At 63.2% G+C, this 55,397-nt stretch carries 58 protein-coding genes (2 of these 58 only partly in view); 25 read left to right on the top strand and 33 right to left on the bottom strand.

The genetic code is table 11. The features are described 5' to 3' along the window. A protein-coding gene (locus tag AAC077_RS11005; protein ID WP_339769449.1) for an alpha-1,2-fucosyltransferase crosses the window boundary here: on the top strand, positions 1–821 show its 3' portion. It extends 25 nt beyond the left edge of the window; only the last 821 of its 846 coding nucleotides appear in the window; its start codon lies off the left edge, out of view; the stop codon is at positions 819–821. 2 nt (positions 822–823) lie between these two features. Here AAC077_RS11005 and AAC077_RS11000 read toward each other — a convergent pair whose 3' ends face one another. Further along, entirely contained in the window at positions 824–1,471 is a 648-nt protein-coding gene (locus tag AAC077_RS11000; RefSeq protein ID WP_339769447.1) for an RluA family pseudouridine synthase, read from the bottom strand. Positions 1,472–1,511: 40 nt separating this feature from the next. On the opposite strand from AAC077_RS11000, the gene AAC077_RS10995 reads away from it, so the two are divergent. Then, positions 1,512–1,937 carry a nuclear transport factor 2 family protein gene (locus AAC077_RS10995; RefSeq protein ID WP_339769445.1) on the top strand — a complete coding sequence of 142 codons (426 nt, stop codon included), beginning with the start codon at positions 1,512–1,514 and terminating at the stop codon, positions 1,935–1,937. On the opposite strand, the gene rarD is transcribed toward AAC077_RS10995, so the two are convergent. The 7 genes from rarD to AAC077_RS10960 form a co-directional block, all read right to left on the bottom strand. After that, positions 1,934–2,857 (bottom strand): EamA family transporter RarD, encoded by a 924-nt coding sequence (rarD, locus tag AAC077_RS10990; RefSeq protein WP_339769443.1) that lies wholly within the window; start codon positions 2,855–2,857, stop codon positions 1,934–1,936. The genes AAC077_RS10995 and rarD overlap by 4 nt on opposite strands. Positions 2,858–2,918: 61 nt before the next feature. Further along, positions 2,919–5,366, bottom strand: a complete 2,448-nt coding sequence (locus AAC077_RS10985) for an FAD-dependent oxidoreductase (protein WP_339769440.1) — start codon at positions 5,364–5,366, stop codon at positions 2,919–2,921. Between the two features lie 74 nt (positions 5,367–5,440). Next, on the bottom strand, positions 5,441–6,328 hold the full coding sequence (locus tag AAC077_RS10980; RefSeq protein ID WP_339769438.1) for a homocysteine S-methyltransferase family protein: 888 nt from the start codon (positions 6,326–6,328) through the stop codon (positions 5,441–5,443). A gap of 51 nt (positions 6,329–6,379) precedes the next feature. Further along, positions 6,380–8,827, bottom strand: coding sequence for an FAD-dependent oxidoreductase (locus AAC077_RS10975; protein WP_339769436.1), 2,448 nt, complete (start codon positions 8,825–8,827; stop codon positions 6,380–6,382). Then, the gene (locus tag AAC077_RS10970; RefSeq protein ID WP_339769434.1) at positions 8,824–9,189 is read right to left on the bottom strand and encodes a GFA family protein; all 366 of its coding nucleotides are present in this window, start codon (positions 9,187–9,189) and stop codon (positions 8,824–8,826) included. Before AAC077_RS10970 ends, AAC077_RS10975 begins: the two co-directional genes overlap by 4 nt. Positions 9,190–9,214: 25 nt before the next feature. Then, a complete protein-coding gene (locus tag AAC077_RS10965) occupies positions 9,215–9,787 on the bottom strand; it encodes an XRE family transcriptional regulator (RefSeq protein ID WP_339769432.1) in 573 nt (190 codons plus the stop codon). Between the two features lie 128 nt (positions 9,788–9,915). Next, positions 9,916–11,088 (bottom strand): thiolase family protein, encoded by a 1,173-nt coding sequence (locus tag AAC077_RS10960; protein ID WP_339769430.1) that lies wholly within the window; start codon positions 11,086–11,088, stop codon positions 9,916–9,918. Between the two features lie 91 nt (positions 11,089–11,179). Between AAC077_RS10960 and AAC077_RS10955 the strand changes: the two genes are divergently transcribed. From AAC077_RS10955 to ggt, 3 genes are all read left to right on the top strand, one after another. Next, a complete protein-coding gene (locus tag AAC077_RS10955; protein ID WP_339769428.1) occupies positions 11,180–11,518 on the top strand; it encodes an STAS domain-containing protein in 339 nt (112 codons plus the stop codon). Between the two features lie 43 nt (positions 11,519–11,561). After that, positions 11,562–12,005 (top strand): ATP-binding protein, encoded by a 444-nt coding sequence (locus tag AAC077_RS10950; protein WP_339769426.1) that lies wholly within the window; start codon positions 11,562–11,564, stop codon positions 12,003–12,005. A gap of 254 nt (positions 12,006–12,259) precedes the next feature. After that, positions 12,260–13,837, top strand: coding sequence for a gamma-glutamyltransferase (ggt, locus tag AAC077_RS10945; RefSeq protein ID WP_339769424.1), 1,578 nt, complete (start codon positions 12,260–12,262; stop codon positions 13,835–13,837). A gap of 144 nt (positions 13,838–13,981) precedes the next feature. On the opposite strand, the gene hspQ is transcribed toward ggt, so the two are convergent. Next, positions 13,982–14,308 carry a heat shock protein HspQ gene (gene hspQ / locus AAC077_RS10940; RefSeq protein WP_089421479.1) on the bottom strand — a complete coding sequence of 109 codons (327 nt, stop codon included), beginning with the start codon at positions 14,306–14,308 and terminating at the stop codon, positions 13,982–13,984. A gap of 238 nt (positions 14,309–14,546) precedes the next feature. On the opposite strand from hspQ, the gene AAC077_RS10935 reads away from it, so the two are divergent. Beyond that, positions 14,547–15,131 (top strand): lytic transglycosylase, encoded by a 585-nt coding sequence (locus AAC077_RS10935; protein ID WP_339769421.1) that lies wholly within the window; start codon positions 14,547–14,549, stop codon positions 15,129–15,131. Between the two features lie 23 nt (positions 15,132–15,154). Here AAC077_RS10935 and AAC077_RS10930 read toward each other — a convergent pair whose 3' ends face one another. The 4 genes from AAC077_RS10930 to AAC077_RS10915 all read right to left on the bottom strand — a co-directional run bounded on the left by AAC077_RS10930 (position 15,155) and on the right by AAC077_RS10915 (position 21,740). Continuing rightward, the gene (locus AAC077_RS10930) at positions 15,155–15,760 is read right to left on the bottom strand and encodes an outer membrane lipoprotein carrier protein LolA (protein ID WP_339769419.1); all 606 of its coding nucleotides are present in this window, start codon (positions 15,758–15,760) and stop codon (positions 15,155–15,157) included. A 229-nt stretch (positions 15,761–15,989) separates the two neighbouring features. After that, positions 15,990–19,013, bottom strand: coding sequence for a DNA translocase FtsK 4TM domain-containing protein (locus AAC077_RS10925; protein WP_339769417.1), 3,024 nt, complete (start codon positions 19,011–19,013; stop codon positions 15,990–15,992). Between the two features lie 15 nt (positions 19,014–19,028). After that, positions 19,029–20,219, bottom strand: a complete 1,191-nt coding sequence (locus AAC077_RS10920) for an aminotransferase class I/II-fold pyridoxal phosphate-dependent enzyme (protein ID WP_339769415.1) — start codon at positions 20,217–20,219, stop codon at positions 19,029–19,031. A 192-nt stretch (positions 20,220–20,411) separates the two neighbouring features. Beyond that, positions 20,412–21,740 carry an amidase family protein gene (locus tag AAC077_RS10915; RefSeq protein WP_339769412.1) on the bottom strand — a complete coding sequence of 443 codons (1,329 nt, stop codon included), beginning with the start codon at positions 21,738–21,740 and terminating at the stop codon, positions 20,412–20,414. A gap of 83 nt (positions 21,741–21,823) precedes the next feature. Between AAC077_RS10915 and AAC077_RS10910 the strand changes: the two genes are divergently transcribed. Beyond that, positions 21,824–23,050, top strand: coding sequence for a UbiH/UbiF/VisC/COQ6 family ubiquinone biosynthesis hydroxylase (locus AAC077_RS10910; protein ID WP_339769410.1), 1,227 nt, complete (start codon positions 21,824–21,826; stop codon positions 23,048–23,050). Between the two features lie 23 nt (positions 23,051–23,073). Here AAC077_RS10910 and AAC077_RS10905 read toward each other — a convergent pair whose 3' ends face one another. The 5 genes from AAC077_RS10905 to AAC077_RS10885 all read right to left on the bottom strand — a co-directional run bounded on the left by AAC077_RS10905 (position 23,074) and on the right by AAC077_RS10885 (position 26,717). Next, entirely contained in the window at positions 23,074–23,259 is a 186-nt protein-coding gene (locus tag AAC077_RS10905) for a Trm112 family protein (protein ID WP_339769408.1), read from the bottom strand. Beyond that, positions 23,256–23,900: an LON peptidase substrate-binding domain-containing protein gene (locus tag AAC077_RS10900; protein ID WP_339769407.1), complete on the bottom strand. Its 645-nt coding sequence runs from the start codon at positions 23,898–23,900 to the stop codon at positions 23,256–23,258. The genes AAC077_RS10905 and AAC077_RS10900 overlap by 4 nt, the downstream gene beginning before the upstream one ends. 26 nt (positions 23,901–23,926) lie before the next feature. After that, complete coding sequence (trxA, locus tag AAC077_RS10895; RefSeq protein ID WP_339769405.1) at positions 23,927–24,844, bottom strand: thioredoxin; 918 nt, start codon at positions 24,842–24,844, stop codon at positions 23,927–23,929. Positions 24,845–24,899: 55 nt separating this feature from the next. Continuing rightward, on the bottom strand, positions 24,900–25,688 hold the full coding sequence (locus AAC077_RS10890) for an exodeoxyribonuclease III (protein ID WP_339769403.1): 789 nt from the start codon (positions 25,686–25,688) through the stop codon (positions 24,900–24,902). Between the two features lie 342 nt (positions 25,689–26,030). After that, positions 26,031–26,717, bottom strand: a complete 687-nt coding sequence (locus AAC077_RS10885; protein WP_339769401.1) for a response regulator transcription factor — start codon at positions 26,715–26,717, stop codon at positions 26,031–26,033. Between the two features lie 161 nt (positions 26,718–26,878). Between AAC077_RS10885 and ribA the strand changes: the two genes are divergently transcribed. Beyond that, complete coding sequence (ribA, locus tag AAC077_RS10880; RefSeq protein WP_339769400.1) at positions 26,879–27,967, top strand: GTP cyclohydrolase II; 1,089 nt, start codon at positions 26,879–26,881, stop codon at positions 27,965–27,967. Continuing rightward, a complete protein-coding gene (locus tag AAC077_RS10875) occupies positions 27,964–28,461 on the top strand; it encodes a L,D-transpeptidase family protein (protein WP_339769398.1) in 498 nt (165 codons plus the stop codon). Before ribA ends, AAC077_RS10875 begins: the two co-directional genes overlap by 4 nt. Here AAC077_RS10875 and AAC077_RS10870 read toward each other — a convergent pair. Then, positions 28,458–29,111, bottom strand: coding sequence for a YggS family pyridoxal phosphate-dependent enzyme (locus tag AAC077_RS10870; protein ID WP_339769396.1), 654 nt, complete (start codon positions 29,109–29,111; stop codon positions 28,458–28,460). The genes AAC077_RS10875 and AAC077_RS10870 overlap by 4 nt on opposite strands. 102 nt (positions 29,112–29,213) lie before the next feature. Beyond that, a complete protein-coding gene (locus AAC077_RS10865) occupies positions 29,214–30,200 on the bottom strand; it encodes a porin (protein WP_339769394.1) in 987 nt (328 codons plus the stop codon). Positions 30,201–30,523: 323 nt separating this feature from the next. Between AAC077_RS10865 and AAC077_RS10860 the strand changes: the two genes are divergently transcribed. The 4 genes from AAC077_RS10860 to AAC077_RS10845 all read left to right on the top strand — a co-directional run bounded on the left by AAC077_RS10860 (position 30,524) and on the right by AAC077_RS10845 (position 35,140). Next, positions 30,524–31,015: a DUF3576 domain-containing protein gene (locus tag AAC077_RS10860; protein WP_339769392.1), complete on the top strand. Its 492-nt coding sequence runs from the start codon at positions 30,524–30,526 to the stop codon at positions 31,013–31,015. A 75-nt stretch (positions 31,016–31,090) separates the two neighbouring features. Beyond that, a complete protein-coding gene (gene leuS / locus AAC077_RS10855; protein ID WP_339769390.1) occupies positions 31,091–33,688 on the top strand; it encodes a leucine--tRNA ligase in 2,598 nt (865 codons plus the stop codon). After that, positions 33,675–34,142 (top strand): LPS assembly lipoprotein LptE, encoded by a 468-nt coding sequence (gene lptE / locus AAC077_RS10850; protein ID WP_339769388.1) that lies wholly within the window; start codon positions 33,675–33,677, stop codon positions 34,140–34,142. The genes leuS and lptE overlap by 14 nt, the downstream gene beginning before the upstream one ends. Beyond that, positions 34,139–35,140, top strand: coding sequence for a DNA polymerase III subunit delta (locus AAC077_RS10845; RefSeq protein WP_339769386.1), 1,002 nt, complete (start codon positions 34,139–34,141; stop codon positions 35,138–35,140). The genes lptE and AAC077_RS10845 overlap by 4 nt, the downstream gene beginning before the upstream one ends. On the opposite strand, the gene AAC077_RS10840 is transcribed toward AAC077_RS10845, so the two are convergent. Next, on the bottom strand, positions 35,137–35,562 hold the full coding sequence (locus AAC077_RS10840; protein WP_339769384.1) for a GFA family protein: 426 nt from the start codon (positions 35,560–35,562) through the stop codon (positions 35,137–35,139). The two genes, AAC077_RS10845 and AAC077_RS10840, sit on opposite strands and share 4 nt — an antisense overlap. Positions 35,563–35,714: 152 nt before the next feature. Between AAC077_RS10840 and AAC077_RS10835 the strand changes: the two genes are divergently transcribed. After that, positions 35,715–36,281 carry a glutathione S-transferase family protein gene (locus AAC077_RS10835; protein ID WP_339769382.1) on the top strand — a complete coding sequence of 189 codons (567 nt, stop codon included), beginning with the start codon at positions 35,715–35,717 and terminating at the stop codon, positions 36,279–36,281. On the opposite strand, the gene AAC077_RS10830 is transcribed toward AAC077_RS10835, so the two are convergent. Continuing rightward, on the bottom strand, positions 36,278–37,471 hold the full coding sequence (locus AAC077_RS10830) for a TIGR03862 family flavoprotein (RefSeq protein ID WP_339769380.1): 1,194 nt from the start codon (positions 37,469–37,471) through the stop codon (positions 36,278–36,280). The two genes, AAC077_RS10835 and AAC077_RS10830, sit on opposite strands and share 4 nt — an antisense overlap. A 56-nt stretch (positions 37,472–37,527) precedes the next feature. Here AAC077_RS10830 and AAC077_RS10825 point away from each other — a divergent pair, with 56 nt between their 5' ends. Further along, positions 37,528–37,833 (top strand): HNH endonuclease, encoded by a 306-nt coding sequence (locus AAC077_RS10825; RefSeq protein ID WP_339769377.1) that lies wholly within the window; start codon positions 37,528–37,530, stop codon positions 37,831–37,833. A 59-nt stretch (positions 37,834–37,892) separates the two neighbouring features. On the opposite strand, the gene AAC077_RS10820 is transcribed toward AAC077_RS10825, so the two are convergent. Both AAC077_RS10820 and AAC077_RS10815 read right to left on the bottom strand, forming a co-directional pair. Continuing rightward, the gene (locus AAC077_RS10820) at positions 37,893–38,507 is read right to left on the bottom strand and encodes an enoyl-CoA hydratase/isomerase family protein (protein ID WP_339769375.1); all 615 of its coding nucleotides are present in this window, start codon (positions 38,505–38,507) and stop codon (positions 37,893–37,895) included. Beyond that, positions 38,504–39,253: an SDR family oxidoreductase gene (locus AAC077_RS10815; RefSeq protein WP_339769373.1), complete on the bottom strand. Its 750-nt coding sequence runs from the start codon at positions 39,251–39,253 to the stop codon at positions 38,504–38,506. The genes AAC077_RS10820 and AAC077_RS10815 overlap by 4 nt, the downstream gene beginning before the upstream one ends. A 159-nt stretch (positions 39,254–39,412) precedes the next feature. On the opposite strand from AAC077_RS10815, the gene AAC077_RS10810 reads away from it, so the two are divergent. Further along, on the top strand, positions 39,413–40,945 hold the full coding sequence (locus tag AAC077_RS10810; RefSeq protein WP_339769371.1) for a DUF2125 domain-containing protein: 1,533 nt from the start codon (positions 39,413–39,415) through the stop codon (positions 40,943–40,945). Between the two features lie 86 nt (positions 40,946–41,031). Here AAC077_RS10810 and AAC077_RS10805 read toward each other — a convergent pair whose 3' ends face one another. From AAC077_RS10805 to AAC077_RS10795, 3 genes are read right to left on the bottom strand one after another with little or no spacing between them, the layout of a single operon-like run. Beyond that, positions 41,032–41,580 (bottom strand): helix-turn-helix transcriptional regulator, encoded by a 549-nt coding sequence (locus AAC077_RS10805; RefSeq protein ID WP_339769369.1) that lies wholly within the window; start codon positions 41,578–41,580, stop codon positions 41,032–41,034. Beyond that, complete coding sequence (locus tag AAC077_RS10800; protein ID WP_339769367.1) at positions 41,577–42,152, bottom strand: cytochrome b/b6 domain-containing protein; 576 nt, start codon at positions 42,150–42,152, stop codon at positions 41,577–41,579. Before AAC077_RS10800 ends, AAC077_RS10805 begins: the two co-directional genes overlap by 4 nt. Before the next feature lie 2 nt (positions 42,153–42,154). Next, complete coding sequence (locus AAC077_RS10795) at positions 42,155–42,409, bottom strand: PepSY domain-containing protein (protein ID WP_339769365.1); 255 nt, start codon at positions 42,407–42,409, stop codon at positions 42,155–42,157. 277 nt (positions 42,410–42,686) lie between these two features. Here AAC077_RS10795 and AAC077_RS10790 point away from each other — a divergent pair, with 277 nt between their 5' ends. The 5 genes from AAC077_RS10790 (at position 42,687) to lpxK (ending at position 47,328) form a co-directional block, all read left to right on the top strand. Beyond that, on the top strand, positions 42,687–44,033 hold the full coding sequence (locus tag AAC077_RS10790) for a TldD/PmbA family protein (protein ID WP_339769363.1): 1,347 nt from the start codon (positions 42,687–42,689) through the stop codon (positions 44,031–44,033). Next, complete coding sequence (locus tag AAC077_RS10785) at positions 44,020–44,808, top strand: 3'(2'),5'-bisphosphate nucleotidase CysQ (protein WP_339769361.1); 789 nt, start codon at positions 44,020–44,022, stop codon at positions 44,806–44,808. Before AAC077_RS10790 ends, AAC077_RS10785 begins: the two co-directional genes overlap by 14 nt. 67 nt (positions 44,809–44,875) lie before the next feature. Then, positions 44,876–45,118, top strand: coding sequence for a DUF4170 domain-containing protein (locus AAC077_RS10780; RefSeq protein ID WP_028955381.1), 243 nt, complete (start codon positions 44,876–44,878; stop codon positions 45,116–45,118). Between the two features lie 9 nt (positions 45,119–45,127). Further along, on the top strand, positions 45,128–46,345 hold the full coding sequence (locus tag AAC077_RS10775; protein WP_339769355.1) for a glycosyltransferase N-terminal domain-containing protein: 1,218 nt from the start codon (positions 45,128–45,130) through the stop codon (positions 46,343–46,345). Continuing rightward, positions 46,345–47,328 (top strand): tetraacyldisaccharide 4'-kinase, encoded by a 984-nt coding sequence (gene lpxK / locus AAC077_RS10770; RefSeq protein WP_339769353.1) that lies wholly within the window; start codon positions 46,345–46,347, stop codon positions 47,326–47,328. The genes AAC077_RS10775 and lpxK overlap by 1 nt, the downstream gene beginning before the upstream one ends. Before the next feature lie 173 nt (positions 47,329–47,501). Here lpxK and AAC077_RS10765 read toward each other — a convergent pair whose 3' ends face one another. From AAC077_RS10765 to AAC077_RS10755, 3 genes are read right to left on the bottom strand one after another with little or no spacing between them, the layout of a single operon-like run. Beyond that, positions 47,502–48,623 carry a CaiB/BaiF CoA-transferase family protein gene (locus AAC077_RS10765; protein ID WP_339769351.1) on the bottom strand — a complete coding sequence of 374 codons (1,122 nt, stop codon included), beginning with the start codon at positions 48,621–48,623 and terminating at the stop codon, positions 47,502–47,504. Next, positions 48,623–49,303 (bottom strand): DsbA family protein, encoded by a 681-nt coding sequence (locus AAC077_RS10760; RefSeq protein ID WP_339769349.1) that lies wholly within the window; start codon positions 49,301–49,303, stop codon positions 48,623–48,625. The genes AAC077_RS10765 and AAC077_RS10760 overlap by 1 nt, the downstream gene beginning before the upstream one ends. Before the next feature lie 12 nt (positions 49,304–49,315). Then, a complete protein-coding gene (locus tag AAC077_RS10755; protein ID WP_339769347.1) occupies positions 49,316–49,822 on the bottom strand; it encodes a DciA family protein in 507 nt (168 codons plus the stop codon). Positions 49,823–49,907: 85 nt separating this feature from the next. Between AAC077_RS10755 and mutY the strand changes: the two genes are divergently transcribed. Together mutY and AAC077_RS10745 are read left to right on the top strand one after the other, a co-directional pair. Next, positions 49,908–50,951, top strand: a complete 1,044-nt coding sequence (gene mutY, locus AAC077_RS10750; RefSeq protein WP_339769345.1) for an A/G-specific adenine glycosylase — start codon at positions 49,908–49,910, stop codon at positions 50,949–50,951. 68 nt (positions 50,952–51,019) lie between these two features. Beyond that, the gene (locus tag AAC077_RS10745) at positions 51,020–52,168 is read left to right on the top strand and encodes an alkane 1-monooxygenase (RefSeq protein ID WP_339769343.1); all 1,149 of its coding nucleotides are present in this window, start codon (positions 51,020–51,022) and stop codon (positions 52,166–52,168) included. Positions 52,169–52,303: 135 nt separating this feature from the next. Here AAC077_RS10745 and AAC077_RS10740 read toward each other — a convergent pair whose 3' ends face one another. The 3 genes from AAC077_RS10740 to AAC077_RS10730 all read right to left on the bottom strand — a co-directional run bounded on the left by AAC077_RS10740 (position 52,304) and on the right by AAC077_RS10730 (position 54,815). Continuing rightward, complete coding sequence (locus tag AAC077_RS10740; protein ID WP_339769341.1) at positions 52,304–53,404, bottom strand: site-specific DNA-methyltransferase; 1,101 nt, start codon at positions 53,402–53,404, stop codon at positions 52,304–52,306. A 100-nt stretch (positions 53,405–53,504) separates the two neighbouring features. After that, entirely contained in the window at positions 53,505–54,107 is a 603-nt protein-coding gene (locus AAC077_RS10735; protein WP_339769339.1) for a ribonuclease HII, read from the bottom strand. Positions 54,108–54,293: 186 nt separating this feature from the next. Further along, complete coding sequence (locus AAC077_RS10730; RefSeq protein WP_339769337.1) at positions 54,294–54,815, bottom strand: hypothetical protein; 522 nt, start codon at positions 54,813–54,815, stop codon at positions 54,294–54,296. Between the two features lie 182 nt (positions 54,816–54,997). Here AAC077_RS10730 and AAC077_RS10725 point away from each other — a divergent pair, with 182 nt between their 5' ends. Together AAC077_RS10725 and AAC077_RS10720 are read left to right on the top strand one after the other, a co-directional pair. Beyond that, positions 54,998–55,285 carry a hypothetical protein gene (locus AAC077_RS10725; protein ID WP_339769335.1) on the top strand — a complete coding sequence of 96 codons (288 nt, stop codon included), beginning with the start codon at positions 54,998–55,000 and terminating at the stop codon, positions 55,283–55,285. After that, positions 55,257–55,397, top strand: partial view of a hypothetical protein gene (locus tag AAC077_RS10720; RefSeq protein ID WP_339769332.1) — the start only. It continues 564 nt past the right edge of the window; 141 of the gene's 705 nt are visible here — the first part of the coding sequence; its start codon is at positions 55,257–55,259; its stop codon lies beyond the right edge, outside the window. Before AAC077_RS10725 ends, AAC077_RS10720 begins: the two co-directional genes overlap by 29 nt.

Genomic DNA, 55,397 nt, shown 5'->3' with positions numbered 1-55,397 from the left:
GTTTGGGCAACCAGATGTTCCAATATGCCGCAGCCCGCGCGCTGGCCGAGCGGCTGGGCACGCGCGTGGTGCTGGATGATCGCATGGCGCTGCACAAGGGCGACGGGACGTTGTTACGGGTGTTCGACCTGCCGGAACTGGCTGAGGCGCCCTTGCCCCCCGCGAAACACCAGCGCCCGCTGGCCTATGCCGCATGGCGGGGGCTGGGCAAGCGGCCGCGCATCCGGCGCGAGAGGGGTCTGGGCTATAATCCGGACTTCGCCAACTGGAGCGACGACAGCTATTTGCACGGCTACTGGCAGTCGGAGCGGTATTTTACAAATATCGCCGACACGCTGCGCAGCGCCTTTGTCTTTCGCACCCCCATGTCGGCACGCAACGTCGAGATGGCAGCGCGGATCGCCAGCGGTCCGTCGGTCGCGTTGCACGTGCGGCGTGGAGATTACGTTGCGGTGAACGCTATGGCCCTGTGTGATCAGGCCTATTACGACGCGGCCCTTGCGGCCATTCGCAAGCGTATGGATGTGGACCCCACGGTCTATGTCTTCTCTGACGATCCCGAATGGGCCAAGGCCAACCTGCCGCTGCCCTTCGACAAGGTTGTGGTGGATTTCAACGGGCCCGATGCCGACTACGAAGACCTGCGGCTGATGACCCTGTGCCAGCACAACATCATCGCCAATTCATCGTTCAGTTGGTGGGCGGCGTGGCTGGGCGAAACCCCGGACAGTATCGTGGCAGGCCCCGCGCGGTGGTTTGCAGATGCGTCGATGGCCAACCCCGACATTCTGCCCGCCCGCTGGATCAGCGTCGGCGCTTAACCCTAAAACGGTGCCTTGGCGCGAAAACGGATCGACTTGCCGTTCTCGGGGTGCTTCACGCGCAGCTCTTCGGCGTGCAGCATCATGCGCGGGAAATCGGCAGCCGCCCCGTGGGCATAGAACGGATCACCCAGGATCGGATGGCCCAAGGCCAGCATATGCACGCGCAACTGATGGGTGCGGCCCGTGTGCGGCACCAGCCGCATACGCGCGCTGTCGCCGTGCCGTTTGACCACGCGCCAGTCGGTCACTGCGGGCTTGCCCGTCTCGTGACAGACTTTTTGCAGCGGGCGGTTCGGCCAGTCCACGATCACCGGCAGATCGACGGTGCCCTTGTCCTGCGCGGGGTCGCCCTGCACCAGCGCCACGTAAGCCTTTTGCGTCTTACGCTCGGCAAACTGTGTCGACAGGGTGCGCTGCGCGTGGGGTGACAGGGCAAAGACCATGACGCCGCTGGTGTCGCGGTCCAGCCGGTGCACCACCAGCGCCGTCGGAAACACCGCCTGTAGCCGGGTGATCAGGCAATCCGCCAGATGGTCGCCGCGCCCCGGCACGCTGAGCAGGCCCGCAGGTTTATCGACGACCACGATGTCGGCATCGTCGTACAAAAAGACCAGCGGATCGGTCGGGGGCGCATAAACAGTTTCCATGCCGCTGCTTTCCAGATGTAGGCTGTAGTTTCAAGCCAAGATGAAAGGCCCCCTTATGCACGCGACCATTCAGGCATTCCACGACGCGGTTCTGGCCAAGGACGACGACGCGATCCTGCCGCTGTTTGCCGAGGACATCCGGTTCATGCCGCCGACCTATTGGAAGACATGGACAGGCCGCGCGGCGGTGGCGGCGGTACTGGGCCATGTGAACGCGGTGTTCACCGATTTCACTTATCGCCGCGTGCTGGGCGACGGGCGCGATTGGATGCTGGAGTTTCAGTGCAAGGTCGACGGGCTGGACGCCGTGGGCGTTGATCTGATCACGCTGAACGACGACGGGCTGGTGCAGGACTTCGAGGTGGTCATGCGCCCCTACAAAACCATCGGCGCGCTGCGCGAGGCGATGATGGCGCGGATTGCCAAGGACCCCAGCTTTGCCACCTTCCGCGAGGCGATCAGCTAGGCCGCGCGACGGCCACGCATCTGGCGGATCATCGAAATGGTATAAAGCACCAGCGCGCCCCAGATCATCGGAAAGGCAATCATGCGTGCCTGCCCAAAGGGTTCCTTGAACACAAAGACCGCCACCAGAAAGATCATCGTCGGCGCCACGTATTGCAGCACGCCGATGGTGGTCAGGCGCAGTTGCTTGGCGCCGTTGGCATAGAGGATCAGCGGCACCGCCGTCACCACGCCACAGCCCATCAGCAGCCATGTGTCGTGGCTGTCGCCTGCCATGAAATGGCTTTGGCCTGTGACGGTCAGATAGCCGACATAGCCCAGCGCCGGCAGCAGCAGGATCAGAACTTCCAGCAAGAACCCCTGATTGGGACCGATGGGCAATTGTTTCTTGGCCAGCGCGTAAAACCCCCAACTGGCGGTAATCGCAATGGCCGCCCACGGCACCGTCCCCAGCGTGGTGGCCAGAACCACCACCGCGCACAAGGCCAGCGCCACGGCAGCCAGTTGCAGCTTGTCCAGCTTTTCGCCCAGCAGCAGCGCACCCAGCGCCACGCTGAACAACGGGTTGATGTAATACCCCAGCGCCGCATCCAGCGCGCGATTTTCCGCGATGGCCCAGACGTAGATACCCCAGTTGACCGTAATCAGCGCGGCTGTGACACAGCCCATCGCCAGCGTGCGCGGGCTGCGCAGGGCGGCGCGGATGTCGCGGGTGCGGCCAAGTGCGATCAGCAGGCCTGCCGCAATCGGCACCGCCCAGATGATCCTGTGCGCCACGACTTCGGCAGCGGGCACATGGCTGACGGCCTTTAGATACAGCGGCAGAAAGCCCCAAAGAATATAGGCCCCCAGCGCAAAGCCCAGCCCTTGGGGCGTGTCGCCGCTGGGTGGGGCGACGTTCGGTGCTGGGGGTGTGCGCATGGGGTCAGTCCTGACTTGGGTGTCCGATGCCTAGCACCGGGGCGTGGGGTGCGCCAGAGGGTCAGACCTTGGCGCGCGCGCCGGTCGGATCGTAGAAGGGTTTCAACGAGGCTTCGGCGGCGTAGCGGTGGCCTGCCACGTCTATTTCATAGGAGGACGCCAGCACCTCGTCCACGCTTTGACCCGCGCAGGGCACATAGCCCATGCCCATGGCCGCACCAAAGTGATGACCATACGCCCCCGAACTGAGATGGCCGACGATCCTGCCGTCCCGCAGCACGGGTTCGTTGTGGTACAACAGCGGCTCGGGATCGGTCAGGCGGAACTGCACCAGACGCCGCTGTAAGCCCGCGTCTTTCTTGCGCAGCACCGCGTCGCGCCCGACAAAGGCGGGCTTGTCCAGCTTGACGGCAAAGCCAAGGCCCGCTTCCAGAACGTGATCTTCGGATGTGATGTCATGGCCGAAGTGGCGAAAACCCTTCTCCATCCGGCAGGTGTCCATCATGTGCATCCCGCACAGCCTGGCCCCGATCTGCTGGCCCGCGGCGTGCAGCACCTCGAACACGTAGCCTGCCATATCGGCGCTGATGTAAACCTCCCAACCCAGCTCGCCCACATAGGTCACGCGGTGGACACGGGCCAGTGCCATCCCGATCTCGATCTCTTGAGCGGTGCCGAACGGGTTGGTGTCGTTGCTGAAATCGGCCGGCGACACCATTTGCAACAGGGTGCGGGCGTTGGGGCCCATGACAGCCAGCACCGCCTCGGCGGCCGTCACATCGGTCAGCACCACGTTGTGATCGCCCAGATTGCGCATCATCCATGTCTGATCGGCCAGCCGCGTGGCCGCAGGGGTGACGACCAGATAGGCGGTTTCGGTCAGGCGGGTTACGGTCACGTCCGCCTCGATCCCGCCGCGCGGGTTCAGGAACTGGGTGTAGACGATGCGGCCCACGGGCACGTCGTATTGCCCGCCGCCGATATGGTTGAGAAAGGCGCAGGCGTCCGGCCCTTCGACACGGATCTTGCCAAAGGACGACATGTCGTACATCCCCACATTCTCGCGCACGGCGCGGTGTTCGGCGGCGATGTTGTCAAAGAAGCTCTGGCGTTTCCAACTATAGGCATATTCCGGCGTCTGGCCGGGGTTTGCGAACCAATTGGCGCGCTCCCACCCTGCCAGTTCGCCCATGACCGCGCCCTGTTCCAGCAGGTGATGGTGAAACGGCGTGCGCCGGATGCCGCGCGCGGTGGCCTTTTGGCGGTAGGGAAAGTGGTCGGCGTAAAGCAGGCCCAGCGTTTCCGTGGCGCGGGCGGCAAGGTAGGTTTTGTTGCCCTGAAAGGGCTGCATCCTTGCGATGTCCACATCGCCCAGATCGAACGGCTTTTCGCCCGCCTCCATCCACTGTGCCAGCGCCATGCCGGCGCCCCCCGCCGACTGGATGCCGATCGAGTTGAAGCCTGCGGCGACCCAGACGTTGTCCATCTCGGGCGCGAGGCCAAGGTGATAGGCGTCGTCGGGGGTAAAGCTTTCCGGACCGTTGAAAAAGGTGTGAATGCCCGCATCCGCCAGCATCGGCATGCGGTTTACGGCGGCTTCGAGGATCGGTTCGAAATGGTCGAAGTCTTCGGGCAGTTGGTCGAATTCAAAGTCGTGCGGGATGCCGTTCACCGCCCATGGCTTGCTGACCGGTTCGAACGCGCCCAGCAGGATCTTGCCTGCGTCCTCTTTGTAGTATGCGCATTCGTCGGGCACCCGCAGCACCGGCATTTGGGTCAGGCCGGCGATGGGTTCGGACACGATGTAGAAGTGTTCGCAGGCTTGCAGCGGCACGTTCACCCCCGCCATGCGGCCCACCTGATGGCCCCACATGCCCGCGCAGTTCACGATCATGTCGCAGGCGATGTGGCCGCTGCTGCCATCCTCGCCCTGCCAGTCTACGCCGGTAACACGCCGGCCAGCGCGGGTGATGTTGGTAACGGCGGCGCGTTCCTGAATATGCGCCCCGCGCTGGCGCGCACCCTTGGCCAGGGCCAGCGCGATATTGGCAGGATCGCCCTGCCCGTCCAGCGGCAGATAGACACCCCCGGTGACGCCGTCGATGTTCAGATGTTGGTATTTCGCTTTCACCTCTGCCGGGCTGATCTGTTCGACCTCGACGCCAAAGGCGCGGGCCATGGCGGCCTGACGGTGCAGTTCTTCCAGACGCTCGTCCGTCAGCGCCGCGGTGATCGAACCGACGCGTTTAAAGCCTGTGGCCACGCCTGTTTCCGCCTCGAGGTTGCCGTAAAGCTCTTGGGAATATTTGGCCAGTTTGGTCATGTTGGCCGACGCCCGCAGTTGCGCGATCAGCCCCGCCGCGTGCCAAGTGGTGCCCGAAGTCAGTTGTTTGCGTTCCAGCAGAACAACATCGCGCCAGCCCAGTTTGGTCAGGTGATAGGCAACCGAGCAGCCGATGACACCACCACCGATGATGACGACGCGGGCGTTCTTGGGCAGATCAGGCATGGCGGTCTCCGGCATTGGGCGGGTGATGCGGGGGCCAGCCCCCGCGCCCCCGGGATATTTGGGGCCAAAAGAAATCAGGGTCGGGTCAGGGTGTGACCTGATGCTGTCAGGCGGCGGGCAATTTCGGCGATGTGGGCGGGGCTGACTTCGCAGCAGCCGCCGACGATGGTGGCCCCTGCGTCGACCCAGGACATAACGTGATCGGCGTAGGCTTCGGGCGTGAAATCGTGGCGGGTTTGCAGATCGGATACGGTGGGGCGCGATTGCAGGAATTCTTCGGTGATGCGCTGGAAGCCGTTGGCATAGGCACCATACGGCAGCGTACCTTTGGACAGGATGGTGAGCGCTGCGGGGATGACTTCGGGGGCGGAGCAGTTGACGAGGATGGCCGCGGCTTTTCCTGCCGCGATGGGCAGGATGTCTGCCACCGCTTCGCCCGAGCGCAGTTTGGTGCCGTCCGTGTCATCGACTGTGATCGACAGCCAGACGGGTTTGCCAGTGGTGGTCGCACCGGCCAGAACGCTGCGGGCATGGTCCAGCGAGGCCACGGTTTCGCAGATCAGCAGGTCGCAAGACGGGGAAAGCAAGCCGGCCACTTCGGCATAAAGCGGGATCGCGGTGGCCGCATCGGGGTGCAGGTCGGGGCGGTAGGATGCGACGAGCGGGCCGATGGCGCCGGCGACACATGGCGCGTTGCTGGCGGCGGCCTCGGACAGGGCGCGCTTCATCAGGGTCAGAAACTGGCCGTCCACATCGGTGCCGACAAACCGGTCGTGGTGGATCGCATAGGTGTTTGTGGTGGCCACGGTGGCCCCGGCTGCGGTGAAATCGCGGTGGATGTCGGCCACCAGTCCGGGGTGGTCGATCATCACTTGAGTGGACCACAGCGGTGTCGGCCGGTCGCCTGCGCGGTGGATCAGTTCCTGCCCCATGCCGCCGTCAAGAAGGGTTATTTGCGTCATCGTGTTGTTCCTGTGCCAGAGTGACTGGCGCGTGCGTTAACAGTCATGCGCTCAGGCCCGCAAGCGGTGGTTTTGCGGGTCCCACAGGGGGGCGTCGGGCTGGACCACGGCGCGGTGCTTGGTGCCGAAAATCTCGACCTGTAGCTCGGTGCCTGCCACCGCCAGATCAGCGCGCACCATGCCAAGCGCAATCGAGGCATTCACGCGGTAGCCCCAATCGCCGCTGGTGGTTTCGCCCACCACCACGCCGTCGTGCCACAGCGTCGACATATAGGGCGCGTCGGCGTCGCATGCGTCGACGATCAGGGTGACGAACCGTTTGACAGGGCCGTTTTGGCGTTCGGCCACCAAGGCTTGTTTGCCGGGGAAATCCTGTGGCTTGTCCAGCTTGACGAAACGGTCCAGCCCGCCCTCGAACAGGGTGTAATCGGTGCTCAGGTCGCCCTTCCACGTGCGATAGCCTTTTTCGATGCGCATCGCGTTCAGCGCGTACATGCCAAAGGGTTTCGCGCCTGCGTCCGTCACCGCCTGATATAGCTGGGCGATGTCTGCGTTGGCGGCGTGGATTTCCCAGCCCAGTTCGCCTGCGAAGGACACCCGCGCAAGGGCGCATTGCGTGCCTGCGACAGTGGCGGCCTGATGGCTCAGCCACGGGGCGGTCAGGTCCGCTTGTGTGTCCAGCCGTTCGAACAGGGCGCGGCTGTTGGGTCCGGTGACGATCAGCGTACCGTAGTCTGTCGTGTGATCGGTCAGGGTCAGCCCATCGGGCAGATCGGCGTTCAGCACGTCCCAGTCGTGCCATTGCGCCGTGGCGGCGGTGATCAGGGTAAAGGTATCCTCGCCATGCCGCAGGATCGACATTTCGGTCAGGATACGGCCACGGCTGTCCGGGAAATAGCCAAGGTTCATGCGACCGACGCGGGGCAACCCGCCCGCGATCTTGCCACCCAGGTATGCGGCGGCGCCGTTCCCCGACAGGTTGAACCGCGAGAATCCCGGCAGGTCCAGCACGCCCACGTCATCGCGCACCGCTTCAACCTCTTGGCGCACGCGCAGCGCCCAGGGGCCGTTGCGATCCCAGGTCTGGGTCGCTGCTTCGCTGGTGTCGTCGCCGGGTGCCGCAAACCAGTTGGCGCGTTCCCAGCCGTTGTAGGCCCCCATGACGCCACCCTTGGCCAGCACCTGATCGTGGGCAGGCGACAGCTTGCGGTCGCGGCCTGCGGGCCAGGCGTGGTGGGGGAAGTGCATGGCGTATTCGTGGCCGTAGGTCTCCAGCGCCTTTTGATTGCAATAATCCTGATCGGTGTAATCGGTGTAGCGGCGCGGGTCGCACGCCCACATGTCCCATTCCGTCTGCCCCTCGGTCACCCATTCGGCCAGCACCTTGCCCGCACCGCCGCCCTGGGTGATGCCAAAGGTGAACACGCAAGCCTCGTACGCATTGGGCACGCCGGGCATCGGACCGATCAGGGGCAGGCCGTCGGGCGCATAGGGGATCGGCCCGTTGATCACCCGACCCACGCCGGCGGTGCCAAGGATCGGCACGCGGGCCATCGCGTCCTCGATGTACCACTCCAGCCGCTCAAGATCGTCGGGGTAAAGCTGAAAGCTGAAATCCTCTGGCATGGGATCGTCAGGGGTCACCCAATGGGCGCGGCAGTTGCGTTCATAGGGGCCAAGGTTCAGCCCGTTCTTGTCCTGCCGCAGGTAATACGAGCTGTCCACGTCGCGCAGCAGCGGCACCTTGCGGCCATTGTCGCGGGTCCAGTCAGCCAGCGCGGGGATGTCTTCGGTCAGGAAATACTGATGGCTCATCACCGTCATGGGAACGGTGCGCCCGCCGTAGGGTTTGAACCATTCCCCGACACGCTGGGCATAGTAACCGGCGGCGTTCACCACCTTTTCGCAGCGGATGTCGCCCTTGGCCGTGTGCACGATCCATTCGGCACCCTGACGGCTGATGCCTGTGGCGGGGCAGAACCGTTCAATGCGCGCACCCATGTTGCGCGCGCCCTTGGCCAGCGCCTGGGTCAGTTGCGCGGGGTCGATGTCGCCATCGTCGGGGTCCCACAGCGCGCCCGCCAGATCATGGGTTTCGATGAACGGATAGCGGTCCTTGATGTCGGCCACGGCCATCATCTCAAGGTCCAGCCCCTGATAGCGGCCCATGGCGCGGGCGCGTTCAAATTCCTGCATCCGTTCGCGGGTATGGCCCAGCCGGACCGATCCGGTGACGTGGTAGTTCATCGGATAGTCCACCGCGTCGGCCAGCCCTGCATACAGGCCCAGCGAATAGCGCTGCATGTTCATCACCGCCCACGACGTGCTGAAGCTGGGGCAGTTGCCCGCTGCGTGCCATGTGCTGCCTGCGGTCAGTTCGTTCTTTTCCAGCAGCACGCAGTCGGTCCAACCTGCCTTGGCCAGATGATACAGTGCCGAGGTGCCGACGACGCCACCGCCAATGATGACCACGCGGGCTGTGGTGGGAAACGCGCTCATGCGTCAAGCTCCGGGCTGATCTGGTAATAATCACCCTTGTCCTGCGTAAAGATATGGCGTGTCAGCGTCAGCCCCGTGGGGCCGTCAAGCGCGCCCATGGCGACGCCGATTTCATCCTCGGCATGGCTTTTCCAGAACAGGGACGACCCGCAGGTGGAGCAAAATCCGCGTTTGGCGGTGTCGCTGGCATTGAACCAGCGCACGTCGCCCTGCACCGCGAAAGCCGACAGCGGCACCTGAACCGAGGCCCAGATGTGACCCGATTGCTTGCGGCATTGGGTGCAGTGACAGGCGGCGGGGTCTTTGGCGGTTTCGGTCGCCGTGAAAGTCACAGCGCCACACAGGCAGCTTCCGGTCAGCATTTTGGGGTCTCCTGCGGTTTGACGATCAGTAAACGGGGGGCGCAATAACCCAGATCGCCACAGCGGGCGCATCATGGGGATTCATCCAGCGGAACGGCTCGCCGCGAATGCGAAAGCTGTCGCCGGGGTGGATTGTGTAGAGGGTTCCTGCGATTTCGAGATCCAGCACGCCCGAGACCAGGTAACCGACCTCTTGGGTGGGACGGGTGACCGGATGGATGATTTCCGAACGGGGCGCAAAGGTGGAATGCACCATTTCGAAATCGTCGGTCAGATCGGGCGACAGCAATTCCTCGACCAGCCCTGCAATGGGCGACCCGATGGGGCGGCGCGCGCCCTTGCGCACGATATAGCCCGCTTCGTGGGCTGGGGCTGCGGCATGGCGGAACAGCATCGACACCGACACACCCAGGTGCGCCGCGATATGGCGCAGGTCGGTGATCGACGGCTCGGACAGGTCACGTTCGACCTGACTGAGCCAGCCGACCGAACGGCCCAGCGCATCGGCCATGTCCTGCAAGGTGACGCCCCGCGCCTTGCGCAGCGCGCGCAGGTCGGCGCCCAGCGTTTTGGCGGTGTCGGGGGCAGATTGCAGCATATGCGACTCGTGGTGAAAAATTACGTCTGAATTTCACGGTGCGCCGTTCATAATGAAAAATCAAGACAGAATTTCACGGCCAGCCATCAGCACAGACCACGGCCCTTTTCAGGATGCAAAATACGCGATCAGATACGTTCAATTGCGATGGCTGTCCCCTCGCCGCCACCGATGCAGATCGCGGCAACGCCACGCTTGAGGTTGCGTTTTTCCAGTGCGTTCAGCAGCGTCACGATGATGCGCGCGCCCGAAGCACCGATGGGGTGCCCCAAGGCACAGGCGCCACCGTTGACGTTCACGATGTCATGGCTCAGCCCCATTTCGTGCATAAAGGCCAGCGGTACCACGGCAAAGGCTTCGTTCACTTCCCACAGGTCCACGTCGTCCTTGGTCCAGCCGATGCGCGCCAGCAGCTTTTGCGCGGCGGGCACAGGGGCGGTGGTGAACAGGCCCGGTTCCTGTGCGTGGCTGGCGTGGCCCAGAATGCGCGCGCGCACGGTCAGTCCGCGCGCTTTGGCGGCTTCGGCAGAGCTGAGGACCAATGCCGCAGCCCCGTCCGAGATCGACGAGGAGTTGGCCGCCGTTACGGTGCCACCATCGCGGAATGCGGGCTTGAGCTGCGGGATTTTCTCGGGGCGGGCGTTGGCAGGCTGTTCGTCGGCGCTGACGGTGGTCGACCCCTTGCGCGACGTGACGTCCATGGATGCGATTTCATCGGCAAAGGCACCGCTGTTCTGCGCCTCAAGCGCGCGGCTGAGCGAGGCCAGCGCATAGTTATCCTGCGTCTCGCGGGTGAACTGGAATGCTTCGGCGCAGTCTTCGGCGAAGGTGCCCATCAGGCGGCCCTTGTCATAGGCGTCTTCCAGACCGTCCAGAAACATATGGTCAACTGTCTTGCCATGGCCCAGACGCGCCCCGGCGCGCATTTGCGGCAACAGGTAGGGGGCCTGGCTCATGCTTTCCATGCCGCCCGCGACCATCAGATCGGTGTGGCCCAGCGCGATCTGGTCAAAGGCGATCATCGCCGCCTTCATGCCTGATCCGCACATCTTGTTCAGCGTGGTGGCTGGCACTTCCTTGCCCAGACCGGCGGCAAAACCGGCCTGACGGGCGGGCGCCTGACCCTGACCGGCAGGCAGCACGCAGCCCATCAGAACCTCGTCCACCGTATCGGTGCCGGCACCGGCCATCGCTGCGCGAATCGCAGCGCCGCCCAGTTCGGACGCGGTCAAACCGGAAAGCGCCCCTTGGAAACTTCCCATCGGCGTGCGGGATGCGCCGGCAATGATCACGTCTGTCATGAGTCACCTTCTGATTGTTCTACGTGTGGTTACGAGTTGGTAAGACTTGCGGCCTAAATATGGACCCCAGCGTTAGATGTGAGGGGATACTATGGAACTGTCGAGCAAAACAGAAGGCCAAGTGCATATCGTCACAGTTCTAAGCACGCGGATCGACGCTGCAGTGGCCATCGAATTCAAGGATGCGATGCGGGCCGAGACCGACAATGGCCCCGATCTGGTGGTTCTGGACCTGTCATCGGTCGCATTCATCGATTCCAGCGGGCTGGGCGCAATTGTCGCCGCGATGAAACATCTGGCCCCGCAGCGCAAGCTGGCGTTGGCCGGCCTGACACCGCCGGTGGACAAGGTGTTCAGGCTGACGCGCATGGATTCCGTGTTCAGCCTGTTCCCGACGCTGGACGATGCGCGCAGCGCGCTGGCGGCGTGACGTGGTCCTGAACGAAAGTGCGATTCATCCCGCGCACCCACCCTTGCAGAAAATCCATATTCAGGTCGACAGCGGGCCGCTGGCCGCGCGACAGGTCTTTGACCTGCTGAAACGCGATCTGGCCGACACTTTGCTAGAGGTCGAGGAACTGGGCGCCATCGAACTGGTGCTGGCCGAGGCGGTGAACAACATCGTCGAACACGCCTATTCCAATGGCCGGCGCAAAGGCACGATACACCTGCACTGCCAACTGCGGCGCGACGGGCTGCACTTTGAAATCACTGACAACGGGTTGCCCATGCCCGGCGGATGCACGCCACTGGGGCGGGCTGTGAACGTGAATGTCGATCCGATGAATGTCCCCGAGGGGGGCTATGGCTGGTTTCTGATTCAAGACCTGGCAAAGGATGTGACCTATCGCAGGCGCGGGCGGGTCAACCATTTGTCGCTGCGCATGGCGGTGGCGATAGATGGGGGGCAAAGCTGAACGCACTGAAAAGTGGGCCAAATATGGCGGGACTGTTGACGCAAATCCCAAAAGGGCCTGATTGGCTCCTCATTCCCGCCTTGATCAACAGGCAAAACTGCACCTGTAGCTGCATATAGCTTCCCTCGGTGTCGTGTGTAACAGCCCCCACCCAGTGCACGGCACCGAGGACCTTACCTTCCCACATCGCTGCACGCTTGGCCTTTGGTCTTTGGCCCGCTAGGTATCTGTTGTCATATACAACTGGAGCCACCATGCGCGATTTTCATTTCCCGGGCCGCTCGCCCGTCATGGCCACAAACGGGATGTGCGCGACGTCGCACCCGCTGGCCGCTGCCACTGCCATCGACATCCTGAAACGCGGCGGCAATGCCATGGATGCGGCCATTGCCGGCGCTGTGCTGCTGGGCATTTGCGAGCCGCAAATGACGGGAATCGGCGGCGATTGCTTTGTGCTATGGTCGATGCCCGGCGAAACCAAGGTCAACGCGCTGAACGGTTCGGGCCGCGCACCTGCGGGACTGGACGCCGCCATGTTGCGCGATGCGGGCCACGACACTGTGCCGCTGGGCAGCCCGCACGCGGTAACGGTGCCGGGTGCCGTCGACGCGTTCTGCACCCTGTCCGAACGTGTGGGCAAGCTGGGCCTTGATGCGCTGCTGGCCCCCACCATCCACTATGCCGAAGCGGGCGTGCCCGTAGCACCACGTGTGGCCGCAGACTGGATTCCCTGCGCCGACGCCCTGCAAGGATCGGCGCGCGAGACGTTCATGGTGAACGGCCAGGTGCCCAAGGCCGGCGAAATCTTCCGCGCGCCCAAACAGGCAGAGGTGCTGCGCCGCATCGCCAAGAACGGGCGCGATGCGTTCTACACCGGCGAGGTCGCCGAGGACATGATCGCGACGCTGGCCGCATTGGGCGGCGCGCACACGGCGCAGGACTTTGCCAATGCCGCCTGCACCGACACGAACCCCGTGGCAGGCGCGTACAAAGACATCGAAGTGGTCGAGCATCCGCCAAACGGTCAGGGCGCTGTCGCGCTGTTGCTGCTGAACATCCTCAAGAATTTTGACATCGCGTCGATGGACCCCTTCGGCGCGCAGCGCGCCCATATCGAGGCCGAGGCGGCCAAGCTGGCCTATGACACCCGCAACCGGTTTCTGGCGGACCCCGATCACATGACCCGGCTGGACCACCTGCTGTCCGAAGACACGGCCGCCAAACTGGCCGCGCTGATCGACCCCAAACGCGCCATGGCCAGTGCGACACAAATCTCGGAAGCGGTGCACAAGGACACCATCTATATCACTGTCGTCGATGGCGACGGCATGATCGTGTCGCTGATCTATTCGATCTTCCACGGCTTCGGATCGGGCATCGCCTCGGACAAATTCGGCATCCTGCTTCAGAACCGTGGCGCAGGGTTCTCGCTGACCGAAGGGCACCCGAACGAGCTGAAGGGCGGCAAGCGCCCCATGCACACGATCATTCCGGGCATCATCCGGTCGAACGGCAAACCGATCATGCCCTTTGGCGTGATGGGCGGCCAATACCAACCGACGGGTCACGCCCGCTTTGCCACCAACCTGACCGATTTCGGCATGGACCCGCAAACAGCCATCGACGGGCCGCGCAGCTTTCCCGAAAAGGGCGTGTTGCAGGTCGAACGTGGCTATTCCGATGCTGTGCGGCAGGAACTGGCCGACATGGGCCACACCGTGGAAATCCCCAATTCGGCCCTTGGCGGGGCGCAGGCGATCAAAGTGCATGACAGTGGCGTGCTGGAAGGTGCCAGCGATCCACGCAAGGACGGCTGCGCGCTGGGATACTAAGGCAAACAGGGTGCGCGGATCAGACCGCGCGCCCGACGCCGCCTAAAGCGTCCCGCCTTTCACCTGAAACAGATCACATCGCCAATGGCCCGAGAGCGCGCAGCGCGGCAGGGTATTGGCGATTCAAGTTTAAGGCGGAGCGCTTTAGTTCAATTGGAAATGCAGAGGATAGGCGCCGTCCTGAAACGGGCCGAACAGGTCAGGGATGTCGGGGTGATCCACCGGCTCGCCGGAATAGTCTGCCACCAGGTTCTGCTCGGATACGTAAGCCACGTAGTAGCTTTGGTCGTTTTCGGCCAGCAGGTGATAGAACGGCTGTTCCTTGCGCGGACGGCTGTCCTCGGGAATCGCTTCGTACCATTCGTCGGTGTTCGAAAACTGGGGGTCCACGTCAAAAACCACCCCGCGAAAGGGGTGTTTCTTGTGACGGACGACTTGTCCGAGATGGTATTTGGCGCGCAATCTCAACATAAGTTCCAGCCCCTATCGGGGGAACGTAGCCTTTTCAAGCAGGATTTGTCCATGAAACTGCGCCGATAAGGCAGAAACAGTTTGTGCCATCACCCATGACAGTGGTGCCATCGCATCAGACCGCGGTGCGCCGCCGATCTTCGCAAAGAGGATTTCCCCGGGCCGCAAAATCGGCTATAGTGCCTGCAAAACAATCCGCCCGATAAATGTGGCGGAACCTTGAGGCAGAGACAGTAAAATGAGCAGAACCTTGCGAGCTATGATCGCGCTGTTGGTGTTGGCCTCGTGTGGGGGCGGTGAATCAACCGCGCCACGCGGATTGGACGATGCCTGTGTCATTGTGCAACAGCGTCCCGAATACATGCGGGCCTTCCGCGCCACTGAACGCCGCTGGGGCGTGCCAGTGCATGTGCAGATGGCCACGATCCACCAGGAAAGCAAATTCATCGCCAACGCGCGCACGCCGTTCCGCTATGCGGCGGGGGTGATTCCCATGGGCCGCCAAAGCAGCGCCTATGGCTATGCGCAGGCGCTGGACGCCACGTGGGAAGAATACCAGCGCGAGACAGGCAAACACCGCGCCCGCCGCGACCGCATCAAGGATGCGACTGATTTCATGGGCTGGTACATGAACACCACGAACCAGCGCAACAGCGTGGCGCTGACCGATGCGCGCAACCAGTATCTGGCCTATCACGAAGGGCAGACAGGCTTTGCGCGCGGCAGCTACAACAGCAAGACGTGGCTGGTGCAGGTCGCGGGCAACGTCGATGCCCGCGCCAATATGTATGCCACCCAGCTTGCCGGATGCCGCCGCCGCTGACGCGCGGGGCTTAGCGGCCCGATTTAGCGGCCCGGTGCTTTGCCCGGGCTGCCCGTGTCAAACATGCTGTTGGCCAATGTGCCGCCCACTTTCAAATCGCCCAGCACCACGGTCGTGCTGGACCCGCTGCTGTCATTGATCACCCACTGACGCAACTGCACCGGATTGCCGGTAAACTTCAGTTGGATGTTGCCATAGTCGGGATGCGCGGGGTCCTGCGCCGTCACGGTGGTGGCCGTTCCGTCATAGTCATGCCCTGTCACCATCCGCGCCTGCCCCAGATTGACGTTGTCCGCCAGAATGATCGACAGCGGCGTTTTCGACAGCGGATAGGTTTCGGGCGGGGCGTTGGATTTCGAATCGTAAATCACCACGGCCCCCGCACCCGCCACGACCAGCGCGGTTTCGGGGGCGTTGTATTCAAACCGCACGCGACCCGGGCGCTTGATGAAAATTTCGCCGGTGCTGATGGACCCGTCGTCGTTGATCTGGGTGAAATCGCCCTGCGCCGTGCGCAGGGTGTTCAGGTATTGCGAGATCTCGTTCAGCGGAAGTTTGTCCGCCGCCGCAGCGCCCGCCACGCTCAGCGCGAGGGCGCAGGCGGGCAAGAAGGTTTTCAAGTTCAGCATGTTGGTTGCCTCGTATTTCCAAGTGTTCGTTGCAGACAGATATAGGGAGGGCTGCATTGATATGCGATAACAAGCGCCACCTTGCGCCTGCAACGGGCCAAAGCCCGCCGCCGCCTACCGGTCACAGTCGATGTAAAAGGGATGTGGCGGACATGACTGGGGCGGCCTTTGCGGTTGATGTCAGTCCCAAACCCCGCACAGGCCGCCCCGGTTCCGAATTTTGGGCCGGTTACTGTTCTGGCACCAGAATTTCGCGTTTGCCCACGTGGTTGGCCGCGCTGACAACGCCCTGATCTTCCATCTGCTCGACCAGACGCGCGGCCTTGTTATAGCCGATGGCCAGCTTGCGCTGGATGTAGCTGGTCGAACACTTGCGATCCTTGATCACGATGGCCACCGCCGTGTCGTACAACGCGTCCTCGCCGTCGGTGTTACCGCCGAGGCCCAGCACCGCGTCGATGTTGCTTTCCTTGTCCTCGTCCGGCCCTTCGACCACGCCGCTGACATAGTCCGGCGCGCCGTAGGCCTTGAGGTGGTTGACGATTTCCTCGACCTCTTCATCGCTGACAAAGGGGCCGTGACAGCGGGTGATCTTGGCGCCGCCCGCCATGTACAGCATGTCTCCCATGCCCAGCAGCTGCTCGGCCCCCATTTCACCCAAGATGGTGCGGCTGTCGATTTTCGAGGTCACTTGGAACGAGATCCGCGTGGGAAAGTTCGCCTTGATCGTGCCGGTGATCACATCGACCGAAGGCCGCTGTGTCGCCATGATCAGGTGAATGCCGCTGGCCCGCGCCATCTGTGCCAGACGCTGGATGCAGGCCTCGATTTCCTTGCCCGCGACCATCATCAGGTCGGCCATCTCGTCGACGACCACCACGATATAGGGCAGTGCGACGGGCTGGAATTCTTCGGTCTCGAACATCGGCTCGCCGGTGTCGTCGTCAAAGCCAGTCTGCACCGTGCGGCTGAACATCTCGCCCTTGGCCAGCGCCTCGCGGACGCGACCATTGTAACCCTCGATATTGCGCACGCCCATTTTGGACATCTTGCGATAGCGTTCTTCCATCTCGCCCACGGTCCATTTCAGCGCGACAACCGCCTTTTTCGGGTCGGTCACAACGGGGGACAGCAGGTGCGGAATGCCGTCATAGACGGACAGCTCCAGCATCTTGGGGTCGATCATGATCAGGCGGCATTCCTGCGGCGTCAGCTTGTACAGCAGCGACAGGATCATCGTGTTGATGGCCACGGATTTACCCGACCCGGTGGTCCCCGCGATCAGCAGGTGGGGCATCTTGGCAAGGTTGGCCACGACACTGTCGCCGCCAATGTCCTTGCCCAGCGCCAGCGGCAGGCGCATGTTGCTGTCGCCAAAATCGCGGCTGGCCAGAATTTCGCGCAAGACCACCTTTTCGCGGTGCTCGTTGGGCAGTTCGATCCCGATGACCGACCGGCCCGGTACGGTCGACACACGCGCCGACAGCGCCGCCATCGACCGGGCGATGTCGTCGGCCAGACCGATCACGCGGCTGGCTTTCAAGCCCGGTGCGGGTTCCAGTTCGTACATGGTCACAACGGGACCGGGACGCACGCTGACAATCTCGCCCTTGACGCCATAGTCGTCCAGCACGCTTTCCAACATGCGCGCGTTTTCTTCCAGCGCCTCGTCCGACAGGTGCAGACGTTGCACGGTTTCGGGGCTTTCCAGCAAGCTCAGCGGCGGCAGTTCAAAACCGGGGTGCGTGTCCTCGAACGACAGCGCGGGCTGCGCTTCGGCGCGGGCCTGTTTGCTGGGCTGCACCACCTTGCGCACCGGTTGCTGCACAACCTTGCGTGGCTCGGCCACGGGAATCACCGGCGCTTGGGCTTGCGGCTGTTGCAACGACAGCGCTTCAAAATGTTCGTCTTCAGCCTCGGCGTATTGATCCTCGATCAGTTCATCCGCGTAATCGTCCGTTTGGGCATAGGCCATCGGTTCGGGCGCGGGTGCGCGCACAGGGGCCACTGTTGGCGCGGCAACCGGCTTTGTCGCAGGTTTCGAGAAGTAATCAGCCGCACGCGATGCGGTCAGCGGCGGCTCGGCCCGCATTGCGGGGGCAGCAGCCGCGGCGGGGGCCGTCATCGGCGGTTCGGACGGCAAAGCAGCCGGACGCGTGGTGTTCAGCACCAGCGGCGCGGGGCGACGGCCCGCCCCCAGACCGCGGGTCAAAGATGTATCCGTTTTCTCGGCCTGCAAGACAGGCACCTGACGCACGCGGCTTTTGATCACGTCGGCGATCTTGGCCTTGATCCGGTCGTCGCCGGGGCCTTCGCCCACATCGGCGGTGCTATAGTTTTCGATCAGCTCCGGCTCGGGCATCTCTTGCTCGGGCTGCGCGTCGGGGCGTTTGACCAGCGTGGGCATCCGCGCCAGCAATCCGGTCTTGGGCGCGGCATCCGCCTTGAACATGGTCGGCTCGGACGCCTTGTGCGCGACCGGCTGGGCAAAGCTTTGCTGTGCCGCAAAGGCCTGGTTTTCTTCGGCTTCGATCCGCTTTTGCGCACGACGCTCGGCGGTGCGCGCCTGAAGAACACGCGCGCCCTGCACGGCACCCGCGGCCCCGCGCCCCAACAGCGTCATGGTCCACGCATAAACCATGATCAGCCCGATCAGCAAAAACCGCCCGATCCGTTTCAGCTCAACGGCGGTAAAGCCCATCACAAAGGCAGACAGAACCACGATTCCGACACCCATCAGCAGCGACATCGTCTTGACCGCAAAGGCCGAGCCAAGCGGCAATATCGTCAGGATCGCGCCCATGACCGTGTCGCCGAACAACCCGCCCAACCCAAAGGAATGGGTGCGCAGCCATTGCGCGTCAGGTTCCAGCGTCGCGGCATAGATCGCACCAAAGGCCACCACGATCGGGGCAAAGATCAACCGGCCCACGGCCCGCTCGTCACCCGCGTGCAGGGCAAAGCGCACACCCCAGACCAGCAGCACGGCGGCAATGCCCCACGCGCCCCAGCCTGCGATCATGAACAAGGGTGCCGCAATCGACGCGCCCGTGCGGCCCAGCCAGTTCTGCACCGGCGCATCGGTCGACATCATCCAGTTGGGATCATCCGGCGTATAGGACCCGATCATCGCAGCCGCCATCAGACCGGCCACCAACAGGGCAATGCCAACCAGCTCCTTGCCCCGTTTTTCGATGGCCTCGGCCATGTTGGTGTCCAACAGTGGATCGCGCCCGCGTGTCTGATATGCCATAGCTCTCGTCCCTCGTTATTCTGCGCCGTAAAGATGGTCACGAATGGCCGTCAGGCCCCGCTCCACGTCCGGCTTTGGGGCCACCAAAGCGACCCGAATATATCCTTTGCCCGGGTTCACACCCGCCGCGTCATTCTGGCTCAGGTATGCGCCGGGCAGCACCCGCACGCCTGTCGCCTGCCACAGGCTCAGCGCCGCGGCCTCGCCATCCTCGACCGGCAGCCACAGGAAAAAGCCCGCCTCGGGGCCTTTGTATCCCGCAACATTGCCCAAAATACGGTCGGCCATGTCGTATTTCTCGCGGTACTGAGCGCGGTTGTCGTCCACATGCGCCTCGTCCGCCCAGACGGCGGCGGCGGCCGCTTGCAACGGCAAAGGCAACGGCGCGCCCGTGTACATCCGCAACTGACGCATCCGCGCTGTGCTTTGCGGTCCCGCCACAACAAATCCCGACCGCAGCCCCGGCAGGTTCGACCGTTTCGACAGCGAATGAAAGGCTACGACCCGCTCGGGGTCGGCCCCCACATCACGCGCCACCTGCAAGACGCCCACAGGGGGCGTATCACGGTAAATCTCGGAATAGCATTCGTCTGCGAAGATCTGGAAATCGTTCTGCTCTGCCAGTGCGATCAGATCGGACCAATAGGCATGATCGGCCACGGCCCCTTGCGGGTTTGCGGGCGAGCAGATGTAGCAGGCCACTGTCCGCGCCAGCACCTCGGCGGGCAGGCTGGTGTAATCCGGCAAATGTCCCGTCGCCTCGGTGGCGCTGACAAACACCGGCTCGGCCCCGACCGAAATCGCCGCCAGCATGTAGACCTGGTAGAACGGGTTCGGCATCAGCACCACGGGGCGCTGGCCGTTCTTGCTCTCGGGGCACAGCGCCATTGCGACGTTGTACAATCCCTCGCGGCTGCCGTTCAAAGGCAGCACATTGGTCTCCGCGTCCAGCGTCACGTCATAGCGCCGCGCCACCCAGTCGCAAAACGCCTGCCGCAGCTCGGGCGTGCCTTCGTTCGGGGGATAAGAGTTAAATCCGGCGGTATTTTCCGCAATCACATCCGTGACCCAGGCCGGAAACGCATGTTTCGGCTCGCCAATGGTCATATGCACCACGTCCCCGCCAGGGGTATGATGGTCCAACAGCGCGCGCAGACGCGGGAACGCATAGGCCGGAAGGTTCGAAAACCGCTCGGGAAAATTCATAAAACTGCCTCGGATCGGGATCGTTGTCGCCCCGTTTGGTCAAGGATAGCGCAAGGTGCCCCAACTCGTCCACCAAAACCACGCCAAAGCGGCAACTTGTGGCATTCGCGCACTGCGCGTGTTCTTTTGGCTAAAAATATCCTGGGGGCGCCCGCAGGGCGGGGGCAAAGCCCCCAAATGCACGCCCTCAGATCACGCCAGCGCCGCCTCGGCCGCAGCGCCTAGCCGCAACAGCGCTTCTTCGCAATCGGGTGGCATCATCAGCATCACACCACAGCTTGGCACGCCGGTCGGCAGGGTCAACGCGCTAAGCCCCAACAGGTTGCCGATGCGCGTGTTGCGCAGGGTCATCAGGTTCTCGGTGCGGTAATAATCATCCTCGGTGTTCAACCGCTCCAGGTTCGGCGGCAGATTGGCGCCGGTCGGTACAATCACCGCGTCATATCCTGCCACAGCCGCATCATAGCCAAACCGCGCCGCCTCCAGCGCGGCCCAGGCCGCGACGTAGTCCGGCCCGCTGACATCGGCCCCCAGCCGGAACCGTTTCAGCACTTCGGAAAACATCGCATCGGGCTTGGCTTCGATCACATCGCGCCACAGACCGTACGCTTCGGTCGGAATCAGCGGTCCGGTACAATCCAGCGCCTCTTGGACGGCGTCCACTTCGATCCGCTCGACGATGGCACCCGCCGCCTGCATCCGCTCGACCGCGCTTTCAAAGGCTGCCAGCGGCGCATCGCGCACGTCTTGCATGAACACCGTATTCACCACGGCCAGCCGCCGCCCTTTCAGCGTGGCGCCCGCCAGATCGGCAGGCTTGCCACCCTCCAGAATCGCCAGCAATTGCGCGCAATCTTCGACGCTGCGCGCCAGCGGGCCGATGGTGTCGAATTTCAGCGCCAGCGGCACGACACCTTCCAGCGACAACCGGCCCGACGTGGTTTTCAACCCCACCAGATCGTTCCACGCCGCCGGAATACGCACCGATCCGCCCGTGTCAGACCCGATGCCCGCCGCCGCCAGACCAAAGGCCACCGACGCCGCCGCCCCCGAAGACGACCCGCCCGGCACCGCATCGGCATCGTTCACGCAAGGCGGCGTTGCCGTCGACGGGTTATAGCCAAGCCCCGAAAACGCCAGTTCGCTCATATGCGTCTTGCCCAGACAGACCAGCCCCGCCGCCGTCGCAGCCTCAAGCACAACGGCATCCCGATCCGGCACACGTCCCGCCAACAGCTTCGATCCCGCCTCGGTCGCCACGCCAGCCGTATCGAACAGATCTTTCCAACTGACCGGCACGCCGTCCAGCAAGGACAGCCGCTGCCCGCTGCCCGCACGCGCGGCGGCGGCGGCGGCCTCGGCCAGCGCACGGTCACGGGTGACGCGGGCATAGATGCGGTCGCGCAGGTCGTGGCCTTCGATGGCGTCTAGATAGACCTGCGTCAGCGCGACGGGGTCAATCTCGCCCGCGCCTATACCGCGCCCCAAATCGCTTGCCGTCATCCACAACCAGTCCTGCATCGCGCCGCTCCTTTTGCGTTTTCGCGACGGTAGCGACGCCTCGGCGCATGGACAATCCCTGCCGCGCGCTCATATTGGAGGTCATGAACACAGATACCGATATTGCCGTCATCGGCGGCGGGCTGAACGGCCCCCTTCTGGCGCTTGCCATGGCGTCCCAAGGCCACCGCGTCACCGTCATCGACGCCACCGCGCAATCCGTGCGCAAGAACGCCGCCTTCGACGGGCGGTCCTATGCCGTGGCGCTGACATCGCAGCGACTGCTGGCGGGATTGGGCCTGTGGGACCAACTGGCGGACAACGCGCAAGCGATGCTGGAAATCAAGGTGACCGACGGGCGCGCGGGTGAAGGGCCATCGCCGTTTTTCATGCACTTCGATCATGCGGAAATAGAAGAAGGGCCAATGGGTTACATGGTTCAGGACCGGCACCTGCGCCGCGCCCTGATCGACGCGATGGACGCCAGCGACCATATCACGCAACTGTCCGGCCATGCCGTCACCGGCCAGCGCGCCCATGCCGCCGGCATCACGCTGACGCTGGACGATGGCAAACTGCTGACCGCGCGGCTGACCGTCGGTGCCGATGGCCGCGCCAGCGGCACGGCGCAGCGTGCGGGGATCAAGCGGATCGCGTGGTCCTACGACCAAACCGCGCTGGTCTGCGCCATCGAACACGACCTGCCGCACCACGGCATTGCACACCAGTTTTTTATGCCGCAGGGGCCGCTTGCGATCCTGCCTTTGCCCGGCAATGTCAGCTCGATCGTCTGGTCGGAAACCGACGCGAACGCGCACGCGTTCAATGCCCTGCCGGATGCGGACTATATCGACATGCTGCGCCCCCGCTTTGGCGATTTTCTGGGCGACATCCGTCTGACTGGCAAACGCTGGACCTATCCGCTGGGCCTGTCGCTGACGACCGAAATGGTGGCCGACCGTGTCGCGCTGATCGGGGATGCGGCACATGGCGTGCACCCGATTGCAGGCCAGGGCCTGAACGCAGGCATGCGCGACATCGCCGCACTGGCCGAAGTGCTGACCGACGCCACGCGGCGCGGCGAAGACATCGGCAGCGTCGCCACGCTGGCCCGCTATCAGGAATGGCGGCGGTTTGACAACACCGCCTTGGCGATGGCGACAGACGCATTCAACCGTCTGTTTTCAAACGACAACCCCATCCTGCGGATCGGGCGCGACATTGGCATGGGGGTGATCGGTGCGCTGCCCGGCCTGCGCCGTGGCGCTATCCGCGAGGCCGCAGGTCTGACTGGCGATTTGCCGCGCCTGATGCAGGGCAAGCCGCTGTAACGCCCCCCCTGCCCTACTGAAAATCAGTCGATCACGCGCGCTTCGCTGTCCAGCATGATCGGAATGCCGTTGCGGATCGGATAGGCCAGCTTGGTCCCCTCCGAGATCAACTCTTGCGCCTCGGCATCGTAGCGCAGCGTCGCCTGGGTGCACGGACACACCAGCGCCTCGAGCATTCTGCGGTCGGTCTCAATCGCATTTCCGGTCATTGCAAAAACTCCCCTTCGCCGCCGCCGCGCAGCGCGTATTCGATCAAGGTCACCAGCGTCTCGCGCCGCGTGTCCAGCGATGGCGCTTCCAGCAGTGCCTGTTTGTCCTCGGGCTGAAAGTCCAGCATCATTGACAGCGAATTGACCAGCAATTCATCGTCGGCCTCTTTCAGCGTGTCCCAATCGGCAGACAGATCGCGCGCGTCAAAATACCGGCCCAGCAGCGACAGAAACGGCCCACGGTCCAGTGTCTCGTCGGTTTCGCTGTCGCCCAGATCGCGGTCAAACCCTGCCCACGACGCCTTGCACCGGCGGTAGGGCGTGAACCCTTCGATCTCTTCCACCACGCGAAACCGCGACAGACCCGTCAGGGTGACCATGTACCGGCCATCCTCGGTTTCCGAAAACTGGGTGACGCGGCCCGCACAGCCAATGGTGTGCAGCGTATTTTCCGACCGGCCCGGCACCGGATTGGGCTGAACCATGCCGATGATCCGGCTGTCGGTTTTCAACGCATCGGTCAGCATCTGCAAATAACGCGGCTCGAAGATATGCAGCGGCAGATGCGCACGCGGCAACAGCAAGGCCCCCGGCAGGGGGAACACAGGGATGGTGTCGGGAAGATCAACAGCGGTGCGCATAATCCTTATCTAGTCCGGTGCACGGATCAGACAAATATCATCGAGCTAAGCTTGCGCCGCCCGTTCAAGACGACCGGATCGTTGGCCTTTAACGCGTCGAAAATGGTGAACAATTGCGTTTTGGCCGCACCGTCGTTCCAGTCGCGGTCACGCTTGAACAGCTCCAACAGCTCGGCAACCGCCGCCTCCGTGTCACCGTGCGCGTGCAGGGCCTGCGCCAGATCGAAACGGGCCTGATGGTCGTCTGCATTGGCCTCGACCGCCGCGCGGTATTCATCCACGGGACCGGCGTTCGCAGCCTGACGCGCCAGTTCAAGCTGCGCGTGGGCGGCTTCCAGCTCGGGGCTTTTGGAAATCTCGATGGGGGCACCGTTCAGGACCGCCTCGGCGTGGTCCAGATCACCCTTGGCGATGTGCACGCGCACCAGACCGCCATAGGCACCGGCGTGTGCGGGGTCTTCTTCCAGGATCGCCTGAAAGGTCTGCGCCGCATCGTCAAATGATCCCTCGGCCAGCATTTCCTCGGCCGCCTCGACCGCGTCGTTCAATGTGTCGCTGGGGGCTTCACCGCCGCCTGCCTTGATCACACGCTCGACAAAGGCAGTGACTTCCGAAGGCGGCACCGCGCCTTGAAAGCCGTCAACCGGCTGCCCCTTGTAAAAGGCGTAAACCGTCGGAATCGACTGGATCTGCAACTGACCGGCGATGTTCTGCGCCTCGTCCACGTTGACCTTGGCCATCTTCACGGCCCCCTTGGCGGCGCGCACGGCGTCTTCCAGAAGCGGGCCAAGTGTTTTGCACGGGCCACACCATGGCGCCCAGAAATCCACGATCACCGGCACTGTCTGGCTGGCTTCGACCACGTCGGCCATGAAGGTTGCCTCGGACACGTCCTTGATCAGATCGGTCGCTTGCGGCTCCGCTGCACTCAGGTTCAATTCCATTTCATCCGTCCTTGCATCAGTGTTTGTCTTCTATATGTGCGCTGTCGCGCCAAATTCAAAGGTCGAAGGTCGCAAAGACCGGGGCATGGTCACTGGGTTTTTCCCAACCACGTGCATCCCGCAAAACGTGGCTGGAATGGCCTGCCTGCGCAATGTCGCCCGTGGCCCAGATGTGGTCCAGACGGCGGCCTTTGTCGGCGGCATCCCAATCCTTCGCGCGGTAGGACCACCACGAATACAGCAGCCCCTCGGGAATATCCTGCCGCGTGATGTCCACCCAGTCGCCCGCATCCTGAACCTGCGCCAGGTGTTCGACCTCGACCGGGGTGTGGCTTACGATCTTCAACAGCTTCTTGTGGTCCCAAACGTCATCTTCGCGCGGCGCGATGTTCAGATCGCCGACCATGATCGACTTTTCCGGCTTTTGTGCGTGGAACCAGTCGCGCATCTCGGTCAGGTAATCCAGCTTTTGGCCAAACTTCACGTTGCGTTCGCGGTTCGGCTCGTCGCCGCCGGCGGGGACGTAAAAATTGTGGACGGTCACACCGTTTTCCAGCCGCGCCGACACGTGGCGGGCATGGCCCAGTCCGGCGAAATCCTCGGCTCCGACCTCTTCGATCGGCAACCGGCTCAGGATGGCAACACCGTTGTACCCCTTGTCACCGCGCGCAACCATATGGGTGTACCCTGCGGCGTTGAACGCCTCGCGCGGGATCTTGTCCACGGGGCTTTTGCATTCCTGCAAACACAGCACATCCGGCCCGTGTTCGGCCAACAGCTTCAGCACAATCGGTTCGCGCAGGCGGACCGAGTTGATGTTCCAGGTTGCCAGAGAAAATGTCATGTCGATGCCCCCATATTTGCAGTGGCTGGACCCTATGCCGACCAAGGCCGCGCCGCCACCGAAAAACCCCGCATCTTCTCTGGTTCAGAAAATCCCGGGGGACGGCGCGCCAGCGACGGGGGGCTGGCCCCCATATCGACGGGGCCGCAAACGCGGAGGTTCAAACGAAAAAGACCGGGCAAACAAAAAGGACCGGGCAAACAAAAAAAGACCGGGCACAAAGGCCCGGCCAAGTCCAACAGGGAGGTGCATGTTTAACCCGGACATGCAGCGGGATTATTCAGAAACCCAAAGCGTCACAAAAAGTTCCGCGCAAAGTTCCCGTTTTAAGAGAATATACCACTACGCCAGCAAGCGATAGCCCCCAGATTCCGTGACCAAAAGTCGCGCATTGGACGGATCGGGTTCGATCTTTTGACGCAAGCGGTAGATGTGGGTTTCCAGCGTGTGGGTCGTAACACCGGCGTTATAGCCCCAGACCTCGTGCAGCAGCACATCACGCGCCACCACGCCATCGGTGCTGCGGTACAGGAACTTCAGGATGTTGGTTTCCTTTTCCGTCAGACGCACCTTCTTGTCGTCTTCGGTCATCAACATCTTCATCGACGGCTTGAACGTATACGGCCCAAGCTGAAACACCGCGTCCTCGGACTGCTCATGCTGGCGCAGTTGCGCGCGGATACGGGCCAGCAGCACCGGAAACTTGAACGGTTTGGTCACGTAATCGTTGGCACCGGCGTCCAGACCCAGAATGGTGTCGGCGTCGCTGTCGTGCCCGGTCAGCATCAGAACGGGCGCTTTCACACCCTGCTTGCGCATCAGACGGCACAGTTCGCGGCCGTCGGTGTCGGGCAGGCCCACGTCCAGAATGACCAGATCGTACAGGCTTTCCTTGGCCTTGGTCATGGCCTCGGCCCCGTTGCTGGCTTCGAAGACATCAAAATCTTCGGTCATCACCAGTTGCTCGCTCAGCGCCTCGCGCAGGTCTTCATCGTCATCGACCAGCAGAATTTTTTTCAGTTGTGGCATCTTGGGCCTCCTGTGTTCTGCCAGACCAAATGAGCCTGCATCACGTTCCTGACAAGATTTGCGACAGTTCTTTCACGCGGACGTGTGCCAAACAGGGCAAATGTTTCATTTCCGGTTCGCATAGCTTACATCACATCACAAGAAACTTCAGGACGCGGCATATGGCCTTTACCCCCGACATCATCGAACAGCTTGCGCGGGCGCGGGCCGATCTGCGCATGGGCGTGCCCGTGGTTCTGACCGGTGACGGGGCCGCATTGGTCCTGGCCGCCGAAACGCTGACCCCGCAACGGCTGGCCGATGTGCTGGCTCTCGGGGGGACGCCTGTGCTAGCAATCACCGCACGGCGCGCCGAGACGCTAAAGGCGCGTCCCTATGACGGCGACCTGGCGCGTCTGACCTTGCCGATGGATGCATCGCTGGCGTGGGTGCAGGCCATCGCGGACCCTGCCGACGACCTGCGCAGCCCGATGAAAGGGCCGTTGATATCCGCCCGCGACGGCGACGCGCTGGCCCATCGTGCCGCGCTGGCCTTGTGCAAATCGGCGCGTTTGCTGCCCGCCGCCGTGGTGTTGCCGCTGGACGATGCGGGGCCTTTTGCGACGCAACACGCGCTGACCACGCTGCCGCTGGCCCGTCTGGCCGATCACATCGCCTCGGCCAGCCCGCTGCATCCGATTGTCGCCGCCCGCCTGCCGATGGAGGCGACCGAAGCGGGGCGGCTGCATATTTTCCGTCCCGAAGATGGCGCGGAGGAACATTACGCCATTGAAATCGGCCGCCCCGACCGCAGCAAGCCCGTGCTGGCGCGACTGCATTCCGCCTGTTTCACCGGTGACGTTCTGGGATCGCTCAAATGCGACTGCGGCCCGCAATTGCGCGGCGCGTTGGCGCAGATGGGCACGCAGGGCGCGGGCGTTCTATTGTACCTGAACCAGGAAGGGCGCGGTATTGGCCTGGCCAACAAGATGCGCGCGTATTCCTTGCAGGATCAGGGGTTTGACACGGTCGAAGCCAACCACCGCCTGGGGTTCGAGGATGACGAGCGTGACTTTCGCCTGGGCGCGGACATTCTGAAATCCATGGGGTTTTCGTCCGTGCGCCTGCTGACCAACAACCCCAAAAAGGTTGATATGATGAACACCTGCGGCATCTCCGTCGCCGAACGGGTGCCGCTGAAAGTCGGTGAAAACCGCCACAACACCGCCTATCTGGCGACCAAGGCGCGCAAGTCGGGACACCTGCTGTGACCCCTGCCGATATGGTTTTGACCCCACGCGGTTTGCGCTTTGGCGCGCGGGTCTATCCCTGCACCATCGGCAAGGGCGGGCTGTCGCGGACCAAACGCGAGGGCGACGGGGCGACGCCGGTGGGCATTCACCACGTTGTCGGAATGCTGTACCGCCCCGACCGGATCGCGCCACCCGCCCCCTGGGCCACCCCCATCGGGCCGCGTGATCTGTGGTCTGATGCTTCGGGCCAGCCGGATTACAACCACCAGGTGCGCGCACCCTATGCCCACAGCCACGAAGCCCTGCGCCGCGCCGATCCGCTATATGATCTGGTGATCGTTCTGGACTGGAATTGGCCCGACGCCAAGGCGGGTGCGGGGTCGGCCATTTTCATGCACCGCTGGCGCAGGCCGGGCTATCCGACGGAGGGCTGCGTTGCCTTGCGCCCAGACCATCTGGCGCAGGTCGCGGCGCGTATCACGCCTGGCACGCGGCTGATCGTTCCGGCCTAGGTTGGGACGCGGTCACCAAAAATGGCCGATCCCACGCGGATATGTGTTGCCCCCAGCGCCACGGCGCGTTCAAAATCACTGCTCATGCCCATGCTCAGGCCGCTTAAACCGTTGCGTGCGGCGATCTTCGCCAACAAGGCGAAATGCAGCGCGGGTTCTTCATCCACCGGGGGGATGCACATCAGGCCCCGCACCGGCAGATCGAGATCCCGGCATTCCCTGACAAAGGCATCGGCATCACCGGGCAGGACCCCTGCCTTTTGCACCTCTTCGCCGGTGTTCACCTGGATGAACAATTCGGGGCATTTCCCCTCTTCCTGGGCCAGCCGGGCCAAGGCATGGGCCAGCTTGGGCCGGTCGACCGAATGGATCGCGTCAAACAGGGTGATCGCCTGCCGCGCTTTGTTGGATTGCAATGGCCCGATCAGGTGCAGGTCGACGCCGGGAAAATCAGTGCGGAAACCGGGCCATTTGCCCGCGGCCTCCTGCACCTTGTTTTCACCATAGCTGCGGTGGCCCTGCTCCAGCACATGCCGCACCCGCTCATTGGGCTGCACCTTGCTGACGGCAATCAGGGTGACGGACCCGGGCGCGCGACCCGCATCGGCTTCGGCCTTGGCCAATCTGGTGGTGATGTCTGTCAGACCCATGATGTTCCCCTTGCTGCCTTGAGGCGCACAGAACAACACGGGGGCAGAAATGAAAAGGGGCAGGCCCAAGGCCCGCCCCAAATCGATCAAGTGTTGTTCAACTTAGAAGTTGAAGCGAACACCCAGGTCAGCAACGGTGTGACCGGCAAACAGCTTTGCAACACCGCCACGGATGGACGTACCGCCACCCAGGTCGTGGTTGAAGTCGACACCGTAGGAGTTGTTGTTCGTCGGCGTACCGAAGATGGTGTCGGCATCCGAAACGTAGAACTCGACGTTCGTCGCGGCACCGACATCGACACGGCCGGCCAGCGTAATCTGGTCGCCGTCCACACCATTGTCGGCCCAGGCGAGGGACACATCGACAGGACCGAAGGAACCGCCGACAGAGGCCGCCAATTCTGTATCGGTCGGGCTGTTGGAGTCCTGACCGCCGAGCGCGAAGGTCCAGCCGTTCCAGGTATAGGCGATGTTCGCTGCCAGACGCTCACGGGCACCGTCAGATGCGGAGACGTGCAAAGACAGGTCGCCGGTGGAGTACAGGACTTCGACCGCGTTGTTTGTCGCTGCCGCACCGGCACCGTCGCTGTCATAAAAGTCACCCTTGAACTGATAGGGGGTGTACTCGTACTGCAGACCGGTAAGACCCATGTCGACCGGGTACATGCCGGGCATGAACTCGAGCGCGCCGAAGATATTGCCGACACCGACTTCCAGACCGCCGGAACGGACGAAGAATCGGGGGGCGTTGATGCCGGTGCTGTTGTACGAACCATCAGCAGGGTTGATCGGGCCAGCACCCGGTGCGGCAAAAATCTCGTCGTTGTCCTGCTCGATACGAACACGGGCACCGAAGACGATACCGCCATCGGATTCTGCGGTCGCGTCGATCTGCAGGCGGAAACGGCTTGTCACGTCGACAGAGCTGTCGCCGGTACCGTCATCGCCAAAAGTGGACGCGATACCGTCAGGGCCGGCTGCACTTGAATAGATGATACCAAAGCGACCGTAGCCGCCGAAAGTAACGTCTGCTGCTGCAACGCCGGCGGTCGCGACCAGGGCTGTTGTAGCGAAGAGAACTTTTTTCATGAGTTGTCCCTCGAGTTGTAAATTTCACATGCCCACGTCGGGGAATCCGATGAGGGTATGAAGGGTGTTTCCCTCTTTTGCCCCCGTCTTGGCAAGCAATGTGCAGCGCAGGGACACAATGTGTTCGGCTAATGATGCAGCTTTGCCACACCCAGTTTTCGGGTGATGCCGTCAAACGTTGGGCCACAGCGCGAACAACCGCATTTCTATTATAGTGTATACATGCCCGAATTCGCTTCAATCAGGGCGCTTTCCGACATAGACCTTGCCCCGACACGGTCGCTTGGGTAGACCAAGTGCCAAACAGGCATAGGTGTGCGGGTATGCGGCTCAAATCCTTTTTCAAACTTGCGGTGGCCATCGGGGCTGTGGGCGCGCTGACGGCGTGTGGTTCGATTGGTCGTTTCGGCAAACCCGCGACCGAACGTCCGGAACATTATTCGAATCCGAACAACCCCAGCAACATCGACACCGAAAACACGATCTGGAATGCGTTCAATCGCAAATCCAACGAAACCGAGGTGCTGGTGAACCGCTATATCTGGCAGGCCTCGCTGGAAGTGCTGGATTTCCTGCCGGTTCAGACGGTTGACCCGTTCACCGGCGTCATCGTCACCGGCTATGGCACCCCACCCGGTGGTGGCCGCGCCTATCGCGCGACCGTTTTGATCAAAGACCCTGCGCTGGACGCCCGTTCGCTGAACGTGGCCCTGCAAACGCGCGGCGGCCCGGCCAGCGCCGCCACCACGCGGGCCATCGAGGATGCGATCCTGACGCGGGCCCGCCAGCTGCGGATCTCCGACAACAGGCTTTAAGCGCCGGACAAATCACTTTAACAGTTGCGCCGGGCCATTCGCCCGGCGTTTTCGTGTCAGACAGGACAGCAGCACATGCCCAGTTATACCCCCTCCGATCTTGAAGCCCGCTGGCAGGATGCCTGGGACAAGGCCGGAATATTCCAGGCCAAGCGCGACGAAAGCCGCCCCAAGTATTATGTGCTGGAAATGTTCCCCTATCCGTCGGGCCGCATCCACATGGGCCATGTGCGCAATTACACGCTGGGCGACGTGGTGGCGCGCTACAAGATGGCCACAGGGCACAATGTACTGCACCCGATGGGCTGGGACGCCTTCGGGATGCCTGCGGAAAACGCCGCGATGGCGATCGGCGGCCACCCGCGCGACTGGACCTATAACAACATCAAGGACATGCGCGGCCAGATGAAGCCGCTGGGCCTGTCTATCGACTGGTCCCGCGAATTCGCCACCTGCGATCCCGAATATTATGGCCAGCAGCAGGCGCTGTTCCTCGACTTCCTCGATGCCGGACTGGTCCATCGCAAGAACGCCCAAGTGAACTGGGACCCTGTCGACATGACCGTTCTAGCCAATGAACAGGTGATCGACGGCAAGGGCTGGCGTTCGGGCGCCGAGGTCGAGCGGCGCGAACTGACGCAGTGGTTCTTCAAGATTTCCGATATGGCCGGAGAGCTGAAGGACGCGCTGGACGGTCTGGACAACTGGCCCGCCAAGGTGCGGCTGATGCAGGAAAACTGGATCGGCGAATCGCGCGGGCTGCAATTTGCCTTTTCTCTGATCGGCCAGCCGGACGATGGCGCGCCCGCGCCCGACGGCTTTGACCGCGTCGAAGTCTACACCACCCGCCCCGACACGCTGGCCGGTGCGTCCTTTGTCGGCATCTCGCCCGATCACCCGCTGGCCAAGACGCTGGAACGTGACAACGCCGACGTGGCTGCGTTCAACGCCGAATGCCGCAAGGGCGGCACCACCGCCGCCGAGATCGAGACCGCCGAAAAGATGGGTTTCGACACCGGCCTGCGCGTGCGGCACCCGTTTGACACATCGTGGGAACTGCCCGTCTACATCGCCAACTTTATCCTGATGGATTACGGCACCGGCGCGATCTTTGGCTGCCCTGCGCATGATGAACGCGATCTGGAGTTTGCCCGCAAATACGGCTTGCCGGTAACGTCCACCTTTGCCCCCACCAACACCGATGGATTCACCGCCCCCGAAGACGGCGGCGACGCCTTTGTCCCCGGCAAGGACGTGACCGTGCACTTTGTGCGCCCCTTGGGCGGCGATCCGCGCGATATGACCGGCGATGCCGCCATCATCGAGGCTATCGAGACCTGCGAAGCCAACGGCGTTGGTCACGGCGTGACCAAATACCGCCTGCGCGACTGGGGCCTGTCGCGGCAACGCTATTGGGGCTGCCCGATTCCGGTGGTGCATTGCGAAACCTGCGGCGTGGTGCCTGAAAAGAAAGAGAACCTGCCGGTCGAGCTGCCTTATGACGTCAGCTTTGACACCCCCGGCAACCCGCTGGACCGTCACCCCACATGGCGTGACTGCGCCTGCCCGAAATGTGGCGCACCGGCGCAACGCGAAACCGACACGATGGACACATTCGTTGATTCGTCGTGGTATTTCGCCCGCTTCACCGCCCCGCGCGCCGATACGCCCACGGTGGCCGAGGATGCGGCGTACTGGATGAACGTCGATCAGTACATCGGCGGGGTCGAGCACGCGATTCTGCACCTGCTGTATTCGCGTTTCTTTGCCCGTGCGATGCAGATCACCGGACACTTGCCGGCCAGCGCCATCGAACCTTTCGATGCGCTGTTCACCCAAGGGATGGTGACCCACGCAATTTACCAGACCACAGGCGACAACGGCCGCCCCGTCTATCACTACCCCGAAGCGATCGAGCTGAAGGGCGACAAGGCGTTCCTGAAAGACGGCGGCGCCGAGGTGGAAATCATCCCCTCTGCCAAGATGTCCAAGTCGAAGAACAACGTGGTCGACCCGCTGAACATCATTTCATCCTTCGGCGCCGACACCGCGCGCTGGTTCGTGCTGTCCGACAGCCCGCCCGAACGAGACGTGGAATGGACCGCCTCGGGGGCCGAAGCCGCGTACAAGCACCTCAGCCGGGTCTGGAACATCTCGCACCGCATTACCGACATGGACAAAGATGCGGCTGGCGAAGGCGACGACGACCTGCTGCGCGCCATGCACAAATGCATTCACGATGTGACCGTGGCGATTGAATCCTTTGGCTTCAACGCTGCCATCGCCAAACTGTACGCCTTTACCGCCACCTTGCAGAAATCCAAGGCAGGCCACGCGGCGCAACGCACTGCCGTGATGACGCTGGCGCAACTGATGGCCCCCATGACCCCGCACCTGGCCGAGGCGATCTGGTCGCATCAGGGCGGCGCGGGCCTGATCACGCTGGCCGACTGGCCGCAGGCCGACGAGGCGATGATGGTCGACGACACGGTGACCCTGCCGATCCAGATCAACGGCAAACGGCGCGGCGAAATCACCGTGCCTGCGGATATGTCGAAGGAAGATGTTGAAAAGCTGGCGCTGGCCAGCCAACCTGTTCAAAAGGCCCTGGACGGGGGCCAGCCGAAAAAGGTGATCGTGGTGCCGGGACGGATCGTCAATGTCGTTGTATAAAACGCTGCTTGCGCTGCCCCTGCTGGCCGCCTGCGGGTTTACGCCCGTTTACGGCCCACAAGGGGCCGGTACGGCCTTGCAGGGCCGGGTGCTGGTCGAGGCGCCCGATACCCGCGACGATCAGCTTATGCTGCAACAGATCGAACGCCGACTGGACCGCGCAGCCGATCCTGCGTTCAAGTTGGGGATCGACCTGATCGTCACGCAAGAAGGGCTGGCGATTGATTCCGATGGCGACATCGACCGCTATAACCTGCTGGGCACGGCGACCTATATCCTGACCAATGCGGCCAACGGCGCGGTTGTCGGCACCGGCACAGTCACCAATTTCACCGGCTATTCCGCCACCGGCACCACCGTCGCCACGCTGGCCGCAGAAAGCGATGCCCGCAAACGGCTGATGACGACGCTGGGGGACATGGTTGTCGACCGGCTGCTTGCCACCAAGCTATGAAACTGGCCGGCGCACAGGCAAACGGCTATTTCGCCAAACCCGATCCGAACAGCACGGGCATCCTGATCTACGGGGCCGACGCCATGCGCGTGTCGCTGAAACGCCAGCAACTGCTTAAGGCGCTGATCGGTGACAAGGGCGAAGAGGAAATGCGCCTGACCCGCATCCCCGCTGCCGACCTGCGCAAAGACCCCGCGATGCTGCTGGACGCGATCAAGGCCATCGGGTTCTTCCCCGGCCCCCGCGCCGCCTTTGTCGAGGATGCCAACGAGAACACCGCCGAGACGATCATCGCGGCACTGAAGGACTGGCAGGCAGGCGATGCGCAGATCGTCGTGACGGCGGGTGCGCTGAAACCCACATCAAAGCTGCGCAAGGCGTTCGAGGGGCACAAATCGGCACTGGCGGTCGGCATTTACGACAACCCGCCCACCCGCGACGAAATCGAGGCCGCTTTGCGCGAGGCCGGTGTCACAGCCCCCGACCGTGCAGTGATGGACATGCTGAACGACTTGGCCCGCGATCTGGACCCGGGCGATTTCCGGCAAACGCTGGAAAAGATCAGCCTGTACAAACACGGCGACAGCACCCCGCTGACCGCCGAAGACATCGTCGCCAACGCCCCCACCTCGACCGAGGCAGACGTGGACGACGTGCTGCTGGTGGTGGGCGATGGCCGTGCCGCCGACATCGGGCCGGTGATGCGCAAGTTGCAGGCGCAGGGCGTGACCGCCGTGACCCTGTGCATCGGCGCGATGCGCCACTTTCGCAACCTGCACCGCGCCGCCGTGGACACGTCAGGCCGCCCGCAAATCTGGGGGCCGAACCGGGACAAGATGCTGGCGCAGGCGCGCAACTGGGGACCGGCCAAGCTGGAAACCGCGCTGACGGTACTGACCGACACCGACCTTGCCCTGCGCTCGGCTGGTCAGCACGCGCCTGCAATGGCGCTGGTCGAGCGCGCCTTTATCCGGTTGGCGATGCTGGCCGCGCGCTAGTCCGGGCCAAACATCGCCATCACCTCGGCCTCGGTCATTGTTTTCCTATCGCCGGCAAAGGCATAGCCCAGTGGCTTGCGGTCAATGAAAATCTCTTCGGTCAACGTGATGCCGCCTGCGTCGTCCAGCGTGCCCAAGCCGACGTGATAGGTGCCCTGATTTGGACCGGGGGCGGTGACACGGTAATAGATGTTGCACCCGCAGATGCTGCAAAATGCCCGCTCGGCCCAGGGCGATGACGTGTAGATGGTCAGCTTGTCCTGTCCTTCTATCGTCAGGTCGTCGGGTGCCACCTCGACCCCCAGATAGACGCCGCCCGACCACTTGCGGCACATGCCGCAGTGACAGGCGCCGGTGTGACGGACATCTGCCGCGATGCTGTAGCGGACCGAACCGCAATTGCAGGACCCTGTTCGTGCCATCTGTGCTCTCCTTGCTGTGACGGGTGCAGCCTAGGCGGGCGTGGTGACAGGTAGTGTCAGTACATATCAAAGCCCCGACAATCTCGGCGCAGCCGCTTGCATCTTGCACCACTGCCACGCCATCCTTGGCCCAACACAACAGGAGACACATCATGTACACTGTCATCGGCGCCACCAAGACCCGCACACTGCGCGTGATGTGGCTGCTTGAGGAATTGGGCGCGGACTACGATCAGGAACCCGCAGGCCCGCAGTCCGAAATCGCGCTGAAACACAACGTGCTGGGCAAGATCCCGGCGCTGATCGACGATGGCCACAGCCTGACAGACAGCGTGGCGATCATGACCTATCTTGCGGACAAGCACGGCAGGTTCACCGCCCCCGCAGGCACGCCGCAACGCGCGCATCAGGATGCGATGACGCTGTGGCTTATCGACGAAGTTGACGCGACCCTTTGGACCAACGCCCGCCACAAGGACGCCGTGCCGGGGCTTGAGGCGCGGATGCACGACCATTTCGCACAGTCCATGCAGATCCTGTCGAACCGGTTGCAGTCATCGTTTCTGATGGGCGACGAGATGACCGTGCCCGACATTCTGGCCGCCCATTGCATGGGTTGGGCCGCAAGCGCGGGCTTTCCGCCGCTGGACGACAAGTTGAAGGATTATCTGAAGCGGATGCGCGCACGACCCGCGTTTCGCGCAGCGCTGAACCACTAGGCCGATTGCAGATGGGCCACGGCCCCCTGTGCTGCCCAGCGCCCCGTGGCCATGCAGGCGGTGATCAGATAGCCGCCTGTCGGCGCTTCCCAATCCAGCATTTCGCCCGCGGCAAAGGTGCCCGGGCGCGTCTTGAGCATCAGGTGCGCGTCCAGCCCGTCAAAGCGCAGCCCGCCACTTGTCGAAATCGCCTCGTCCAGCGGACGCAGGCCGGTGTGGGCCACCGGCAGCGCCTTGAGCACGCCCGCCAGCGCCTTGGGGTCCTGCGGCAAGGGCCGCGCCCATTCCTGCGCCAGCGCCAGCTTCAGCGGCTCCAGCTTCAGCGTCTTGCGGATGTGGTTGGCGTGGCTTTCCTTGCCGCGCCTTTTCGACAGCCGTTCGGCAACCTGTTGCACGGTTTGGTCGGGCATCAGGTCCACGTTCACCGCCGCCCCCTCGCGCACGGCGCGGGCGATGGAATAGATACCGCCACCCTCCAGCCCCTTGGCCGACAGGATCGCCTCGCCGCGCGACGTGTGGTCGCCCGCGTGCCATGCGACCGCTTTGACCGGCTGGCCAAAGTGCGGGGCCATATGCGCCGACCATGGGACGTGCAGCCCGACATTCGCCGCGCCAAAGGGGGCGACAGGATTGCCCTGTGCGTGCAGAGTATCCGCCCATGCCCCGTCCGACCCCAGCCGCGCCCAACTGGCACCGCCCAGCGCCAGAACGGTCACATCCGCCACGACACTACCCTGATCAAAGGTCAGCGCATCGCCGTCCCAACCGGTCCAGCGCCAGCGCGTTTGCACCTGCACGCCCAAATCGTTCAACCGCACCAGCCACGCGCGCAACAGCGGCGACGCCTTCATCGCGCGGGGAAACACACGCCCGGACGAGCCGGTAAACACCTCTTGCCCCAGCCCGCGCGCCCAGTCCTGCACGGCGGCGGCGTCAAAGCCCGCAAGGATGGGGCGCAGCGTCTCTGCGGCCTCGGCATACTGCGGCACGATCGCATCCAAGGGCGCGTCCATGGTCAGGTTCAGCCCCGACTTGCCCGCCATCAGAAACTTGCGCCCCACCGAAGGCTTGGCATCATAGATCGTGACCTGAACGCCCGCCTGCGCCAACACTTCGGCAGCCATCAGCCCGGCAGGGCCTGCGCCGATCACGGCAGCGGTTTTAGTGGACAGATCGTGTTGCAAGGTCATTTCCTTTCGCGAACACCCCGTCTTGCCCGCCCATCCCCCAAGGATCAAGCCCGACGATGCCTGATGACAGCCAAACGCCCACCTGCCCGCTGTGCCTGCGACCGATTCCCGCCGATGTGCCGCAAAGCCTGCACCACCTGATCCCGAAGCTGAAAGGCGGCAAGGGCGGGCCGGTGGTTCTGCTGCACCACATCTGCCACCGCGAAGTGCACCGCACCTTCACCGAGGCCGAGCTGGCCCGGCAATACAACACACCCCAGGCGATCCGCAGCGATCCAAGGATGGCGCGGTTTCTGGACTGGGTGGCCAAGCGCCCGCCCGGCTTTGCCTCGAAGGTGCCGGGAAAGCGGCGGGGGCGTTAGGGGGCGCTGCCCCCGGTGCTGGCGCGCCTCCCCCGGAGTTTCGTTGGCAAGATGAAGGGTTAGTCGGGGCTGCACATCACCTTGATCTGACGGGCGATGGCGGGGTTGGCGGCCAGTGTGTCGGCAGCAATGTCGTGCGCGGTTTGCACCAGCGCGTCGGCATCGACGATGCGGTCGATCAGCCCGTAAGCCAGCGCAGTGTCGGCGTCGATCTTCTGGCCGCCCATCAGGATCAGCTTGGTCCGCGCCGGGCCAATCAGCGCGGCCATGCGAGCCGGATCAGAGGGTTGCGGCAAGAACCCCAGCTTCATCACCGGATAGAAGAACTTTGCCCCCGCCACGGCAATCCGCAGATCACAAGCCAGCGCCATGCCCGTGGCCCCGCCCGCCAGCGTGCCGTTCAGCGCCGCGATGGTCAGCCCCGGCAGTGCCGCGATGGCCGACGACAGACGTTCCCAATCGGGCGAAGTGGCCATGCCGGCCCGCGCCGCATCCAGATCGGCACCGGCGCTGAACACCTTGCCCCGCCCTGTCAGGATCAGGGCGCGGGCCTCTGTGGCGCTTTCGGCGATGTCAGCCAGTTCGGCCAGCATCTCGGGCGTCAGCGAATTGGCCTTGTCCGGGCGGTTGATCGTAACCGTCCAGACCCCGCCATCCTGGGCCAGTTCGATCATGACAGACCGACCTTGGCGCGGATGTCCTCATCGCGCAGCGAGATTTCCTGACCGCAATAGCCATCCGCATCCTTGGAACACATCCACAGCAGCGCCTTGGCGGGCCAGTCGGCGGGGATGTGGTCGGACCAGTCCAGCTTGCTGATCGGATTCACGCCGCTTTGCTTGATCTCGCGCTGCATCTGGGTGGCGACGGTGCCCGGCGACAGACCCATGGCGCGAATGCCGTCGGCGGCGTTTTCCTTGTCCAGACAGGCGGTCAGCATGTGAACCGCCGCCTTGGATGCGCAATAGTGGCTCCAGGCCTCGACCGGACCATGCGCGGCGCCCGAACTGATGGTCAGAACCGATCCGCCGCCGCCCTTGATCATCGCCGGCACCGCCGCGCGCATTCCGTTGAACACCCCGCCCAGATTGATGTCGATCACCTTGGACCATTCGGCGGGGTCGGCGTCGATCAGGTGGGCGATGGGTTCGATCACGCCCGCGTTGTTGATCAGCACGTTCAGCCCGCCAAAGGTTTTGACCGTGGCGTTCACCGCCGCTTCGACCTCCCAATAGCGGCTGACATCGCAGGGAATCGCAATCGCCGCCTTGCCGATCTCGCCTGCCAGCTCGGCAATGTCGTTCTCGCTGCGCGCCAGCAGCGCCACCTTGGCCCCTGCGGCGGCGAAAATCCGCGCGGTTTCGGCCCCGATGCCACGGCTCGCGCCGGTGATCATCACCACTTGTCCTGTCATGTCCATTTGCCGGGTCCTTTATTTGTTTGCGCCCAAGGGGTAGTGCGCAACAGGGGCGACGTCCAGTGGGGAGAATCCCGACCTTCCTCCCCCTTGACGCGCTTCCGGCGCTGCAACACGATAGTGCAACTTTGCGTTCAACCGCTTCTTTAAAGGATTCAATCCATGACCCGTTTCGCCCGATACTCCAGCAGCACCGCCCTTGCCATTTGCCTGGGCAGCACCGCCGCATATGCCGATGTGACCGCCGCCGACGTCTGGAACAACTGGCGCGATTACATGAACGATATGGGCTACGAGGTGACCGGCACCGAAGCCCAGTCTGGCGACACCCTGACAGTGTCCGATGTACGCATGGAAATCGACATGTCCACCGACGAGGACACGGTCAAGGCCGCGATGACCATGGACAGCGTGACCTTTACCGAAGTGGGTGACGGCAGCGTGTCTATTCAGATCCCCGCGACCAGCGCGATCACAGTCGACGGCACACCCGAGGATGGCAAGCCGTTCGACCTGACCATCGACTATGTCCAAGACGGCTTTGGCATGGTGGTCACCGGCGATCCCGATGATCTGACCTATACCTATTCCGCCGACAGCGTCGGGATGAAACTGGCAAAGCTGACCGTCGATGGCAAACCCGTCGGCCCGGAAGTCGCCCGCGTTGACGTGTCGCTGGCCGATATGAGCGGCGTGTCGCGGATCCTTCAGGGTGACCTGCGCAATGTCAGCCAGACGATGACAACCGGCCCCGTGACCTATGACATGGCCTTTGCCAGCCCCGACGACGACGGCTCGGCCACGATCAACGGCGGTGTGGACAGCATGTCGTTCACCGGTGGCGGCGACATCCCGACCGTCGACGACCCCTCTGACGTGAATGCGATGATCGACGCCGGGTTCGGCTTCGAGGGCGAGTTCACCTATGGCAACGGCAAGACAGACATCAGCTTTGACGGCCCCGACGGCGGCGGCACGCTGAACAGCTCCTCGACCGGCGGTGCCCTGACAGTGGCAATGTCCGAAGACGGGATGTCCTATTCCGGTTCGCAATCCGGTCTGGCGATCAAGGCGTTGATGTCGCAAATGCCGATCCCGATTGATCTGAACATGGAAAACATGGTGTTCGGCCTGATGATCCCCGTGCAGAAATCGGACGAGGAACAGGACTTTGGCCTGAAACTGGCGCTGGAAGGGTTCACCATGTCCGACGTGCTGTGGGGCATGTTCGACCCGCAGGCACAGTTGCCGCGCGATCCGGCCACCGTTGCTGTCGATCTTGAGGGCAAGGCGACGCTGTTGGTCAACTTCATGGACCCGCAAGAAGCCGCCGCGATGGAGACCTCTGGCGAAGCGCCGGGCGAGCTGAACGCGCTGGATATCAACGACATCACCGTCGAGGCGGCAGGTGCGGCGCTGAACGGGTCGGGTGCCTTTACCTTTGACAACACCGATACGACCACCTTTGACGGGATGCCAAAGCCGACCGGCAGCGTCGATCTGACACTGGTGGGCGGCAACGGCCTGATCGACAAGCTGGTGGCGATGGGCCTGCTGCCCGAAGAACAGGCAATGGGCGCGCGGATGATGATGGGTCTGTTTGCCGTGCCGGGTGACGGACCGGATTCGCTGAAATCCAAGCTTGAGATCAACGAAGAAGGTCACGTTCTGGCGAACGGCCAGCGGCTGAAGTAATCGACCGGTTCATTCGAACCCGATCAATCGAAACAAGGGGGCGGTGCGCAGGTGCCGCCCCCTTTTGCTGTCTCAGGGTTGCTGTCTCAGGGTTGCTGTGTCGGCGCGTCCTGCGGCCCCGTTCCGCCAAAATCACCGGCCATCAGCTCGTCCAGAAACAGGCTGACAAACTGGCTGCGTCCGTGCGCGCCCGACTTGGCATAAACACTGGTGACCTGCGCGCGCACAGTGCCTGCCGCCGTCTGCCGCACCCGCGCGATCTCGTCGTTGTCCAGTCCCTTGCAGATCATCACGGCAATGTCGCGCTCGGCGGCTGTCAGGTTCCAGTCGTCGAACAAACCGTCCATGACCTCGGCCAACTGCCCCTGTGCCACCCTCAGACCTGCGTCCATATCGCTCATACGGTTCAGCAGGCGGCGCAATTCGATCATCAGGAAAATCACCCCACCCGACAGGGCAATCGCGGCAACACTTTCCGCCGCCAGCAAAGCGTCGTTCAGATGCGCGCCCTCGCGCATGTCGGTCAGCACGTCACCGATGAAAAACGCCGCGCACAGCGCCTGAAGGATGATGATCCCCGCAAGCACCGTGGCGCGTCGTTCCTTTGCCTTTGCGGGCCGCGCAGGTCGCTTCATTCCACAGAGGTTCCCTTGGGAATACGTTTGCGTCCCAATAGCATGGCGCGCAGCAGATTGACACCGGATCGCCATGTGTCGAACGCCACACCGGCCACGTGCAACGCCACCGACAGCATCAACCAGTTGAACGCCAGTTCATGCGCCTCTTTCACCCAATCAATGCCGAAGAACCGCAGCGTCGTCATCATATAGCCGGTCACGCCCATGGCGATGACCGTCAGCCACAGGTTGTACACCATCAGCGCCCCCAGCGGATTGTGCGACAGATGCACGGTACGATCCCCCGCCCGCACTGCCTTGAGATAGCGCAGCGCCCGCATCGGATTGGGCGGAAAGGCCGCGAACCGTGCGTGTCGTGGGCCGATCAACGCCCAGACGACGCGAATGCCCACCAGCCCCAGTGCCACATAGCCCACCCATTGATGGACCATGCCCTCGTCATCGGTAAAGGCGCCGTTCAACAGGATCGTCAGCGCCAGCGACCAGTGGATCAGCCGCACCAGCGGGTCCCACACGGCCACGTCACGGGCGCCTTCGCGCCCGTTTTGCAGGTGTGTCACAGTCGGCATGATCAGTTTTTCACATCAAGCTTGGTGATCGCGCCGGTTTCAGGGTTCACATAGACTTCGCCCATCTTGCCGTCTTTGACAAAGTAAACCTCGATGTTGCCGTCTTCCATCTCGGCCTTGCGGACCTCATAGCCCATGTCGGTCAGCGTGGCTTTCACCTCGTCCATCGTCTTGCCCAGCATCGTGTCGGCGGTCAGGTCGGCGGCAAAGGCAGGGGCGGCAAAGGCCATAAGGGTGATCAAAGCAATTATACGCATGGTATCCTCGTTTTCGGTTTGATGTTGGATAGGAACGGCAACGGGTGTTGTCGTCTGGCCCTGATCTGCGGGCATCAGCGCCTCCGCACCATTGACCCGCCGCTTATTCCGCCCGTTTAAGCGCCTGCTTACAGCGGAAACCCGCCCGCCCTGCGGCCCTGCCCAATGCGCAGACATAGGGCGCATTTGCCGCGTCTTTTTCCGAACGAACAGGGCCGCCCCCTTGTGCGCAGAGGGCGCGGGGGCTACCTCATGGCCAATTCAATCGGAGATTTTGATGACCCGTTCCCTTGATGCGTTGACCGACCAATTGCTGAAAGCCGCCGCCGATGCAGGCGCAGACGCCGCCGATGCGATGGCGGTTCAGGGCACATCGGTGTCGGTCGATGTGCGCGCGGGCGCGCTGGAACATGCGGAACGGTCCGAGGGCGTGGACATCGGTCTGCGGGTCTTTGTCGGCAGCCGTGTGGCGAATGTGTCGGCCTCGGACATCTCGGAGCGGACGATTTCCGAAATGGCGGTGCGCGCGGTGGCAATGGCCCGCGAAGCGCCCGAAGATGCCTATGCCGGTCTCGCCGATCCCGAACAATTGGTACAAGACTGGGACGTTTCTGTACTGGAACTGGCCGATCCGTCGCCTGAACCCGACGCCGCCACATTGCAAGACCACGCCCGCCGCGCCGAAGCGGCCGCCCTGGAACAGGACGGTATCAGCCAGGTGTCGCAAACCTCGGCGGCCTACGGCGCGCGGCAGGTGCACATCGCGGCCAGCAACGGCTTTGCCGGGGGTTATGCGCGCACCGACCGTGGCATCAGCTGTGTCGCCATCGCAGGCACAGGTGCTGGAATGGAGCGCGACTATTCCGGCGACGGGCGCATCTTTCAGGCCGACCTGCGCAGCCCCGAAGACATCGGCCGCGAAGCCGCCGAACGCGCCATCGCCCGCCTGAACCCGCGCAAACCGCGCACCGGCACCTATCCGGTGCTGTTTGACGAACGCGTGTCCTCGACCCTGATCGGGCATTTGCTGTCTGCCGTGAACGGCGCTGCCATCGGGCGCGGGTCGTCGTGGTTGCTGGGTGCCCTGGGTGAGAAAATACTGCCCGACGCGCTGTCATTGATCGAAGACCCCCACCGCCCCCGCTGCGCGGCCTCGCGTCCCTTTGACGCCGAAGGGCTGCCAACCACCCGCCGCGCCATCGTGGACGGCGGCGTGCTGACCGGCTGGACGCTGGATCTGGCAACGGGCCGCAAGCTGGGAATGCCCTCCACCGGCAACGCCGCGCGCGGCACATCGTCGGGCCCGTCGCCCAGTATCTGGAACGTGGAGCTGACCCAGGGCACCGCCAGCCGCGACGATCTGATCCGTGACATGGGCACCGGCCTGCTGGTCACGTCGATGATCGGGTCGACCATCAACCCCAACACCGGCGACTATTCCCGCGGGGCCGCGGGCCTGTGGGTTGAAAACGGCGAGATCACCCATGCCGTCAACGAATGCACCATCGCGGGCAACCTGCGCGACATGCTGCGCGCCATCGTGCCCGCCAATGATGCGCGCACCCACCTCAGCCGCGTCGTGCCGTCGCTTCTGGTTCCGGGAATGACCCTTGCCGGCAACTGATCTTCCCCTGCTGATCGACGCCGCGCGTGCGGCGGGCCGGATCGCCACCAGCTTTACCGGCCCCGACGCGCAACGCTGGGACAAGCCCGGCGGCGCAGGTCCGGTGACCGAGGCTGATCTGGCCGTCAACGACATGCTGACCGACATGCTGCGCACCGCACGTCCCGGCTATGGCTGGCTGTCCGAGGAAACCGAAGACACCGCCACGCGGCTGGGACGGGACACGGTGTTTATCATCGACCCCATCGACGGCACCCGCAGCTTTGTCGAAGGCAGCAAGACCTGGGCGCACAGCATCGCCGTGGCCGAGGGCGGGCAGATCACCGCCGCCGCCGTCTACCTGCCGATGCTGGACAAGCTTTATACGGCGGGTCTGGGGCAGGGGGCTGCGCTGAACGGCGCGCCGTTGGCCGTCTCGGACACCGAGCGGATGCAGGACTGTTCCGTTCTGGTGACCAAGCCCGCGCTGCAACCCCACCACTGGCGCGACGGCACGCCCCCGGCGCTGAAACGCGGGCACCGCCCGTCGCTGGCCTACCGGCTGGCGCTTGTGGGCGAGGGACGCTTTGACGGTATGCTGACCCTGCGCGACAGTTGGGAGTGGGACATCGCCGCCGGTGCGCTGATCGTCAGCGAGGCAGGTGGCACCATCACCGACCGCACGGGCCTGCCGTTGCGGTTCAACAATCCGCATCCCACGCTGAACGGCGTGATCGCCGCCACCCCCGTGGTCCACGCGGGCCTTCACGCGGCCTTGCAACCACCATCACCTTGACCCCGACACGCGGCTTTGCGCACACTGCGCAGGGCCAGACATTCCGCCCGATCAAAGGATTCATCCCATGACCCAACGCCTGCACCTCGTTTTCGGAGGCGAGCTTGTGACACCTTCCGAAAACGTGTTCAAAAACGTCGACGACCTGCACATCGTGGGCATTTTCCCCAATTATGCCAGCGCCTATGACGCCTGGAAGAACGAGGCCCAGCGCACCGTCGACAACGCGCATATGCGCTATTACATCGCCCACCTGCACCGACTGCGTGACGAAGAAAACGCAGCCACGCCCACCGAAGAACTGGGCTAATCCGCGCCCATGGCCCGCTCGCTGGGATTTGCAGCCTACAGGGCGCTGACCCGTCGCGGGCCGGTGCCAAAGCTGCCCGACTATGCGCCGCGCCCCAAGGGCGAGCTGGTGTGGCTGCATGCCGCCGAGCCGGGCAAAACCGCGCACGTCCGCGATCTGGCGCGGCGGCTGATCGCGGCGCGCTTTGATCTGAAAGTTCTGGTGACCGGCCCCACCGCACCCGAGGGTTGCGACGACCCGCGCCTGCTGACCGCAGCTTTGCCGCCCGAACACCCCACAGCAACCGCTGCGTTCGTGGACCACTGGAAGCCGGACGCGATGATCTGGGTCTGGGGCGCGTTGCAACCCAATCTTGTCGAAGCGGTTGCTGCCTCGGGCTGTGCGATGTTTCTGGTCGATGCGGGGGCCGACGGGTTCGACACGCGCCGCGACCGCTGGCTGACCGAGGTGCCGCGCCAGTTGCTGGCGCATTTCGACAATGTGCTGGCCCGCAGCGATGCCGCCGAAGCGCGGATGAAACAGTTGGGTGTGCCCGCGGCCAAGATCGACCGCACCGCACCGCTGGTGCCGGGGGGGCAGGCGTTGCCTGCGTCGCCGCAGGATGTGGATGACCTGTCGCAAGCGCTGTCCGGCCGCCCCGTCTGGTTTGCCGCCGGCGTGACCGCCGCCGAAGTCTCTGCCGTGCTGACCGCCCACCGCCGCGCCCAGCGTCTGTCGCACCGATTGCTGCTGGTCCTGAACCCGCTGGATGCCGCTGCCGACACGGTGGCGACCAACCTGTGCGCAATGGACGCGCTGCGCATGGTGCGCTGGTCCGATGGCACCTATCCCGATGACAATACGTCGGTGGTGGTGGCAGACCTGCCGGGCGAGACCGGCCTGTGGTTCCGCGTCGCCCCTGTGTCGTTCCTTGGCGGATCGCTGGAAACGGGACAAGGCGGCCAAGACCCCTTTGCCGCCGCGGCGTTGGGGTCGGCGGTGCTGTATGGCCCAAGCGTCGGCAAGCATCTGGACGCCTATCGCCGGCTGGCCAACGCGGGTGCCGCCCGTATCGTCAACGACGCCGAAAGCCTGGGCGCTGCCGTAACCTGGCTGATCGCGCCGGATCAGGCGGCCAAGATGGCGATGGCGGGCTGGGATGTGGTGACCGAAGGGGCCGACACGATGGAGCGGATCATCAATCTGGTTCAGGATGGTCTTGACGCCCGAGAGGATGGACTAAGCTGATGCGCGCGCCCGAATTCTGGAACACGGCCCCCGACCGCCCCGCATGGCAAGCCCGCCTGCTGTCGCCGCTGGGGCATCTGTATGCACGCGCCACCGCCATCCGTCTGGCCAAGGGCGCGCCGCTGCGGTTGGACATTCCGGTGGTGTGCGTCGGCAACATCAACGCAGGCGGCACCGGCAAGACGCCCACGGTGATCGCCGTGGCCGAGAAACTGCGCGACCTTTACCACACGCCCCATATCGTCACGCGCGGCTACGGCGGATCGCTGACCGGCCCCGTGCGCGTGGACCCCGCCCGCCACACCGCCAAACAGGTCGGCGACGAGCCGCTGCTGCTGGCGGCCTTTGCCGAGGTGTGGGTCGCCCGCGACCGCGCCGCCGGGGGCCGCGCCGCGCAAGAGGCGGGGGCGACGGTGGTGATCATGGACGACGGGCTGCAAAATCCCGATCTGGCCAAGGACCTCAGCATCGTGGTGGTCGATGCGGCCACCGGTTTTGGCAATGGCCGTTGCCTGCCTGCGGGGCCACTGCGCGAACCCGTGGCCGCCGGTCTGGCCCGCGCCGACATCCTGCTGAGCATCGGCAACGCCCATGATCAGGCGACCTTTCAACCGGACACCGCCCTGCCCCACATGCGCGCCGAGCTGAAACCGCTGCAAACCGGAATGGACTGGACCGACACGCCGGTCTTTGCCTTTGCGGGCATCGGCCGCCCGCAAAAGTTCTTTGACACCCTGCGCGATCTGGGGGCCACCATCGTGCACGCCGAACCCTTGGGCGATCATCAAACCCTGTCGCCCGCGCTTCTGTCACGGCTGGACGCAGACGCCCGCGCCCGTGGTGCGCAATTGGTCACGACGGAAAAGGACGCCGCGCGCCTGCCTGCCGCCTATCGGTCGCGGGTCATTACCCTGCCGGTGCGTCTGCATTTCGACGACGCCGCGGCCCTCGACGAACGCCTGAAGGCCCTGCCACGGCCCTGAGCCGATAGCACTTTCGAAAAAACCTGAATCACTTAACGCTGCCTGAAATCATAGATTTCAACGCGCTGAGTGATAGCCTGTCTGTCATGTTTTCCGGGAAGTGCTTTATTCTCTGGTTCGGAAAATCCCGGGGGATGGCGCGACTGCGCTGGGGGGCAGAGCCCCCGACACGCTCAGACCAAATCGTTGTCCTCGCCCAGCTTGGGCGCCGGACGGTGCAACGACAATTCCGCATCCGAAAACACGATGGGCGTGCGCACACCGGGCACGCCGTCCAGATTGATCTGCATTCCGCGCGCGACGATCTGCGGGTCTGCCATCACGTCGGCCATATCGTTGATCGGCCCGGCTGGCACGCCTTCGGCCTCGCAGGCCGCCAGCAGATCATCCCGCGCGCGCAACACGGTCGCGGCGGTCAGCTTGCGGGTCATCTCGTCGCGATTCGCGATCCGGTCCGAATTTTTCAAAAATTCGGGCGCGGTGGCCATGTCGTTCAGCCCCAGCAAGCGGCACAGGCGCTGGTATTGGCCGTCGTTGCCGGTGGCGATGATGATATGCCCGTCGGCGCAATCGAACACCTGATAGGGGGTCAGGTTCACGTGCGCATTGCCCATGCGCGCCGGTGGGGTGCCGCTGGTCAGATAGTTCATCGCCTGATTGGCGGTGATTGCCACGGCCACGTCCAACAGCGCCATGTCGATCTGCTGGCCCTTGCCGGTCTGGCTGCGCTGGTGGACGGCGGCCAGAATGGCGGTGGTCGCATAGACGCCGGTGAAAATATCGGTGATCGCCACGCCGGATTTCTGCGGCTGGCCGTCGGGTTCGCCGGTGATCGACATCAGGCCTGACATGCCCTGAATGATGAAATCATAGCCGGCGCGGTGCGCATAGGGCCCCGTCTGCCCAAAGCCGGTGACCGAGCAATAGATCAGCTTGGGGAATTCATCCTTGAGCGATGCGTAGTCCAGACCGTATTTGGCCAGACCGCCGACCTTGAAGTTCTCGATCATGATGTCGGCATCGGCCAGCAGCGCCTTAAGCCGGTTCTGGCCTTCTTCGGTGCGCAAATCGACGATGATCGACGCCTTGCCCCGGTTGGTCGAATGGAAATACGAGGCGGACACGTCGTCGTCGCGGGTGACAAAGGGCGGGCCCCATTGCCGCGTGTCGTCGCCAGCTGCGGCTTCGACCTTGATCACGTCTGCGCCCAGATCCGACAGCGTCTGACCGGCCCAGGGGCCGGCCAGGACACGTGCCAGTTCAACAACTTTCAGACCAGCAAGCGGTGCCGCCATCAGTTGGCACCTGCTGCGTCAAGGGTCTCTTTCATGTCGGCATAGGACATGTTGCTGTAGGTCTTGCCGTTGATCACAAAGCTGGGTGTGCCTGTGATGTCGTGCTCGGCGCTGTTCACCTTGAACCATTCGACCATTTTCTTGGCCTGTTCATCATCCTGCATGCAGGCGTCAATGGTGTCTGCGTCCATGCCGGCCAGGCGGCCAATCTTTTTCAGCTCGGCCGAGATGGCCACCGGATCGCGGCCACCGGCGTTCGCCCACGTGGACTGGCTGGCATACAGCAGATCGGTGATGCCAAAGAACTTTTCAGGACCGGCACAGCGCGCCAGCAAGGACGCCCACACGCCGGGGCCATCAAAATAGACTTCGCGGTAGATAAAGTTGATCTTGCCGGTGTCGATATAGTCCTTTTTCAACTGCTTATACACGCCTGTGTTAAAGTTGGCGCAATGCGGGCAGGTGTAGCTGGCATATTCGATCATGGTGACAGGCGCGTCGGGGTTGCCCTGTTGCATGTCCTGCACGTCGGAAATGTCGATGGTGCTTTCGCCCTCGGCAGGCTGCGTGGTGACGGTTGCGGCCAGCGGCGTGGTCGAAGGTGTGGTGCGGCCCACGACGAACCATGCGGCGACGGCGACGACCGCCACGGCGGCCACAATTGCGATCAGTCTTTTCATGAAACTTACCTCTTAGCGTTTTGCTTTTGTCAGTACATTGGTGCCCAGACGTTCCAACGCGGCCCGCAGGCCCTCGTCGGCCACGGGGGCGGTTGTCTCTACGGCCCTGGCTTTCAGGCTTGGGTCGATCTCTTTGGGCGCGTCCGTTTTGCGATGGCCGAAGGCCACCTGCCCTTCGGCAAAGCCTGTGGGCGCGGTCTGGGTCACGCGGATGCGGGCAATGGCATTGTAGCCATAGACGCTGTTCACCTTGGTGCGCAGTTGTTCCTTTTGCATTTCCAGCATCGGGGCCTGCGCGCCGGTGGTCAGCAGGGTCAGGGTTGCCCCCATGCCACCCCGGGCATAGCTGACCTCGACGGGATGGGCGATGGCGGCGATGTCGTCGCCCACCACCTCGGCCCAGTGGGTCAACAGTTTCGACTGGGCGAATCCACGGCTTTCGCTGGCGGTGCGAATGCGCCCCGTCAGCAAGGCAGAGGTTCGTTTGAACCCTTTTGTGGTGGCAGGACGCCGCGCCATGACTATGTTCCCCCAGAGGTTGGCGCGGATCATAAAGATTTGCGCGCCCGCTGCCAGACATAGCCGCCAGAGAAGGGCATAAATCTTGCGTGAACGCGCCTCAGAGCTTTTGAAATGGTATGACTTACATGCCCGCGTGATGCCATGGCGCACGCCGCCCGCCGACAAACGTGCGGGCACACGCCCCGATCCCTATGCGGTCTGGCTGTCCGAGGTGATGTTGCAACAGACCACCGTTGCCGCGGTAAAGGATTATTTCACCCGTTTCACAACACGTTGGCCCACCGTCGCCGATCTGGCCGCCGCCGAAGATGGCGATGTGATGGCCGAATGGGCAGGGCTGGGCTATTACGCCCGCGCCCGCAACCTGCTGAAATGTGCCCGCGCTGTGGTGGCAGACCATGGTGGCCGGTTTCCCGCCGATCATGCGGCGCTGTTGGCCCTGCCGGGGATTGGTCCCTATACTGCTGCCGCCATATCCTCGATCGCTTTCGATCTGCCCCATGCGGTGCTGGACGGCAACGTCGAACGCGTCATGGCGCGAATCTACGACGAACACACGGCCCTGCCTGCGGCCAAACCGATCCTGATGGCCCACGCCGAGGCGCTGACGCCTGCCGAACGCCCCGGTGACTATGCCCAGGCGGTGATGGATCTGGGCGCCACCATCTGCACCCCAAAGAACCCCGCCTGCGGCATCTGCCCGTTGCGTGATCCATGCCTTGCCCGTCAACGGGGCACGGCGGCGGACCTGCCCAAAAAGACCCCGAAAAAGGCCAAGCCGATACGCCACGGCACCGTCTATGTCGCGCGCCGCCCCGATGGCGCCTATCTGCTGGAACGCCGCCCCGACCGGGGCCTGTTGGGCGGAATGCTGGGCTGGCCCGGATCGGACTGGGTGGATGTCAGCATGGACCGCCCCGCAGGCACGCCGCCGGTCAATGCCGACTGGGCCGTTCTGCAAGGCGAAGTGCGCCACACCTTTACGCATTTTCACCTGATCCTGACGGTGATGCTGACCGAAACCGACGCCGAACCCGATACGGGCCGGTTCTTGACCCAAGCCGAATTCGGTCCCTCGGACCTGCCCACGGTGATGCGCAAAGCCTTTGACCTGACGCGTCACTAAGCGCCCTTTGGTTCATGCGCCCCTTGCGCTATATTCGTGCCAATCAACCGTCTAGCCGAGTGTGCACCATGACATCATCGTCCTATATCCCCGCCGCCGACATGGCCAAGCTGACCCGCGCCGCGCCCTATGCGTTGTCGGTGCTGCTGATCCCGCTGGCATGGGCCTGTGCCGTAACCGGCGGCTGGACCGTGATCCTGCTGCCGGTGTTCACGTGGTATCTGTTCGTAGCGCTGGATTTTGCCGTGGGGCTGGACCCTGACAATGCGGACCCCGACACCGACGACGACGATCTGTTCTGGTATCGGGCCATCACGCTGATCTGGGCGCCACTGCAATTCATCAACCTGTTTGCGCTGATCTGGTATGTGGCCCCGGCCGACCATCTGGGCACGCTGGAAAAGCTGGTGCTGTTCTTTGGCGTCGGCGCGATCAACGGCACCGTGGGCATCAACTATGCCCACGAGCTGATGCACCAAAAGCCCAAGCTGGAACGCTGGTGCGCCGATGCGCTGCTGGCGATGGTGCTGTATTCGCATTTCCGGTCCGAGCACATGCTGGTGCACCACCGCTATGTCGGCACCCCGCGCGACACGGTCACCGCGCGCATGGGCGAGACCTTTTACCGGTTCTACCCCCGCGTGCTGAAAGAATCGCTGATCAGCGCTTGGAATGCGGAAAAGGACATGCTGGCCCGCAAGGATCTGCCGTGGAGCGATGTATCGAACCCGTTTTTCAAATACTGGTATCTGCAAGGCACCTTTCTGGTGCTGGCCTTTGCCCTTGGCGGCTGGGCCGGGCTGGGTCTGTTCCTGTTGCAGGCGGGGGTGGCGATCTGGCAGCTTGAGCTGGTCAATTACATCGAACACTACGGGCTGACGCGCAAACATCTGGGGGATGGCAAATACGAACACGTCCACCCGCGCCATTCGTGGAACGCCACCCACCGCGCGTCGAACTGGCTGCTGATCAATCTGCAACGGCATTCCGACCACCATTACAAACCCGACCGCCGCTTTCCCGTGCTGCAAAACCACACCGAGGCGGACGCGCCGCAACTGCCCTATGGCTATCCGGTGATGACGATGGCGGCGATGCTGCCCCGCGTGTGGAAACGTATCATGCACCCCCGCGTGCGGGCATGGCGCGATATGTATTACCCCGAGATCACCGACTGGACCGCCTATAACAAGGCGACCAACCCGCGCCCGCGCTAAGGCCCCGAAACGAAAAAGGCCCCGCCATAAAGGCGGGGCATAGGTAGGCGCCCCCATGTGATCGCGACAATGGGTGAAAGTCGCAGGGGCACCAGCGGTGTTGGTAAAACTGTGGTGAAATGATCCCGTGTGGGATCAGTCGTGCATTTCCGACCGGATCTGCTGGCGCAGCACGTCGATGGGCACGGTCTTGCCCTCGCGCTTGAAGCACCAGTAGGTCCAGCCGTTGCAGCTGGGCGCGCCTTCAAGATGGGCGCCGACCTGATGAATCGACCCTTTGACATCGTCACCGATCAGCGTGCCGTCGGCACGGACCTTGGCCTTGTGACGGTTGTTCATCGAATACAACTGCTCGCCCGGGCGCAGCATGCCGCGTTCGACCAACTGGCCAAACGGCACACGCGGCTCGGCGCGTTTCGAGGTGCTGACCGCCAGCGCCTCGCGGTCGAACTTGCGCACCGAAGCGATGCGTTTCGCGGCGACCTTGCGGTAGGCCTCTTCGCGCTCGATTCCGATAAATTCGCGGCCCAGCATCTTGGCCACCGCGCCGGTGGTGCCGGTGCCAAAGAACGGGTCCAGAACCACGTCACCGGGATTGGTCGACCCGACCAGCAGACGGTGCAGCAGGCTTTCGGGTTTTTGCGTCGGATGCGCCTTGTCGCCGTCGTCGTTTTTCAGACGCTCGTGGCCGGTGCAGATCGGCAAAACCCAATCGCTGCGCATCTGGATGCCTTCGTTCAGCGCCTTCAGCGCCTCGTAGTTAAATGTGTATTTGCTGGCTTCGTCCTTGCCGGCCCAGATCATCGTTTCGTGGGCGTTGGTGAACCGCTTGCCGCGAAAGTTCGGCATCGGGTTCGACTTGCGCCAGACCACGTCGTTCAAAATCCAGAAGCCCGCATCCTGCAAGGCGGTGCCGACGCGGAAAATGTTGTGATAGCTGCCAATGACCCAGATCGCGCCGTTGGGTTTCAGCAAACGGCGCGCGGCTTTCAGCCAGGCGCGGGTGAACTTGTCATAAACCTTGAAACTGTCGAACTGGTCCCAGGCATCATCGACCGCATCCACTTTGGAATTGTCGGGCCGGTGCAGGTCGCCGCGCAACTGTAGGTTATAGGGTGGATCAGCAAAGATCAGGTCCACCGACTCTGCCGGAAGACTGTTCATCACATCAATGCAATCACCCGCAATGATTTCATTCAAGGGCAGCGCCGTGGCGCTCTTGGTCTTTGTCATCATATCTGCCTCTATCCGCGGCCCATTTTGGGCTCGTTGGTTGTGGACAAAGATGAGTCAAAGCTGATTCGTGGTCAATTTCTTTATTGAATCAATTGCTTAACTATTTCTCTTGATACAAGATATTGTGTACAGGTTTGAACGAACGTCTATGGTGTGGGGTGACACCAATATTCTGCAACGCCTCTTTGTGGCTTTTCGACGGATAACCCATGTTCGTCTCCCAGCCATAGCCCGGATGCTGTTGCGCCAAATCCACCATCAGCGCATCGCGCCTAATTTTTGCCACAATTGAGGCCGCCGCAATCGACAGCGACCGCGCGTCGCCCTTGATCACAGTGGTCGCCGCCAGGTTGAGTCCGCGCGGGATCATATTGCCGTCGATCAGCACATGATCGGGCTGCACCGACAGCCCCGCAATGGCGCGCACCATGGCAATATGCGAAGCACGCAGGATGTTGTGTTCGTCAATCTCGGCAACCGAAGCACTGCCCACCGACACATCGGCCCGCGCCATCAGTTCGGCATACAGGGCCGCGCGCCGCTTGGCGCTCAGCGCCTTTGAATCGTTCAGCCCGTCGGGAATGTCATCGGGGTTCAGCACCACGGCGGCAGCCAACACCGGCCCCGCCAACGGCCCGCGCCCCACTTCGTCCACGCCGGCCACGCGGCCCCCGATCTCAAGCTCGAATGAAAAATCCGGCATGGTCCACGCCCCTTTGTTTCTTTTGGCCTTAAATATCCTCGCCGAAGGCGAAAAGCACACATTTCAAAGCCGCGCACAAACCGCAAGGACGATGCCGCAGATGCAAAAAGGGGGAAGGTGCCCGAACACCCTCCCCCAAGTTAGACCGGAAACAGGGACCTATCCCCGGTCATGACGCCGCCTTTGTTAACGGCGGGCCAATTGGTAGCCACGATGACGCAGACATTGCGCGTCATAGCCCTGACCAAATCCGTACTGATCGCGGAAGCGCAGCGCGCAGGTCTGGGGCAGGCTGTTGGAATAGCGGTAGTTTTTCGACAGGCATTTGTCGCCGAACCCGTTGATCTTGCCCTGACGGGTCTGAAAGGTCCGCAGGCAGGCCTGGGGCAACAGCTTGCGGTTGTCTGCGCGCGGTGGCAGCGGGCGCGGGCGCGGCTGCACCGGGTGATAGCCTGGGCGGTCATGGGGACGGTAACCGGGGCGATCATAGGGGCGGTGGTTGTCATACCGCGTCACGTTATCATCCTTGCGGGAATCGTGGATGACCGCGCCCACAATCGCGAGGCCCAGAATGGCGGCCAGCGCGCGGGCCGTGTCATCCTGATCGGCGGCCGCAGGCACTGCGGACAGTCCGGTGATGGCGATGGACAGGCCCGCAACAAGGGCGATGAACTTGCGGTGCAGGGACCGAGGTGTGAAAACCGACATGACGTATTCCTTTCAGACAGGATTTTGTTTTTGGGTGGCCCGGCCTGCATGGCTGAACCTTGGACCAACGATGGGCGCTCTGCCCCCCGTCACACAATAACAGCCCGCTGTTATCCAATATCAGAGGCCCGAAACCCCTGTTGTTATTGAATATCGCGCGCGTAAGGGTCACAGTCCTGTTTATGAAACGCATTCTGATTTCCCTTGCCTGTGCCGCCCTTCTGGCCGCACCGGCGGCGGCACAGGCCGCCGACTGCTTTGCCGATTACAAGGCAAAGAAGGACAACCCCCTGCGCCTGCACTACGGTGTGGCGCAGGTGTCCGCCTGTGACCGTGGTACGGCGCAGGCCGAATTGAAAAGCCGTCTTGCCGCCAGCGGCTGGACGTTGTTGCAGATCATGTCTGTGTTCGGCCCCGATGGCCTTGATCAAAGGAAAGACAGTGCCGGACAATACTTCCTCCGCTTCTGAAATGCGCCAGACCGGCGAACGGTTGGTGCTGGGCGGAATCGCGGCGATTGTCGCGATTCTGCTGGCCGCCGCCATCGTGCTGTTCCTGACCCTGCCCGACGCCGGTGCCTTT

Source organism: uncultured Pseudosulfitobacter sp. (assembly GCF_963976325.1).
Taxonomy (GTDB): Bacteria; Pseudomonadota; Alphaproteobacteria; order Rhodobacterales; family Rhodobacteraceae; genus Pseudosulfitobacter.
The sequence above is the reverse complement of the archived record's forward strand: the minus strand, read 5'-3'. Positions and strand labels throughout refer to the sequence as shown.

Bases quoted from the DNA above. Each gene is read 5' to 3' on its own strand.
- AAC077_RS11000 (WP_339769447.1), bottom strand. From the start codon at position 1,471: ATGGAAACTGTTTATGCGCCCCCGACCGATCCGCTGGTCTTTTTGTAC.
- AAC077_RS10995 (WP_339769445.1), top strand. From the start codon at position 1,512: ATGAAAGGCCCCCTTATGCACGCGACCATTCAGGCATTCCACGACGCG.
- rarD (WP_339769443.1), bottom strand. From the start codon at position 2,857: ATGCGCACACCCCCAGCACCGAACGTCGCCCCACCCAGCGGCGACACG.
- AAC077_RS10985 (WP_339769440.1), bottom strand. From the start codon at position 5,366: ATGCCTGATCTGCCCAAGAACGCCCGCGTCGTCATCATCGGTGGTGGT.
- AAC077_RS10980 (WP_339769438.1), bottom strand. From the start codon at position 6,328: ATGACGCAAATAACCCTTCTTGACGGCGGCATGGGGCAGGAACTGATC.
- AAC077_RS10975 (WP_339769436.1), bottom strand. From the start codon at position 8,827: ATGAGCGCGTTTCCCACCACAGCCCGCGTGGTCATCATTGGCGGTGGC.
- AAC077_RS10970 (WP_339769434.1), bottom strand. From the start codon at position 9,189: ATGCTGACCGGAAGCTGCCTGTGTGGCGCTGTGACTTTCACGGCGACC.
- AAC077_RS10965 (WP_339769432.1), bottom strand. From the start codon at position 9,787: ATGCTGCAATCTGCCCCCGACACCGCCAAAACGCTGGGCGCCGACCTG.
- AAC077_RS10960 (WP_339769430.1), bottom strand. From the start codon at position 11,088: ATGACAGACGTGATCATTGCCGGCGCATCCCGCACGCCGATGGGAAGT.
- AAC077_RS10955 (WP_339769428.1), top strand. From the start codon at position 11,180: ATGGAACTGTCGAGCAAAACAGAAGGCCAAGTGCATATCGTCACAGTT.
- ggt (WP_339769424.1), top strand. From the start codon at position 12,260: ATGCGCGATTTTCATTTCCCGGGCCGCTCGCCCGTCATGGCCACAAAC.
- hspQ (WP_089421479.1), bottom strand. From the start codon at position 14,308: ATGTTGAGATTGCGCGCCAAATACCATCTCGGACAAGTCGTCCGTCAC.
- AAC077_RS10935 (WP_339769421.1), top strand. From the start codon at position 14,547: ATGAGCAGAACCTTGCGAGCTATGATCGCGCTGTTGGTGTTGGCCTCG.
- AAC077_RS10930 (WP_339769419.1), bottom strand. From the start codon at position 15,760: ATGCTGAACTTGAAAACCTTCTTGCCCGCCTGCGCCCTCGCGCTGAGC.
- AAC077_RS10925 (WP_339769417.1), bottom strand. From the start codon at position 19,013: ATGGCATATCAGACACGCGGGCGCGATCCACTGTTGGACACCAACATG.
- AAC077_RS10920 (WP_339769415.1), bottom strand. From the start codon at position 20,219: ATGAATTTTCCCGAGCGGTTTTCGAACCTTCCGGCCTATGCGTTCCCG.
- AAC077_RS10915 (WP_339769412.1), bottom strand. From the start codon at position 21,740: ATGCAGGACTGGTTGTGGATGACGGCAAGCGATTTGGGGCGCGGTATA.
- AAC077_RS10910 (WP_339769410.1), top strand. From the start codon at position 21,824: ATGAACACAGATACCGATATTGCCGTCATCGGCGGCGGGCTGAACGGC.
- AAC077_RS10905 (WP_339769408.1), bottom strand. From the start codon at position 23,259: ATGACCGGAAATGCGATTGAGACCGACCGCAGAATGCTCGAGGCGCTG.
- AAC077_RS10900 (WP_339769407.1), bottom strand. From the start codon at position 23,900: ATGCGCACCGCTGTTGATCTTCCCGACACCATCCCTGTGTTCCCCCTG.
- trxA (WP_339769405.1), bottom strand. From the start codon at position 24,844: ATGGAATTGAACCTGAGTGCAGCGGAGCCGCAAGCGACCGATCTGATC.
- AAC077_RS10890 (WP_339769403.1), bottom strand. From the start codon at position 25,688: ATGACATTTTCTCTGGCAACCTGGAACATCAACTCGGTCCGCCTGCGC.
- AAC077_RS10885 (WP_339769401.1), bottom strand. From the start codon at position 26,717: ATGCCACAACTGAAAAAAATTCTGCTGGTCGATGACGATGAAGACCTG.
- ribA (WP_339769400.1), top strand. From the start codon at position 26,879: ATGGCCTTTACCCCCGACATCATCGAACAGCTTGCGCGGGCGCGGGCC.
- AAC077_RS10870 (WP_339769396.1), bottom strand. From the start codon at position 29,111: ATGGGTCTGACAGACATCACCACCAGATTGGCCAAGGCCGAAGCCGAT.
- AAC077_RS10865 (WP_339769394.1), bottom strand. From the start codon at position 30,200: ATGAAAAAAGTTCTCTTCGCTACAACAGCCCTGGTCGCGACCGCCGGC.
- AAC077_RS10860 (WP_339769392.1), top strand. From the start codon at position 30,524: ATGCGGCTCAAATCCTTTTTCAAACTTGCGGTGGCCATCGGGGCTGTG.
- leuS (WP_339769390.1), top strand. From the start codon at position 31,091: ATGCCCAGTTATACCCCCTCCGATCTTGAAGCCCGCTGGCAGGATGCC.
- lptE (WP_339769388.1), top strand. From the start codon at position 33,675: ATGTCGTTGTATAAAACGCTGCTTGCGCTGCCCCTGCTGGCCGCCTGC.
- AAC077_RS10845 (WP_339769386.1), top strand. From the start codon at position 34,139: ATGAAACTGGCCGGCGCACAGGCAAACGGCTATTTCGCCAAACCCGAT.
- AAC077_RS10840 (WP_339769384.1), bottom strand. From the start codon at position 35,562: ATGGCACGAACAGGGTCCTGCAATTGCGGTTCGGTCCGCTACAGCATC.
- AAC077_RS10835 (WP_339769382.1), top strand. From the start codon at position 35,715: ATGTACACTGTCATCGGCGCCACCAAGACCCGCACACTGCGCGTGATG.
- AAC077_RS10830 (WP_339769380.1), bottom strand. From the start codon at position 37,471: ATGACCTTGCAACACGATCTGTCCACTAAAACCGCTGCCGTGATCGGC.
- AAC077_RS10825 (WP_339769377.1), top strand. From the start codon at position 37,528: ATGCCTGATGACAGCCAAACGCCCACCTGCCCGCTGTGCCTGCGACCG.
- AAC077_RS10820 (WP_339769375.1), bottom strand. From the start codon at position 38,507: ATGATCGAACTGGCCCAGGATGGCGGGGTCTGGACGGTTACGATCAAC.
- AAC077_RS10815 (WP_339769373.1), bottom strand. From the start codon at position 39,253: ATGGACATGACAGGACAAGTGGTGATGATCACCGGCGCGAGCCGTGGC.
- AAC077_RS10810 (WP_339769371.1), top strand. From the start codon at position 39,413: ATGACCCGTTTCGCCCGATACTCCAGCAGCACCGCCCTTGCCATTTGC.
- AAC077_RS10805 (WP_339769369.1), bottom strand. From the start codon at position 41,580: ATGAAGCGACCTGCGCGGCCCGCAAAGGCAAAGGAACGACGCGCCACG.
- AAC077_RS10800 (WP_339769367.1), bottom strand. From the start codon at position 42,152: ATGCCGACTGTGACACACCTGCAAAACGGGCGCGAAGGCGCCCGTGAC.
- AAC077_RS10795 (WP_339769365.1), bottom strand. From the start codon at position 42,409: ATGCGTATAATTGCTTTGATCACCCTTATGGCCTTTGCCGCCCCTGCC.
- AAC077_RS10790 (WP_339769363.1), top strand. From the start codon at position 42,687: ATGACCCGTTCCCTTGATGCGTTGACCGACCAATTGCTGAAAGCCGCC.
- AAC077_RS10780 (WP_028955381.1), top strand. From the start codon at position 44,876: ATGACCCAACGCCTGCACCTCGTTTTCGGAGGCGAGCTTGTGACACCT.
- AAC077_RS10775 (WP_339769355.1), top strand. From the start codon at position 45,128: ATGGCCCGCTCGCTGGGATTTGCAGCCTACAGGGCGCTGACCCGTCGC.
- lpxK (WP_339769353.1), top strand. From the start codon at position 46,345: ATGCGCGCGCCCGAATTCTGGAACACGGCCCCCGACCGCCCCGCATGG.
- AAC077_RS10765 (WP_339769351.1), bottom strand. From the start codon at position 48,623: ATGGCGGCACCGCTTGCTGGTCTGAAAGTTGTTGAACTGGCACGTGTC.
- AAC077_RS10760 (WP_339769349.1), bottom strand. From the start codon at position 49,303: ATGAAAAGACTGATCGCAATTGTGGCCGCCGTGGCGGTCGTCGCCGTC.
- AAC077_RS10755 (WP_339769347.1), bottom strand. From the start codon at position 49,822: ATGGCGCGGCGTCCTGCCACCACAAAAGGGTTCAAACGAACCTCTGCC.
- AAC077_RS10745 (WP_339769343.1), top strand. From the start codon at position 51,020: ATGACATCATCGTCCTATATCCCCGCCGCCGACATGGCCAAGCTGACC.
- AAC077_RS10740 (WP_339769341.1), bottom strand. From the start codon at position 53,404: ATGATGACAAAGACCAAGAGCGCCACGGCGCTGCCCTTGAATGAAATC.
- AAC077_RS10735 (WP_339769339.1), bottom strand. From the start codon at position 54,107: ATGCCGGATTTTTCATTCGAGCTTGAGATCGGGGGCCGCGTGGCCGGC.
- AAC077_RS10730 (WP_339769337.1), bottom strand. From the start codon at position 54,815: ATGTCGGTTTTCACACCTCGGTCCCTGCACCGCAAGTTCATCGCCCTT.
- AAC077_RS10725 (WP_339769335.1), top strand. From the start codon at position 54,998: ATGAAACGCATTCTGATTTCCCTTGCCTGTGCCGCCCTTCTGGCCGCA.